Raw genomic sequence first — 57,671 nt, forward strand, 5'->3', positions numbered from 1 at the left:
GAGTTCGATTTCTGTCACTGCTTTTGTTGTCGGCTGTTCCCACTCCTGCTTCGAGAGTTCGATTTCTGTCACTGCTTCTGTTGTCGGCTGTTCCCACTCCTGCTTCGAGAGTTCGATTTCTGTCACTGCTTCTGTTGTCGGCTGTTCCCACTCCCACTTCGAGAGTTCGATTGGGGCAGATAGAGTTTTTGGCTCGGACTCTTCAGGGGCGGGGGCGTGAGGTAACTGTTTCGGCTGAGGCTGAGCTTCTAACTCAGCTAGTAGCGCTTTAAATACAGTTCGCTCACTCGCCGTCAACGCGAACCAAACTTTTTTTCGGTTAGCGAAACCTTTGTCGCAAGTTTCCGTGAGACATTTTTTCACGGCATCGGTAACTAGGGGGTCTGATTGTGTAACCGCGAACCGCATCAGGTTAACGAGTTCTAGTTCCTCTTCGTTGAGATTTGAGTCGGTCGCGAACTCTGAAACCAAGTAACGCCCGTTAAGGTTGAATTGTTTTTTAGGTTTACCTTCAATGACTGAAATCTCGCGGTCAAGCTCAATCCGGCATAGCCCATCGCTCCACACCTTAACTACGGTGGCCCGCTCGTCTATATATTCTTGAGCTCCGGGATACTGGGTCGAAACTTTTACTCGCTCGCCAACATTCCAATTCACCATCGGGACGCTCGGCGGCTCTGTTGGTTCGGTTGGCTCTATTGGTTTGGATTCCTCGGGGGCGATCGTCCCTGGCTCGGATAGCTGAGGGTTGTTACAAGTTTTTGAGCTGTTACAGGATTGTGCTGAGGACTCAAAAGTGGGTGTAACAGTTGTGGTTACAGGAGTTACCTCAGTTAAGGGTTCACCTTCAGCCGTGTTATTAAGATCATCTGCGATCTCGTATGATGAGGTCTTTTCATGTTGGCTACTTTCATCCTGTAACGCTGTAACGTCTGTAACCATGCGGGTTGTAGGGTTTTTAGATGTTGTAACAACTTCAGAATTGCTTGTAACGTCTGTAACCGCAAGGCTTTGAGCTATTTGAGAATGTGCTGGAATTTCTGCAATCGCTGAAGTGCCTGTAACCGTGCGGGTTTGAGTTAATTCTTGCAATCCGCCATCAGCACAAATAGTTTTGATGCAAGCCCAGTTCGGGATGTGCGGTCGGTTGCTGCCACCTTCATCCTCCGCGACTGCTACATCAACAAAGCACGGTAAAATCTGAAGTCCCCGCCACTGAGCCGGAATGCGCTTGATTTTGTCGCCTTCTCGCACAACCTCGGAAGCTCGCCAGTGATTGGACAATACTCGCTGCAAGTGGTGAACGAATTTGTTGTAACCGCTTGGGGAGAGATTGTGGGCTTTGCAATAAGCCGCGTACCAACTGTGCAGATCACTACCGACGTAACTATCGCCACCCGATCTCAAACAGCGATCTACAAAAGAGCGAACGCTATCCCCTAGAATTGCGCCGTCTTGTTTGAGCGCGACAATTGACGGGTTGGTTGATGGTACGAGCAAAATGCGATTGCGTTCTGTCTTGTCCATTGATAGCGCCCAACCAGCGATCGAACCCAGCTCTGCCGATAGTTTGCGGCCTAGCTCCGGATCTTCGATGCTTGCCGTTCGGGCGCGGGTTTGCAACGGAATGCAGCGCCTGTCCCAGCCATCGCCGCTGTTCTCCGTTTGGATGTGTTCGACGGAGGCGATCGCAAATCGCACGTTCCATTTTTTTTGGTAAGCCGATGCCGAAAATAGAGCGCGTCCCGAAATGCCGCCATTGTCCACCAATTCGTAAAAAGCTTTGAGTCCGCTAAGAAAGCCGCCAGCATCGGGGATGTAAAACAAGGATTTACCAGTTAATAATTGATGCCGACCTTCAGGTTTTGTCAATTCGGTCAAGCTATTGGAACTGACGCTGTTTTCTTCGCCAAGTAAGTTTGCCCAAGTCCGCAGCATCACTCCTTTCCCGCTACCGCTATCCCCAATCAAGTAAGCAAATTTCCCGTAAGGTGCGGTTGGGTCTAAGTACATCGAAGTTACGGCCCTGATGACTTCTACTTGCTCGGCACCGTAGGCAGAAAGTATGAATTGCTTAAATTCGGCTGGACATTCTGACCCTGGCACATAATCGCAGGGGGAACAAGAAAGCAGGTAATGTTCCTTGTCGTGTGGGAACAGTTCGCCAGTCCTCAAATCCACAGTGCCGTTGGAGAATGATTTGAGGTGGTTCCGAGAAGTGTCAACCTTCTGGTGCAGCACCTTCCGGCAATATTTAAAGGCAGAATCTAAGAATTTGTTAGTGCCGAACTTAAACTTTTTGCCGACTTCTGCTGTTTCGTAGCAATTCTCGGTAAAGTCGCCGATGAGTTTGTTTACGTCCGCTTCATCTTGGAATTGCCAATAGCGCCCGTTCCATTGGTAGAAAGCATCATTGACAACTATCCAATCATCTCCGAATAAATTCTTGAGGCAGTGCACCTCAAACGTTGTGGACTTGGGGACTAAGTATCTGTCTCTAGTTCCACCGCTGCCGCCGTCGCCTCCAAAGGTTTTTGATTCCCAGTCCTTAAAAGTAACGGACGTGGCCAGCACTTTTCTAAAAGCTTCAATGCTCTTTCGTTGAATCAAATCGTCCATGCCTTTTGTCTCGCCTTCGGTGCCCGCATCCCAACCTCCAGTTGCACTGTAGACCGGAACGTCGAACTTGAGCAACTGTAGACCGAGTTTCCTCTGTTCCCAGGTGACGTTTGGGTTGGTGGCGGCGTCGGCATCGAAGGAAATGATGAACCCGAAGCCGGCACGGGCGTACTTTTCTAAAGTTTCGACCAAGTAGCGCTTGCCTTGAATGTCGCCTTTTTTAGAGGTTAGACCCATTGAAACGCCCAGCAGTGCAATAGTTGGGATGTCGTTAGCGCACCCGGCGATTCCTTTGAACGGGCCTTCGGTGAGGACAATGCACGGATGGTCGTTGATGCGGTAGCAGTGCTGCTTGAGATTTTCTGGTTCCCAGTAGTTTTTGTCGGTGGGATGCTGGGGCAAGAATGCGTCGTACTCACCCACTGGTGTGCGATATTTGGGCGCTTTCTTGCAGCTTTCTGATTTCCAAGGCTTGTCCGGTCTGAATTGAAATTGTGTGCCTGCACCAATAAAGAAGATGCCACCAGACTTGGCGGTATAGCCCAAGTAAAATGATGCCTCGTCAGCAGAGACGGTTCGGCAGTTGGCGTAACTCCACTTGTTCAGCAGTCCTCTGCTCTCAATGTGCGTCTTGTGTTTGGGGCAAAGGTACGCGGTAGTTGATAAAAATTGATTTGCAACAACGTTCATAGATGCCTCTCTCGCTACTCATAGCGGTGCTAACTGGTTTTTTGTACAAAAACCCGCGCTTATGTAGAAGAGACGGCTCTGCTGTAACTACCGTTAATGTGCAAAGGTGCAAAATCTGCGGTAATGGCAGAAATAGACTATGATGAATCTAAAGTTTTTTATTTTTGATTGTCTGCCGTCTCTTCTAAAGACGCGGACTTTTTTTTGTCTGGTCTAATCGTTGGGGGCGGTCGCTTGTTGACAACAGCCTTTTCAAATTCTATACGCGGACGTATTGCTTAGACCGTTAGCTGGCAAGGAATTTCCAAATCGAAAAATCCCAATTGTTGCCGAGCGCAATTAACCCGGTTCATCCTCAGCCCCCGGAATTCTCCAAGGGTCGATGCCGTTTTCTCTAAGCAGGCGCTCGTAGTAGTCGCGTTCGATTCTGGCTTCATCGTCAACCCAAAACGCTTCTCTGATATTTTGTTCTAGTTCAAGAACTCGCTGGCTCAGAAGCTCGTTTCGTTCAGCCTCAGTGCGGGTAACGCCGAAAGCTTCGTCAAACCGCCGTTCGAGAGATTCGGTAATCAGTCCCATGCAAAGGGTCAAGGCAGCTTTGTTCCCCCGGTGAGCTTGCCACAGCCAGTAAGCGCTGGCAATTTCTGGAGGGACGGACAGAAACCGACTTTGCCCCCGACTACCGGGTTCAGACTCGATTTCGATTTCTTCGCGCTCAAAAATCGTACTCGTGTAACCTTCACCCAGCAAGCTTTTCAGGGCGTTTGAGCGTAAAAAATCGGATACGTTGCGTCGGGATAAGCCCGCTGCTTCGGCTACTTGGGTTTGGCTCATCCGATACGAGCCATCTGGCAGCATGAACCCATCGACTGTGAGGGAACCTATCTGTACCGAGGCTCGAACGGCTCTAACTGATTCACTCATCAAAAACTCCTTTGACGCTTCATCGCGCCCTACGTGGCGTATACACCAAACTCCGAAAGTCCAAGCGGGCGTGTATACCGAAAGTTCAACTTAGTTTTTCAAGTAATGTTTCCCATTCCATAATTTGATTTTTTAGCAATTGAACCCGATCGCCCTTAGCCTTGCGCTTGAGAAACAAACCTCTGCCAGCAAGTTCTTCGCGGGCTAATGCGATACTCTGCTCCAAAACTTTTGGTCAATTCCTCCCTATCCTCCTTTTTTAGTTCAGCATCGGTCATCCCCACCATCTGACGGGCGAACTGTTCCAAGAATTCAGAGCGCGAGATGTCAAGAGCCTCAGCCCTGGTGTCGATCGCCTTCATCGCGGTGGGAGTCACAAAAATGCTGTAACGCTCTTTGTTTTCGCCCCAAGCGCTACGTTCTGCGGGTTTTCTGGCCATGTCTGTGTATGCACAAAATAACAATTTTCATCATAGGGCTTGACAACCTAGAAGCAAAAGTGTTATGTCTGTGCATACATAACTATGTATGTGCATACACAGACATAGTTTAACACCAAAACCAAACCCCGCCCCCCATGACTGGAAATCTCAAAGGGCGGGGTGTGGCACTCACATTAATGAGGTTTTTCAATCATGACACAAATACCGATACCGCTAACGGTTGAGGTGTCCGCTGCTGCTGCAACGCCAGGAGTGACGAGCGCTTCTTTGTACCCTTCGCTGTTGGCATCCGTAGACGCGATGGCAGACCCAGAACTCTGGGTTTTGATGGAAGCGGCCGTTTATTCGCTGCGCCAAAGGGACACGCTCGCCCGCTCCATTAAAGAGTGCGGAACTGTCGAATGCTTCGGCGATAAGTGGCCGCGAGATTTTGATTTCTTGCCAACCGAATCCGAAGCGATCGCCCTAGTAGAAGCCATAGCCGACCAATTCTCCCGCCGCCAGCTCCACACCTGTTGGCAATCGCTGCTGAGCACTTGCAACCGCATCCAAAAGCTTGCCCTGATTGAAGCGATAACCTACGCCCAGCACTATTCATCGACGGTGCTTCAAGCGCTCTCTCAATGCGAACTATCGGATTTGTTTGAAGATTCCTTGGAACACTTGGATGTTTGGCTTTCCGAACCCGAAGCGCTTCGCCTAATTCGCTTGTTCTCCGGTTCCCTCTTAGCTTCATCGGAAGCTGCACCCACACCCGGTGATGGGAGGGACGATCGATGAAAGCACTCAAAAGCCATCAATTCAAGTGGAGCGTTACCGTTACCCGCAAGTACAATCCACCCCGCCAGATTATAGTTTTCGGGCGATCGGCAGCAGAAGCGCTCCAAGGTGCCGTAGCTTCTGCCCGCGAAGTCTGGGGTATCTGGGATGCCAAATCATTTAGCCCGCCGGAAAGGAAATAATTTTTTTTGATTCTTCGTTAGCTACTTCGGGCGACTCCGAAAACAGCTAACGAAAGAATCAGAGTTTCGGGTGATGTAGCTAACAAGTAGCCAATCAAATGCCAGAAAATGCCAACACCTAAAAAGCCTGTAGACGTAGCTGTTTTTAACAGTCGGTGCGGCCAATGGAACCGTCGAAATTACTTCAGAGCAGAGGTAAGGGTAATTCTAGGTAAAGGGGGAAAACCGATGCCTGAAGCTACTTTCAAAACCAGACTCGCCCTTTTAGAAGCAGAATGCCCCGAGTTTCAGAGACAGCCTTACCGCCGGACATTTTCTCAATTTCATTTGAACTGCTTGCTAACCTTAGAAACTTGGATTCTGGAAGCCAACCGCTGCATTGCCACTGTTCGAGAACGATTAGCACAAGAAGGATTACCCACCCATGAATACCGAACCGACAATTGACCGCCGCGACATCAAAGCCAAATGGGGACTCAACAAAGTTTCTGACGTAACCAACGCTCGGAAAGCTTTAGGACAGCCCGATTGGCAAAACTCTCTTTTGAACCCTGATGACCGCGCCGAAATCGACCTGTATTTCGAGTTGGTACTGAATCAGCGAATTGCACCCGGTTTGGCACTCAAACAAGTAGTTGGAACTCGGAACGGACGCGGTGAATACTGCAATGACATCGACTCAGAAGCGATCGCCAGCGACCAAAAGCGGGATGCAGAAGAAGAGAAAAGCGGAGCCATACAAGCCATTGAGGGAATGACTCGCGAAGCATCCTTGGGAATGGCCGATGTTGCTGGAGCCGTTAGCGACCAAATCCTAGATGCCTTTAAGATTTCTCTGAGTGCAAATCTGACCCACGGTTTGACCGATATGGCATCGAATATCCGAAGTAATTTCAGCGTTCTCACCGAGGCCGTAAAAGCAGCTCCCTTGGATTTGCGGAATGCCAATTTGCCAGCCCCAAAGCCTGTTTTACCAACCAAGCCAGTACCGCCACGGAGGATTTCACCAGGACTCTGGTAGACGCTCACCGAGAGTTAAGGGAAGCCCTAGCTTTAAGGCAAGCTCAAAGGGAAAAGGTGCTCCTAAATCTCATCTTTTTCCTGAGCCTACAACGGGGGAGAGAACCTAAACAACCTGGCATTATATTGCCCCCCAATCGCAATTATGCTGAAGAAACAATCGCGCTAATGAGGTTTGTCTGATGCTGGAAAGTTACGGTTTCATAGAAATGTATTTAGTGTGTCCTGGATTGAGATTGTGGCGGGTCGTTAAGTCTAAGCTTGCGACAATCAGTAAAGTGAGCGAAGTGGCTGTATTGGTAGGAGGGTGCGGGTGAAAATCAGAGAATTCTTGGCAACAGTTAAACACTGTAATTCAGGATGGCAAGAACAAAAACTGGTACACATCCTGTTTACTGACCAGGATGAAAAGTATCAGTTACTAAAGCCTTACTGCGTGGAATACGGTAAAAATGTCATCTTTAGCAAGACAGACAACGAGATTCTGTTACCGGATTGAGTAAAGCGCACATATAGAGCTAAGGAGTACAGCTTAAATGTAGCGGTCAAGGACAGGTTTACATTTCATTCAGTCCCAATGAAACTTCGAGGTAACAACTATGTCGGATAAGCTCTCGGTCATTTGTGCGTCAATCCTATTCTCAGCCATCCCCGCTATGCTAATTTACGGCGGTCAATCTATCTACCACGACGGTTATCGGCAAGCCGTAAAAGATTTACCGCCAACAGTAGTTCAAGGCGACCAGAATATCAACAACAGCACGAACAACAACTATCAATTTGCACCGTCACTTGGGGGAAAGTAAGCTTGGGAATTGTTTGACACTAGCTAATGTAAACGGGAAAGCAAGGCAACTGAATGAGGCAAAATGCAATGCTGAGTAAGATTATAGGAGCTTTACCCACAAGCACTTTAAATGCAGTATTCGACGCTGCATTTGATGAGCTAAAGAGAAGAGGGAAAATTATTGAAGACGAACCAGTGGCGGAACTCACCTCTGACAAGATTAAGATTTTTGCTCACTTTGGATTGAAAATAAAACTCGTTGTTGAGCCAGATTTCGCCTGCTGGTACGTGTATGACGGCGACCCCGACCCGATCGAAATTGGCGTTGAAGAAAATGAGGATATAGCTTTTGATTCAGCTACAAAATGGGTGGACTGGTATTTGTCAGGTGAATGGAAAGTTTCTGATAAAAGTTCCTATTCTACAGACCCGCAAGGAAATTAAACTTACACTCGCCTTGCTGCTGACAATGGATTTGATTGCATACCAACCCGCAGAATGGATTAAAGGAGACAAACCATGAGTGCAATTGTTAAATACACTGGCGGTGGAGCCATCGCCCCAGCCCTAGTCGGGAAAGTCAAAGCATTTGATAGCGCACCTGAAATGTTGACTACTTTTCAGGGATACTACGGTTTTGACCCATCAGCGTTTGCCGGGATGTCCGAGGAAGAATTGGGGGCATTCGTAGATTCGGTTGAAGAAATCAAGTTTCTCATTGACAACCTCGACAAACTAGAAAAACACGTCAACGATTATATTGATGGCGTCGTAAAGTACAACGAGTTTGTAGCGCGCTGCGTCAAAGCTGGTGCTAAGGGCATGGAGAAGATCGATCGAGCTACTCTTGACGTATTCTTGGCATGGAAAGGTTGGCAAGCCAATACCAAAAAGCTAGCCAAAGATTCGGATGTTGGCGTCAGACTTCTAGACCAAGAAGTTATCGATTACGGGGATTTAGCCGAATACGACCTTGAGATTTCTCTTCAGATTGTGGCTAACAGATTAGTCCGTCAAAAAGAGGCGCTATCCCAAAAACCTGACAAAGAAGCAGCAAACTATGCGGAGCGACAAGCAGCTCAAGAGGCAAAAAGCGAAGAGAGAAATAGGATAAAAGACTTGTTCGCTTACGGTACTCGCGGGAAATACGGTTTGCCATCATCGAGTAGCAAACAATTAATTCCTGCCACTAACGCGACCAATAACGCAACCAATAACGCGACCAATAAAAGCGGTTGGCTAAAAAAATGGGGCGGTAAAGCCTTTGATTATTTCTCTGGGAAGTAGCCATGCAGTTGCCACCATTTCTCATCCCCAAACCTCAAAATCCTCCTGTCTCTCCACCTTCACAACAACCACAACTCCCCGACCTAGAAGAATCAGACCAATTGAGGTTTTTCAAGAACTTAAATAGCTTCTGCGGTCAAGGATTTTGGTTTGCGGTTGGGTTGTCAATTGCTCACGTTTCGAGGATTCTCAGTGCTCCTGTAATGCTCGTCGCAGTGATTTTAGTAGCAGGGTTTCTGTTTGTAGTAAAACCAAAAAACCCAACCTCTTATTTACTATCCATGAGGCGGATTAGCGGGTTGGTAGTGATTGTCGGAACTGTTGCTGCATTTTGGGATGCGGCGTGGCTACTGGCAAATATGCCTTTAAGCGTAGGCTTTGGCTTAATCCCAGTGTGGCAGCTTGTCGTGATTGTCGGTGTGTCGGTCGCGCTGCTTTTGTCGGTCACACTGCTGCGGAGGCTGACCCGATGAAAAGCGATCTCGCTCTTTTGATTGTGGGCATCGGGTGTAGCGGGTTTAGCTTATTCGGGTACTTCGACAAGCACGTCAGCTACTGCAATGGAGCTACAAACCCCTGTACGCCTGTTGTGGTAACGGGTTCACAGTATCCCAAGAATGCCAAGTTTGTGAAGCTGCATCAAGGTTGGGGGCTGCTGCGTACTGCATCCGGCGTAATTGGTGCAATGAGCTTTGGTGCGGGTTATTTTGCATCGGGTGCAGCATCGGTGAAGCAGAGAAAGAGCGAGGAAGAGGCTGCTCTCAATGAAGCTCGGCAGAAGCAGTTAGAGGCAACTACCAGCGACATTTTGGATGAGGAAGAAATCCAGAAAACAGCGATTGCCGCTGACTTGAGAGTGAAGGACTTCAAGCGCGAACTCTACGACGGCTACAACACGCTTTATTTGGAGAAGAACCCCGAACTGTTGGATGCTTTGACAACCCCTAAATCTTTGCCGGCTTCAATGGAATCAAAGTTCCAGGAATTTGAAGATGCCCAAGTCGAACAAAACGCAGCACCTGCACCAAAGAGCAATCAATTGTTGGGCGTAGAACTGCCAATTACCCCAGATTTAGGAGTTAAATTCTTTGATTGGAAGCAGTTTAGGGATACTCCTGAGATGTTTCCTCACTTGAGAGGAGTTGCACCCACAAATGGCGGAAAAACCACGCTATTTGATTGGCTGATGGATGTGATGCCATGCGATAAAAAGCTAGTAATTACCATCAAACGGAAACCGCATCAATGGACTGGATTAGAGGTAATTGGAGTTCCCGAAGATTACGGTGCCATCCGAACAGCTTTAGAAAGTTTGCAGTCTGAAAGAATTCGTCGCACTGTATTGATGGCGAAGGGAATTGATTTCCCAATTTGGAATGTGGGCATTGATGAATGGAGAGTGATTAGCAAGAATATCAAAGCGATTGTCGATCGCAAAACCAAGCAAATCATATCGCCTTCTGCCAAACAGATTATGGGCGATATGATTACTCTCGCCCGCGAACTCGGCATCCGCATCTTTGCTCTGGCTCAGGGGCGGCAGGTGGTGACATGGGGATTAGAGGATGAGAGCGATTTAGCTGAGTGTTTTTGCAGCATTTATATGGGTAGATTCGCCCTAGAGGAGTGTGAAAAGTATCGCAACAAATATCCCAAGGATTCGGAACAATACGCCAAGTACCAGCAAGTACGGGATTACTTGGAATCGCTGGGTAATCGGGCTGCATGGATTAGCTGCGAGTTAGGAGAATTTCCCGCTGTTGTACCCGACTTGAGCCAATGGCAACGACAGCTTCCCAACCTGTCATCCCAACCAGAAACTTCCGTAAATAGTGAAACATCCCAAGCAACTGAGTTGGCTCCGAATCAAGAATCAGAAGACTCTCAAGAACTGTGGGAATTAGCCAAGAAAAGGCTCCTAGAATCCTGGCAAAGTGATGAAGTTACTGCACGGGAAGATACTGCTACTTCATCAGAAGGTGAAGCGGACAAAGCGGCGGATGAAGCTAGTGAAGCGTTGCAGGATAAGGATTACAGCACTACTTCCCTACTTCCCGAACCAGAGCGCTCGAAGGCATTGGCGAGGGTAATGGCGCTACTGAGCAGTCGGGGAAGCAGTGAAGTAGATACAGTAAGTGAAGTCATTAGCCTGATTCCCGCTCAACCAGATAAAGCGCTTTGGTTGAGCTTAAAACTACTGAGATTGGGAGTTACGGCAAGCAGTCGAGATGTGTTTGGCTGCGGTACGGGAGGTAAAGCATTCCAGAAAGCGAAAGACTGGTATCATGCCCTTGAGTCAACCTTTGGAAAGATTGTGGAATAGCATAAATTTTGGGTAAAACTTAGGCACTCCATTACCAACAAATATGCTAGTTGCAGTTGCTTTGATTCTCTACATTGGTGCGAAAATGAAATGGCAGAGATGGGGAACCTGCGATTATGGAACTAACAAAATACAGTTGGTGGGGTGAATTCAATGAGCCACCAGAACATCTCAAAACTAAAAAGCAATTGGGTGAATTGGCTTTATCACCTCTGAAACCTTCAGGCATTGTCGAAACGCGAAAATACGACGTGTTCCTCTACGATTCGACTAATCCCAAATCCTGCCGACCAAAAAGAAAGCCATCTCCCAAACAATTGGAAACCCTTGCCGCCAACCGCCTCAAAGCCAAAATCAAGCGGAATTATTGAGAGTGGTATCGAGAAGTAGGTTTCATAGAAAGAGATAGGGTGAGTGCTGTTCTTTGGGCAAGAGAACAATTAACCCAAAACGATTGGGTGATTCTAGATACTGAAACTACGGGGCTCGTGCGTGCTGAGATTGTAGAGATAGCAATTATCGATCGCCTAGGTGAAATGTTGCTGAATACGTTCATCAAGCCCTCAATTCCGATACCTGCAGAAGTAACAGAGATTCACGGCATTAGCGGTGCAATGGTAGCCGATGCTCCTACCTTCCCCGAAGTCTATCCCACGGATGCAGCCCTGAAAGATAAACGAGTATTAATCTACAATTCTGCTTTCGATATCAAAATTTAAAATTACTGCTGTCGGCTTCACAGTTTGCCGGTTTTGAAGTTGGCAAAGCGCTCTGATTGTTTGATGGAATGGGTAGCGCAATGGGCCGGAAACTGGAGTTATTATCACTCATATTATCGGTATGTTCCTCTCAACGGCGGACACCGAGCTCTCTTGAGATTGCACGGCTGCTTTTGAGCTTATTAAACGAATGGCAGCGGATTCGGAGCAAATCAATTGCCCCGTGCCCATTCCTCAGAAAAATTCATGATATCCCAATCCACCGCACCATCCGGGAACAGGGATAATTGTCCCGGCGATACGTTGGACTGTCTGCGGTGGTCGCTCCGCACTCCAAGCATCTTTATTCGCCACAGAATGAGGTGGAACGCATGAGCGAGGCACTTCAATGCCCCTGGACTCACGATTGGGTATTCTGCTCGCGAAGTGCACATCGACTGCATTTACTGGAAGCCTGCCTTGTAAGCGTTACTGAATTCACTGCGGGTTCAGGATAGTTGTAGGTAGCTTTTCGCTCGGCTTTCCCAAATAAAAAATACCGAGAGCAAGTGTAGCTCCCGGCATCAATTTTTCCAGTTCCGTTGTTGTTAAGTAAATCCAATCAGGCTCAATTTGGAGAAATTTGCCTCACTCGATTAAGCACAGCAGATCGTTATTGGCTAGCCTGTTCCAAAGCGGGATTCGCTGTAGTTCCAGCAATTTCGGCTAAGTTAATCTTGACAACTTTATTGCGAGCTTCAGTCACTTTGGGCAGAGTTAGCGTTAGAATGCCATCTTTGCATTCAGCCTGCACAGAGTCGTTTTGAATGTGGGCGGGCAAGGGAAGCACCCGGTGGAATTTGCCGTAGCGGAATTCAGAGCGGACGTAGCCAGATTTCTCGTCTGTGTTTTCGTAGCGGCGTTCGCCAGAGATAGAAATTGCTTCGCGAGTCACTTGAACGTCAATGTCTTTGGGGTCAATTCCGGGCAGTTGCGCTTTTAATACGAAGTTGTCCCCAGCATCAGCCAATTCTAGAGCGGGCATCCAAGTGGCTTCTGAATTATCTCTCGTTGTTGCCAGTTGGTCAAAAACTTTATCGAGTTGCTGACGGATGGTTTCAATTTCCGTGAAGGGTTGCCAAGAGCGCATCAACATAATGTGTCACCTCAAAGATTGGTAATGCTTTATAAGGAAAGTTTGGTTGAAGCTCATTGCTTACAGTTATTATGATGCCGCTTTCTAAGTGTGAGTAACAGTCAGGAGAACCCCACTCTGTTGGTCGTATTTGCCAGAATAAGTGCGAAAGAAGCAGAATTAATTGGCATTGAAGAAAACCGTACAAAGCTATTCCTAGAAACCGAAAATGCTGTAGCAACGCCATGATGACCCTGCCGAGCGAACTCTGCTGGCGTGCGAGCGTCGGGGGAAGGATCGGCGGTGTGGCCAACCGTACAAAAAAAAAGCACAGTGCGGGTGATGTTTAGCAGTGTAAGGACGTACAGAGCGGGTGTGAGCTGCTTTCCCATAGCCATCGCTCGCGCTCATGAGGGATCTCGCATAATCCCCTTCTTAAAAATGCGATCGCCCAAGAGGTTATGTGTCGCTAGTTCAACAAGTAGTAAGAGCTCAAAGCGCTTCTCTAAAATGTGTAAGAGTCAATGGCTGTACTTGAGAGCGATGTCTACGCCCCCTTCCGACGCATCTATCTAATCCGTTGACATCTCGATTTTGACTCACCTCATCTTCCATCTCGATCGCCTTTCGCATCCAACTCAAAATCACGCTCGCACTTTGGGCTTCCTTTCGTACAAACCCCGCAACACGACCTTGATATTGGGACACGAGAAATAATTAGTTAGGCAGGCCGATGCAATGGGGGCTCGGGTTGTGTGCATAGAAAGTGTAGCGACCGCACTCTTCGAGATTGGGGGCAGGGCGGGCGTGTTGGGTTTGGTTCGGTTTCTCCAAGCCTCTGCCTTGGGGGAGAACCAACCTCCAGGTGGAGCTTCGGGCGACTCTTTTGAGAGGTAAATTTTGGATAAAGGCAAGTCTTCCTTAGTCTAAATTAGTATTTATAAGGAAAGTTATAAAGAGTAAATGCTCAACTTACTTGAAGAGCAACAGCCCGAAACCTTGAAGTTGCACGCACCGGTGCCGCTGGCATTGCATCCAGCAGCGGTGTACCTCGATAGTTTGGGGAGCGATCGCTCGAAGGCAACGATGGTGGCAGGACTCGACATCATGGCGAAGCTGCTCACTAATGGGGAGTGCGGTGCGATGACTTTGAATTGGGCAGCATTGCGCTACAGGCACACGGCAGCGCTGCGCTCGGCACTGGAGAAAAAGTACGCGCCAGCATCGGTCAATCAAATGCTGTGCGCCTTGAGGCGTGTGTTGAAGGAGGCTCTGCGGTTAGATTTAATAGACTCTCAAGATTACAGTAAAGCGGTGGATGTCAGAAGCGTCAAGCAATCGGGAAAACCCAGGGGGCGGGCGCTATCCCCGGATGAAATTGCAGCGCTGGTGCAAAGCTGCTCTGGCGAGAGTACCCTTGATGTTCGAGATGCAGCCTTGATTGCTATCTTGCGGGGGGGAGGCATCCGCCGCGCTGAAGCAGTCAGCCTTAATTTGGAGGATTTCAACCGCTCCACGGGAGCATTGGAAATTCGATTCGGGAAAGGGAAGAAAAACAGGATGGTTTATCTCCCAGAGGCAGCGATGGCGTTGGTGGAACAGTGGCTCAAGTTGAGGGGAGAAGCGCCAGGGCCGCTGCTTTTTCCCATCCGTAAGGGAGGAGAAATTCAATTTCGGCGGATGACGGACGATGGTGTCTTAAAGATTTTGCAGCGACGGGCGTTCCTCGCTGGAGTGGATTCTTTCTCGCCTCACGATTTCCGCCGCACGTTTTGCTCAGACCTCCTCGATGCTGGAGTCGATATCGTGACAGTGCAGAAGTTGGCAGGTCACGCCTCTCCTGTGACAACAGCTAAGTACGATCGCCGGGGCGAAGAAACGAAACGACGGGCTGTGCAGCACTTAGGGTTTTGATTTTTAGGGTGGAGAGCTCATCGCAGATTTTCTTGAGCAATGCTAGGCCGTGCCTTCTATTTTCCTCTCAAGCGCGATAAGGTTCACGTCTGAGAGTCTGGTCTACTTACTGCATTACTGCATCGGTCGAAAGATTGCCCTCGGATGTTCAAGCATCACAGCGGTACAATCAACCAACACTTTAGCCAATAACCAACATAGAATTAAACCATAGACAAGGGTGAAAAAAAAATCGGTATTTGAGACAGGGTACAATCAACCAACACTTTAGCCAATAACCAACATCAACAATTAACTTCTTGAATTACCATTATAAATTGTCTATAGCAATCCTATATGATTTGTGACAATTTACCATAACTGTGAAGCTTGGAGAAATCAAATATCTGATAATGAGTAACTAACTTAAATATATATTTGACGGCAGCAAATGTCTGACACAAATGATAGCACCCCCTAATCCATTGTTTAGCTTGTAACCAAATATCTCCAATTGAATTCTGAGTCGGAGCGTAGGAGTGCGAATCTCAAACAAGTAATTTTCGGCGTTACTGAATACAGGTATGAATTCAAGATTTCGGAATGGCTATAAGCCAAATGGGGTAAGTTTTGTAACATCAAGCGCAAAGTTGATTTATACCATGAATCAGCAACGCCGATAGTGTCTGCGTCAGTCCTCCACTATCAAGTCTGATAATGTTGAAAATTCACTTTAAACCACCAGTGACTGATAGCACCAACTTGGACGCCGCAGCAGATTGAAGGTATCTAGGTATAGAATCCGATCTGCTTCTGCCACTGTTGCAGCGGCTTCATTCGCTTCATTCAATAAGCCTTGACGGCAATCTATGTTCCACAAAGGATGAACGATAATAACAGTTATATCGCCCACAGTCAAACCCGGTAGAGGGCCGAACTGTTGCCCGGAACAACTAAACGAAGCACAAAATGTATCGCGCAAAGCAGTTGCTTTCAATACCCAATCTTCTAAGTCTGGAGTAGAAAAATCTCCATCCAGTCCGCAACGAAAATCACTACTAGCTAATCCCCTCAGCAAGGAAAGCCCCAAACGCCAATCCAGCAGGCCGTGATAGTTCATATTGCGGTACTGCTGCAAGCAATCGTAACAGGAAGAGTCACATTTTTGGCGATGTTCAGGTGACATTATCGCCTCAGCAAAGCTATTTTTAGAATCCAAAATTTTGTCTAAAAGTATATCTTCCCAGTGATTAGCTAACCAGTAGGTAAAGCCTGAGCCATTAGCAAGCCGATCGCTAATTACAATTTCTCCTACTTTTTCCCCAGTATCCTCTAATTCAGCCTGTCGCAAACCGCTCACATCTAATTCTTCGGGATCGATGTCTAACTCCTGTGCTGCTACAGCACGAACCATGAAAGCGGCTGAGTAAAAAGCAGCTTTGACGGCGGAACCGCGTGCAATAGGATCGAGGCACAATCCATCCGGTACAGCAGCGGGTTTGATCCGCAGTACGCCAGTCGTTTTTGGGGCAACGATCGCGATCGCCTCTGACTCGCCTTGCTGTTTAAACTTCACATTATTTTTATTCTGAAATCGCTCATCAATCCACTGATCTGGTAACAGCTTATCACCGTGTCCAAATGTTGCATTTCCTGTTGCTCCTTTAAATAGCTGTCCTCGATTGTCATTCACCCGAAAAACGCGGCCGGATGCAGAAAAAGCTGTTTGAGTATTCGTATTATTTACTAAGTTAAAAGGTGGAGAGTTTGATTCGGCTACGCTGCCAGCACCTGTAATTAACGCATCGTATTCATCTTTAGCGTCCGCCCCAGGATTGAGGCTGGTACGGAAAGCTAAAGGGACAGCCCACTGAAAAACTCGAAATCCCTGTTCGTCAGTTGCCTTGCATTTCGGACAGACTGTATATTCAAATATTGTATTAGCAGTGTCCGTATGTTGGCACCGCTGACACCTTAACATCCATTGGCGATCGCTCAGAGGTTCGCCAGCAGGAACCAACCCGTTTTTATTGTCGGGAATTAACGATGCTGTAAACCCGATCGCAGTATAAATTCGCTTGTCTTTAGTTTTTTCTGAACCGGGGGCAAATTCAGAGACAGCTAAATCTAAATCTCGATCGATAGTAGGAACTTTTTGTTTTCGGGACGGATCGTGATGATACAAATCACGCACTCTTGAGGGCATCCCGTACATTGGCAAAACCCCGCCTTCAGCAAGGCGTTCTGCCAATCCATCTCCAGTCAATTCTAAGTTATTGGCACACTCGTCAATCTTTTTAAACAAATCCTGACGTGCATACTCTTCAAGTTTGTTGCGATCGATACCTTCAACACCGACTAGCAGAGAATTTATGATCTCGGTGACTTCCTTTGATTTCTCTAACCAATTACGAACTTGTTCGCGGCGTTCTTCCGTTTCCTTCCACTTTTTAAGTGTCCCAAATTCACCGTGACTGTCCGGTTTTTTTTCTACTTCCCAGCAGGTGACACTAGCATCCTTAAATGCACGTCTCAAACATTCTTTGGCTAGGAGGCGTTGCACAATCTCAACCTGTGACATAGAAAGAAAAGGAACTGGTGGCGGATCGCCCGTAATTTTTTCAGGATGGCGGTAATAAAATTCATCGTGCGATCGACCCCGACAGAGAGTAAGTACGATCGCGAAAGCCTGACCGCGGCGACCACCGCGACCCGCACGCTGTTGGTAATTAAACCGCATCGGCGGCATATTTGCCATCACAACAGCCATTAAACTGCCAATATCAATTCCCACCTCCATTGTGGTAGTGACGTTCAAAATATCGATGATATCTACCTCTGGGATAAAATCTCTTTTTTGTTCGCCAAAATTCACGATTATGTTGCGAAAATGTCGCTGTCTTTCGGCTTGATCGTCGGTTTGTCCAGTCAACTCTTCGCAGTGCAACCGCAACGGTTGACGCTTATTTACAGCTTGGGTGGCGAAATAATTGCGATCGTATAAATCTGCACATATTTTATTAGGTTCCGCTGATAAATTTGCCAAACAATTAGTACAAATACCTCCTGCACTGTGCAGGTGAGGGCGCTGGCAAGAATCGCACTGCCACACCGGGTCATCGGACACAGCAACTCGTACAGATAAATGCCGGGGATTAAGTATAAAGTGGTGGTGCTGACCGCAAATGGCAGATTTCAATGCCTGCTTCAATTCATGTTCTGAAATTCCATAAGCTTTTGCACACTCTTTAATATATTTCCGAATTTTTGGTCGCGCATCACCCCAGTCTTTCCAATCATCCAGCGGATATTTTTGAGGTTCTTTTGCTTTTGGTTTTAGATACCTGTACAATTCACCTAAAATTCGCAAACAGCCATCGCCAATGCTTTCCACTACTGAGGGTGAAAGTCCGCATTGAATTGCTAGCTGTTCTAATTGATTTGGCGGTAAATTCAGGCGAATATAACCCAAACCCGATGCTTCAATCCCAAAGTATAGGCGACTGAAAAGTGTGTCACATATCTCAGATTTTACTTTCTCTCGAAGTTCGTTGTCTCGGCTTGTTTTCGCGCCAGTAGACAAATCAGATTTCCATCCTGCGGTATCAGAATCAAAATCAAAAAATTTTGTCCAATGATTATCCTCCTTACTGTCATAGTTAAATTCCTGGTAATGGACATCATTGCCAGCAGGATTGACTCCCAAAACTTTCAATCGCTGCATGAGCAAACCAGGCTCTTGATTGTCGGCTTCAAACAGTATTCTGAGAGGAACTGTGCGGGTATTGCCTATGTGCTGGATTTCGTTGAGTACCTTCTGCGCGTTATCTCGATCTTCCTGCAAGTTTTTTACTACCACAGGCGAAAGTTCTGCTGGCCAGGTCGAGTTAGCTAATTCAAGCTTTTCCTCTAACTCGCTTACTATATTGGGGTGACGTTGAACAAAAAACATAGATTCAGAACGAGTAGGCTGACCGTATTGTTGAATATCTTCTAACAGGTGGGGTTTTCCGATTGCGATTTGTCCAAGTTCATCAAAAAGTGCTTCTCGTATTAGATCGTCATAGTGCGATCTCTCAATTCCATTGGATATAGAAGCGGCATCTTCACGACTATCAGAAAACACTACTAATTTGCGGGATTCCGCGTCTTCTGGTAGCTGATAAAACAGTTCTTTAGACAGCAGTTGACTCACTTTAGAAAAACCTGTTCTGAAGCCACGGATTGGAGACTTTTGATACAGTCGTTTGCTATAGTCAGCACCGCAGCAAGCACAAACCGCAGGCAAAGCTTTAACTTTTTCCTGTTCCTCTGGTAACAGGTTTGGTCGATAAAAAATATAGCCTTTTACTGTCAAGTCATCAGAGGAATGAGGGTTGTCTAAACTAACTATACCGCTGCGAGTATCTAGCCATGCCTTCTTCCAGCAACCTGACTCTGCTTTTTTAGACTGTCCCCAACCCTTCGCATATTCATCAATATCGCTCTGTCTGGACGGCCAAAATACAGCAAATTCTTTGTACGTCCTCCGAGCGAGAAATTTTCCAGCTTGTTTATCAGGAATCCCCTCAATATCTGGTTCTGTAGGCAAAAGTTCCCATCCATCATTATTCTGTCTGGTTAGCCTGTTTCCCCCAAGAAATACATTTTTGCACTGTTCGCAATAAAGAACTTCTAAAACTCGGTAATTATCGCAAAGTATGGGAGGATTTTCTACAAATAGTTTGCCGACAGGTCTATTTTCACCAATTTCATTTTCCTCGCACCCGTGATTCGGTTTAGTGCAAGCCCAAAGTCCTTCGATATTCCTGAAAAACCAGTGCATCCTGAAAGATGGCAAGGATGTTTGGTCGGACAAACCGCGAGCGACAAGCAATCCTCTTACTGCCAGCTTGAGGCTTTCATTTGTTAAGTTATTGCCAAACATTTTTTGACCAAAATCAGCGATCGATACGGCACGAATTTTGTCATCAACGTTACAAGCATCGACCATTCTAGCGCCAATAGCCGCGCTTTCTGATTCCACAATTTCGCGGCAAGCACTGTATGCCACAGTTTCCTGCAACCGTTCTATATTATTGATTTCAGGTGCTTCTGCCAATGCGATGAACGGTTCGACATCAAGGAATTCTTGACCCTCAATTGACGGAATTGGTTCTAAATGACCGGGTATAATCTGTTGGGAATGCCATTCGACACCGAAGAATTGATTCAGAAATTCTAAGCTTTTTGGGTCGTCTGGTTCCAGAGATGCACTAGAGGCAAGAATCCGCAATTTTGGATGACCTGGATGGAGCCCCAATCGTTGCAGCAACAGTCGCAGCAAATAAGCTACTTCAGTCCCAGAAGTGCCACGATACAAGTGCAATTCGTCAACAATTAAATGAAAGACACTACCATCTTTGTTTAACCATTCCTTCGTTTTTTCAAAGATATCTTGATCAATATTCCGCATCAGCATAATACTGAGCATAGAATAGTTAGTAATTAAAATATCTGGCGGGGCATCCTTCATATCCCAGCGACAGCGCATTTCTGACCCATCTAAACGCGGGAAAAAGAACCTGACATCATCATCGCCAGTTTGATTTGCGTGTTCGCTAGCTTTAGTGGCTGATTGCTCCATTTGCTGTATTGCTTCCAGCAGTTCTTTTATTTTTTTGCCATTAGGTTTACGATTTTCTGTGTATTCATGTCCCGGTACGGGCGTAACGCCGTTGTATCTTCCAAAATAAAGTCGGTTGCCTTTTCTATTATTTTGAAACCACTCTCTCGCTGCTTCAGAATCTAAAGCGCGGCGCAGCCTGGTAAGTTGGTCTTCAACTAAGGCATTCATGGGATATAAAATGAGGGCGCGAACAGCAGCATCCCGGTTTTCGTGACTTCTCTGAGGAACGCGATAAGATTTCTTAAAACTGTGGTTTTTCTTCACTACAGGGTTACATTCATTCTGCCAGTCCTCATTTTTCCACCAGTCGTTGAGATGAGGTCTCTCTGGCTTAGGATTATCCCAATTTTTCGATTCTTGGGCAAGGTAAGCAAATAGCGGCAACATAAAAGACTCTGTTTTCCCTGAACCAGTACCTGCCGTTACTACAGCATTTTGACCTTCTAATGCCTGTCGCAGCATTTGGATTTGGTGGCTGTACAGTTCGTAATTGCCTACAAGTCCGCAGGAGGCAAGCTGTTTAAAATCTTGAAGGGCAGATTCATCTAATCCTGGTACGTTTGAAGTATCTAAATCATAGATAGTTTTACCCGATCTTTGATAGCGGGGCATCGGTTCAATCCAGGGTTCTTGATGGAATGCACCGGGTTGGCGCAGCAGTCTTTCGCGCTCTTGTTCTATTTCAGGAAATTGAGTTCCGAAAGCGGTTTTTATGTACAGTAGGAAGTTGTCACGGATTGTATTAAAGGCGTTAATTGGATCGTGCATAAATTACCTCACTATGTTATATTTAAAGATTGCTGTAAAAGTGTTTGCCCTAATTTAGCTGCGGTCATTTCTGCTATTTGAGGGGGAATTGCGAAGAATAACTTGAATCCCTGAATTTGCGGATCGTGCGGCAATTTTTTTACATATGTTGCTGCATAACCGGAACAAAGGGTTAAGGCTCTTTCTAGAAGTCGTGGCAGATTGGCGCTGGCAGGTACTGCCATAGTGAATCTGCGTTTGTCGTAGATTAGGACATTCCGCCGCAGTGCTTTAAGAATAGCATACCTTCCCCAATCAAGGTCTATTTCTGTACAAAATCTATCTCGCCAATGATAGTACGATAGCGTGTTTCGCGATGGATGACTGTATCGGCTGAGACGAATATTAGTGTCGGTTTCTTTGATAGTTTTAAATTGTAATGAATCAGGTTCAAAAGTTTGGTGTTTCCAGTTCAGTTCTGGAGCGTTAGCCCATTTGAGAGTAGCTAAGTAGTCGTCAATACTGGCGGCAAAATGCAGCAAAGACCAGGCTGAGGGCGTTTCGATAAAAGGTATGCCGAGAGAAGATGCGATCGCCTGTAATTCCCTTACATCCTCTGCTTGTACAGCCACTCGCTTCGGTATCAACCCTAATTCACTCGCTTGTTCTTGGATTTCAACGTTGATGTGATTTCCCACAGACTGACAAGCATCTGATAATTGTTGAATAGTAGTAGGCGATCGCGCTCCTGCTAAAAGGGCTTGAGGAAAGCCGGCACTTGGCAATCGCACCAATAGAGGGGGAGCAGCATAAGCCTTACTCTTGCTACTATCATCGCTAAAATTAAAGTCACAGTGACCCAGAGAATCGAGGGCGCGAATTACTTGAAATCTTTTATTCTTAATTCCGTCTTTGTCCGTGTTTTCCTCCCTCACACCCGTCTCAAGATTATACAAATAATCAAATGTTTCCTTAAAGGATAGCCAAGTAACTTCCTTTTTTGCAGAAATAATGTAGAGCAGTTTTTCGCTAGTTTCAGACACGTTCTGCCTCCTTTTGAAACTGTTGCCACAATACTTTCAAGTTAGAACTATCTGGCGGGGAAATTTTCTTCCGATCGTGCCACAATATTTCTTTCCAAGCCCGCATCTTCTTGCGGTCTTTGCACTTTGACATCGACGGTGGTGACTCGGCTAAATTGGTGCTGCAAAACATTACTTGGCCACGATGACGACCTTTGGAAATAGCCCAAACAGGCTCCCAATCTGTAGGCAGTGATTCCCCAGGCCAAATTGCTATTTGACCTGGTTCTTTACCTATAAAGAAAATCCGCTGCTTTCCTTGTATTGGTAAAAAAGTGTTGAAGTTAAAGTCCGGGAAATCAACACCCCACGCCCATGCACCAGCAACGCCTGCACTCCCATTTGCCTCGGTCTGGAGCTTCCCGAAGCGATCGAACTGTTGCGCGTTGGTTTGGGATGGCAAAGAATAGTTTTCTACCAATAACAGAGAACAGCGCCTGATAATATCATCTCCACTGCGTGCTTCAATTAGCAACTTTGTTTCCGCTGGAGTATCGGCTGGCAGTTCATAAATATCTGCTGCTTCCGTGGAATCTAATAGGCGATCGTTGCAATATACTTTTATTGATTCGCTGCCACCTTGCAGCACCAATTTTGGCGGTGCAAATTTAAAGAATTTATTACCTTTTTCCAGGCGGATTCCCCCCGCCAACTCTAGCCGTACATTAGTCGGGAAAGCTAAGATTGGGTATTCTCGTTTAACAAGCTCGTCACTGTAAGCCCCCTTCGCTTTGAAGAAGTGCCACCCCCTGGGCAAACCATTTATGATTTGCAAATTTTCAAATTCTTGACAGCTAGAGTCTCCCCATCTTGTCAGCAATTCCAAACACTCTTGATGAGCTGCTAAATAAAATGGCTTTTGAATGGGCAACTGTCGCACTTCTACAAATCCCGGTAATCCCTGACTACCTCCATCAACGAATACTCGAATGGGTGATGCTGGCAGCCTAAAACACCATTTAGAGTCATCAGATCGCACTTGCAGACCTTTCAACCAATCAAATTCAGAGGCAACCAGTGGTTTTCCGTCTGACTCAGATATCAGAGTTGAAGACCAACCCCCACTATCTTCGTAACAAGAGAAGGGCTGACAATTACCATCTGAAAATAACAATAAATCGTCTTCTGAAAATTCGTGTTTTGTACTGCAACGCAAGGTTATAGTGGCGCGTTTGGCAATTGGATCTAGTTTGCAGCACAATCTCAATAGTCCGTAAATCTGCGTTCTATCTGAAACTTCAGCCGTTCCATCCCAACCACGCAATTCATCAATAATCCATTCGAGCAATGCTTGGCGATGTTCGTCACTCTCGCCAGTTTTTTCTAATAAGCGCAGCGTCGGTGCTCGCAGTTGTTTACGCCCATGATGGGCTAACAAAAGTGCGATCGCCCCCTCAGTAGGATGTGAAACAGGATCTAAGTCAGCAGCCGCAAAAATAGCAGGTAGTGCGCGACGCTCTTTTTCAGTCAAAAGAGTTTGGGCGATGGGTATGCCAACATGAATCCGACGCCCAGCACTGTTGATATTGAAGATCCCTACTTCACCTGATTTGTATTCATTTGCCCACCGCGCTAAGTCATCCCAAAGCCTCCTCATCTGGTCGAAGCCTCGATACTGTCCAGATGTAGATTCTTCACGCAGTAATGCCCGGAGACGGCGGTAGTAGGCATGGGCTGCAAAATCTTCTTCGATACCAGCAGCGAGGACGAATAGCGCCAAATAGCCGATGTAAAGAGGATAACCTTTTTGTCCGTGTCGGTACTTCCAGTCATCCATACTCTGCAAGGCTTTCTCGCAGATGCCCTTCCCTTGCACCCCAATAGGACCAGCCTTAACTGCCTTAATAAAATCGGGAAGATCCGCACCGTAGTTTTGACCAATATCTGTCATTAGTTCCTCTGTGACATACAGGTGAACGCTGCGCCCTGCCATTTCATTTTTGAAAAAATGAGCTGCGATTGAATTATTCCATTTTAAATAATCCATTTTTACATTTCATATAATTTAATTGAGCTTGGTAATTTTAAGTATTATAGCCCAGGAATAGCCATTATAGTCCGATCGTCCAGTGGTCAAAAGAAGATAAACTTTTTGTTGTCAGCTTGCGTTAATTTACTGAGTTCAGGTAGCCTTGAAATCGGCACACTTACGAGGGAGCCACCTAACACGGACAAGAATTGTTAGAAACATTATTTAGAGAAGTTAGTAAACGAAACAGTTACTGTACAAGCGTCAGCATCTACTTGCCTAGTCCCTACTCACTGGGGAAATTAATTGGATACATTAAGTAGACAACTTAACTAAGTATTCTGCTAAATTTGTGACGTGACCTCTTTAGGCTTAAAATAGCTTGTTTACAGTTTGCGGTGCAGAGTTTCGGACATATCCACCGCAACCCTGACCGTCGCTTCTTTGTCTGGTGCTTGCAGTTTGCTCATCAGGCTAGGCTCCTTTGATTGAATGGAAACTGGTTCTGGTGCAGATACTGCCGGTTGCGGTGGTATTTCAGTGGGCAATGCAGTTTCCGGTGGTAGTGGGGTTGCGGGCAATGCAGTTTTCGGTGTTAGCTGCTGTGGGGCGTTGGTGCTGACGATACAACGAATGGTGGTGTTGGTAGCGATGCACCTTCCCTTTCCTTTGTAACGAAGACAAACTCTTCCATCGCGCTGCCCATAGGCTATCGCTGGGGTTCCTGCGGGCACAAGGGAGATTTATATTTTCATTGGCGAGTGGCGATGTTACCGCGAGTGATGATTGAGTATCTGGCAATTCACGAAATGGTGCATTTGATTGAACCGCACCATAATCATGCGTTTTGGGATAGAGTCGAGCGGATTTTGCCAGATTTCGAGAAACGTAAGCGCTGGTTAGCTGAGAATGGAGTGAATTATGACCTTTAGCGAATCACAGGCGACGGCATCTATCTATAAATTAGTGCCGGGAAGTCAGAAAACTAGCATGGAGAAGCCAATGAGTTCACACTGCATTCGGCAAAGCTTCGCTTTCACCCTTAGCTCTCCCACATTTTTGTGAGCTTTTTGTGTGATAGGGCCGAGGCACGGGGGTAAATGAGCAGTCGTGCAGAGACTTACGCTAAGGCTGAAACTTTTACTGGATAAGCATTCTGGGAACTACTCTTTTTGTCTCTCAAAAACTTAAAGAGTTGAAAATTAAACTGTACCAATTAGAGCATAGATTTTTTGGTACAGCTTTTTTGTACGGCACAGTAAGGATTTGAGGCTTTTAAATTTCAGACAGATCAATTGGTACAGGTTTATAAGAGGCGAGCGCAATATTCAAAACGGCTAATCAATTCCTTAGCGTAAGTTTCTGTACGACTGCTCATTTCGCCCCAGAAATTACCAGCAGCTATGTTGGATGAAGCTGTTAAGTTTCTAGAATCTTTGTATGTTAAGGCCGATCGGGTAGAATAGCGATATTTTTTTCCCGTAGGGGCGATCGTAATGTTCTAGGTAATTCATTTCTCAATGTAGGATGCGGACTTCGCACCTTACCTATTTATGCCATCTAGCCTCGACTTTTCAAATAAATCTTTTCTTGAATTTTGCATAGTCTATCCCATGCCTTTGATCTGAAAAGCAGCCCAGAAGTAAGGATGACGGAAGGATTTATCATGGCTTTCGGAGAGCAGTAAGTTAGCAATTTTCTCATAATGTTTGGTGTGTTTTTCAAATCTTTTTGCTGTGCTTTCATCTTGATTTTGGTGAGCACGAATAATCAGCGTTTGATAGGCAGCAAGGCAATTAGAAACATCTTGATTGATTTCTGGAAACTCTTCTTTAAGTTGTCGCCAGCTTAGATTGTTGAGCCAAAGTTGCGCTTCTCTAAGAGAGCTAGCTAAAGTTTCCAAGGTATTGTTGTGTTGATGCCACACTAAATGAAGCTTGAGCATTAGTAAGGCAGTTGCAAATTCATCAACAGACCAAAGGGTGGTGATGAGCGATGACAAACCAGCGTGAAATAAAGCTCTTTCTAATCCTAATATCTCACTGCCTGATGTTGTTAAATCTCCTCTGCCAGTTAGACAGGCTGATAGAATCATTACCTTCGCGGTTGGATTTTCCAACGCACCATCCAGAATTTGAGCAGCAGAGATTTGTTTATTATAGAGACAGAGGTAGGTTTTGTCTAGGGGATCTCGTTCTGAGTCTGACTCTTGATAGTTGCCATGTCCGCTGTAGTGGATAACTTCAGCTTGTTCAAACTGGTTAGCAAAATGTTGGTCAACATCAGCGTTTTTGAGAACTGAGGGAGAATCATATAGTTGGGAAATGCGGTTTACTTCTATGCCAGACCAGAAAAGGTATTCTTGCGGGTTTGGATATTGTTCGACTCCAGCCACTAAAAACTTAGTGGGAATCTTGGTGCGAAAGTCCTCTCGCTGTTTTAGTAAGTACAGGAGACTGAGGCTAGGAGTAATCCTGATGCAGAATCGCTCTATTAGCTGCATACTCTCTTGGTCATACAAGATAGACCAGGGAAAGAATTGTAAATCACTATTGGCAGCAATTGTCAGAGAGTCATAGGTTTCGGGGAGATGCTGTAGCAGAGGAATGGTTAAGTTGTCGCTGATAAGAGCAAGGCTCTTCAAAGGTTTTTTTCTTTTGAGATCATTCCCTATTCCTTGACATAAAGCTTGTAGCTCTGAAACAGTTTGAGGGTCGTCAACGACATGGTGATGCAATTGCAAATGGTCGCTTTCTCGGTACAGAACAAAGCAGACAATTTTATCCCAAGGTTTATTTTTAGAAAAGCTCAGTTTATGGATAACGTGGAAGCAAAGAATTGCTTCGGTCTCGGAGATTGTACCGCTGCTCCATAATGCCTCAAAGGGAGTAAAACTCTCTCCTGGTTCGCTGGAATTTTTCCAGGTAAGAGTTTTGAGTTTGAAGAGGGTAGCAGATACTGGGTAGAGAGCTTCTAAATTTTCAAGTAGAGAATCTTTATGCTTAAGTAAGCGCTTTAATTTCTCTTCTTTTTCTTTGTAGAAGCCTATTTCTAATTGACGTTTAATTACAGTAGGCAAAAATTTGACTAAGAATGGAATTTCATAGGTGACAGATTGGGAAAAGTAAATGTTAAAGTCTACGTCTCGAATTTCCCCAAGCAGTTTAGCAAAATGACTTAAATTTTCCTCTGAGCTAGAAGAAAATGTTTTTCTCGATACTAAGTCAAGGACTGCCCGCGCTGTAGCACGTTCAGTATAATCAAAAGCTTCTCGATAATTACCCATCTGTATGAGAGCATCAATTGCCCAGTCATAATACTGAAGGTAACTACTGCCAAAGCTTACTCCTAGTTGGTCAGTGCTGATACTGTGACGAATACCCTCGTATAAAGTAATTCCTTTTTGAAGGGTGTTCAAACCTTGGTCAACTGAACCATTATTTATTAGAAATTTTCCCAAACAACATTGTAGAAATGCTACGTCTGTTTTACGTCCCTGTTCAGTAGCAGACTCGATCAAGTTTTCGATAATTTGAGGTGGTAAAGAATTTTTATCCAGAATTGCCATTAAAGAAATAAGTTTCTCATTATCTTTTAAAAAAAGATTCTTTAATTCTATTTTTAGACCTAATACTTTCAGCAAATAGCTAGGAGCTAATGCTGCTTGAATTTCTCGAAGGTTTGGCAAACAATCCGGCTGTTGTTTGTAAACAAAAGAATAAATTTTATTCTGCGTTTCAAAAAATAACTGTAGACTAGCCAATAATCGTAGTAAATCGTGGCGATTTTCTGTTAAAAATTTATTTCTATATTCTTTACTGCTTACATCAACAAGAGTTTGATTTAGAAAAAACTTAAACATATCCGCTGGTGATTGTAAATTAAGGATACTATCCTTGCTTGAAAGATCTGGTAACAGCAATAAAATAGATACAATATCTTTCCAATTTAATAATGTAGATATAGGAATTAAATCTTTAATATTAACATTCGATTGTTTTTGATTTGCATAGCTAATTTTCATCAAGTTGGAGAGGTAGATTGGAACAGAAATATTGTGCTTTTGCACTAAAATATATGCTTCATTAAGTAGTTTTTTTAAAGATTTAAACTGATGTGTTTCTAGATAAAAATAGCATATACTGTTAAAAATATCGTCTAGGTTATTTGATGATTTCGTGAATGATGATGGAGATTGGGCAAATACCCACAGGTTTTTATAAAGAATATCAGCCTCTTTCAAATTGCCTGCCAGAAAAAGTTTGAAAGCTGTACGGCCTAAAGATTTTTTATGATTAAAACCCGTATCAAAAAAATGTTTTTTTGTCAATATTTTTTGAGATAAATTTACAAGAAAGTCTCTTATTTCAGTCGATAGGGGAGCAAATTCATTATTGGTACATTGAAGCAGTAATGATTCAAGAACACTTATGTTGATAAAACTAGAGATTGGACTAAAAAGGCTACACGGCATCAACTGATTTAGTGAAAATGTTAAATATGGAAAGTAGAAACCAATTATTTGAACACCTAATTTATTAATGCTAAGTTTAATCTGCTTGTTTCTAATTATATTTGATAACCGGCTAATTAAAAACGGAAAAATAATCCCTAAAAAAATGTTAATAATCAACACAAAGTAACTAAAGGCACCATAAATCAACAAAATATATAATAAAATCCCTGCAACAGAGAAATCAATATTATTTAATTTAAGGGAGTTTCCCAAATTCAAAAAAGGTAAAATCATTGAACAAAAAGAGACTAAAATTATACTTGAAACAAAGATTGCCCCTGTAAATAAAGAAAAGTTTTTAACTATGTATAGCAAAACAAAAGTGGGAGTTGCTATAATAAAGCTCGGAGAGTAATATAATTTTTGAATTAAAAAATAGATTGGTAAACTCAATCCAAAAACACTCCAAATAAGGAGTAAAATACTAATCAAAGGTATCCATAGAAAAACAAATGCTATGCCTACACCAAAAATGTTTAGTAAGCTAAAGTCATGAAATAAGTATTGAAGAGCGCCCATTAAAAAATCATTAATCCAATCCAAATCAGTATTTCCTATATTTAATTTATAATTGGGAACTGAGTCTTGATTATTAATTGGTTGGGATAATAGAAGAAGTATAAAATATGCAATACCGCAACCACTCACGAAGAGGAGAATATATAAATTTGTAAGCAATCGCTTTAATTTTTTTTTAATAAAAATAAGATGTAATTTTGATGAAAAAGGAATTATTATTTGAAGCAATGCTGTTGGAAAAAAAGATATGAGAAATAAATTGAGCCAAAGGCTGGGCCAGTTAAACTTAAAGCCTAAAAAAGAAAAAGTAGGAGGCCCGCTACCAAATATCCAGTATCCAATTACAATAAATACCATTCCTAAGAAAAAAAGCTCTAAGCTACGCCAAAGAAAGACAATTCTTTGGCTTTTAGGAATGCACTGAAACACAATAAAAGCAAAAAAAAGAATAACTTTCAAAATATTTCCGCTCATTACTGCTAACCTCACCTATCTTTGTTGTTTAGATACGCTTATAGAAATTAATAATGTCTGCCGTAATTTTTTCAAGAAAATCTTGATCGAAATAGGCATCCACAGAATCCTCATCATGAGAATCTGATTTTGTCACCACAGCTAGATCATCAGGAAACAGCAGTTCTCGGAAGGCAGTTGCCAGCGCTTCATCTGTAGCATGATAACCGTACTGAACAATTTTTATAACCTGAGACAATTTTACCCATGAGTAACCCTGCCTTTTGCAAATACTTAACAAATTCTTAGCAAATGCCTCCTGTTCTCCAGTTGTTCTAGTGAGAGTAGTATCAACAAAAGGCGCATCCTGCTGAATCTGCAGCTTATTAATTTCAGACATTTGAGATTCAGAGAATAAACCCGCATCTAGCACATCAACACCCAACAACTCACTCAACTCTCCCGATTCAAAAAGAGCAATAATTTCCTCGATCTCCTCAGATGTTCCTTCTAATACAAATAACTGCCTGTTATTACCTTCAATGTTAGTCATATTTCCTCCATGAGCTACTGTTGACAACTACATAATTTTGCGGATTTTTATGTCAGGCTTGCCATTTTTATGGAAAATCTCTGCCATTTCTTCTAAAGTAATATTACCTTCAAGAAGGAAAAATCCTTTATTATTATCATCTTTTTTTTCATTTTTGAGTGGGGTTTGAGAGATTTTTGTGTAGCCTCGCTCTTTCAGTATTCTAATTATTTCAGACCACCCAGGGCGACGTTTGTATTTGTCATCAGGAAGATCCAATAGCTTTTTAAGATAAGGACTAATCCGTTTTGACATTTCAGAATTAATATTGTTGATCATCTTTTTCAAAGCTGGCTCTGCCAACAACTCTTCAGGCATAATAATTTTGTGATTGGTAAAATAATATGCTATTTGTCCGATACTGTATGAACAAAGCGACAGGCACAAAAAGATAATTTCATTGTCAGAAAGCTCTTTCGATTCTGGAAAAAAGTTACGTTTTATATCCCCTAATTCTTTTAATAAACGAGCCAAGTCGAGTGCTGATTTTTCTTCAGCCTCCACACATTCCTGGCAAAGTTCTTTTTCTGGCATCTTAAAAATCATCTTTTTGGTGAGGTAATCGGATTCTGAAGCCTAATTTCGCGAGTTGTGCTGGGCAATTTTAAAGTCCCCAACTCCTTGTTTGGGAGTTGTGTTGCTTGTTGTGGAATGGAATCGTTATTCTCTTGAATATCTGAGAAGCCCATCTTAAAGGTGTCTGGTAATCAGACTTCCATTGTATCTCAGAGGACTTAACCTGTCAATTCAATTTAGGAGTTGTTTACAGATGATAGCTCATCGCCCATCCAAGCCAAATTTGAATAGTGCCGACATGGGCAGCAAAAATAGCGAACTTGAGACTGCTTCCGGCACTCCATCTGAAGCAATTTTAGCTTTAACTAAGCGACTTAAAGCCTTAGAAGAGCTTCTAGAACCACTGAGTTACGAAGACTCAAGAAAATTTTTCGGCGGAACAGACTAAAGGTTTGACACAATCCGATCTCTCAAACTCCTGACCGTCGAAGAACAACAATATCCCCTAAAATCAACAATGGAGTCTCTAAAAATATGAATTGTCTTCACGCAGAAAAAGAATTTCCTCCTTGCCAAATTGTCCAACATCCCGACAAAAATCGAGAGCACATTTACTACTGCAAAGTATGCCAACAATTCTACGATGTTCGGGAAATTGGAGAAGAATCTGCTAACAGCCAGTTTATCGTCATCGCGGGCATTGCTTTGCTCATCTTTGGTATCACAATCATGTCCAATCCCGCCCCTTATACACCTGATGCACCCCGCATAGAAAGCTCTTACTCTGCTGAGTAGAACTAGAACTCCGGCTAAGGATTAGCCGGAGTTCTAGTTTTTCAGTTTTTTAATTTCTCTATCAATCAAATCCCTAATCAGATTTCACACTAAACCTATGCTGGAATTAGAGAGTAACAATAGCGTTGACACTTCCATTAACAGTGAATTCAGCAGCCAATTAGAAATTCACAAAATCCGCGCCAATTATGCTCAGGAAGTCAAGGGAATCGCAGAATTTATCAAACAACATATGGCTGACAGAACCGAGGAAGAAATCACCGAGGAAGAAATGGAAAAAGTCGCCAGACAAGCCCACAGTTTGCGGCGCGAAATCGGCATCAAATATAAGGATTTAACTCCCGAACCGTCGCGCGATCGCATTTACGCCCGCAACCTCAAAAAATACGGCGATTCACTAGGCCCCACCATCGAATATTTGCGGGCGATAGGTAAGACTTGGCTGCAAATTCTCGAAAGCGCTAGCCGTCCCAACTTAGGCGATATCAATGATATATTGAGGGAATAAAACAACGTGTCCCATGAAAGTTAGACAAATCAGTCAATCCCTCAACTCTGATCAATTGATTTTAGTTATAGATGGAGGTGAAACCCCATCAGATTTATCCGATATAAAAAATAATCTGAGGGAAATGTTTTCTGCACTTGTCAGTGAAGAATTAGTTGGAGTAGATCAAATTTATATAGACCTAAAAATTGAAGAAAATCTAGTAATATTAGCTTGGGATACAATGGCAGGCATTTCAATTGAGTGTGAGAACTTAGAACTAAGAGATAAAATATTTCAATATTTGCAAGAATTATGGTTAATCCGAATTTGAAACAGGAATCAGGGCGGGTAAGCACCATCCACTGCCCCCACCCAAAAAGCATTTTTCAATCTTTCCTGACACTATCGGGCACGCCCACCGCCGAAATACCCGATATCGCCCTTAAGTTTTGACACCGAATCAATTCATTAAAATCCAAACTGCGCCCTTCAATTTGCGCCACAGCCTAGATCGCCCCAAGCAAATGTCCGGCCGCTTCGGCTTCGTTGTAACCACGCCTTCCCGCTACTCTAATCGCCCCCTCGTCAGCATCTAACTCTACTTGGGAACTGCGGTTGTCGCGCCAAATTCGAGTCATGGCGAGTCCCGTCAAACCGCCCGCGATTGCAGTGCCGATCGCATATCCCTGCAACAATTCTACAACAGTCCCGACAATTCCCGCCAGAGCCGCACCTTGATAAATATCCGGTTTAAACCACTTAAAACTGCACAGAAAACTTACATTCCGCAATAGCAGTAAATCCCGCTGCGGCTTAGATAGCAGCCGCCACAAATCAAAATTAATATAAATCGGGCGAGATTGATTCCAAGGCAAAGGAAAATCGCAGTCAATTACCGTTGATTGTTGTCGCTATAGCGTTACTGCCATCCCAGTCCACCAGGCTCTTCCTCACTCAAGGTGTTAAGAGTCAATTGCTCTGGCAAGGCAACTAAACATCAGATTCGAGATGCCGATCATCCAATGGAACTTCAATGTTCGCATTTGCGCGTTGCCGTCGGTCGCGGCTGGGGTGGCTGCCGATGGACGCGCATTCATTCCCAGCCAACGAGTGCCTGGAGACAAACGTACTGGAAATTTGAGAAAAGGATTCGATCACTTTGGCTAGGCTCCTGAGCATAGACAATATGGATGGCTTTGCCTAAACATGAAACATCTAAACATCCAACTATCTAGACATTCAGATGTTTAAACTGTAAAATCTAGTTGATGAACTCAGCACTAAACTTATGATAGTGACAATCGCCTCCTTCAAAGGCGGAGTTGGAAAGACTACCACCGCGCTGCACTTAGCGGCTTACTTGCAGACCAAAGCACCCGCATTGTTGGTAGATGGCGACCTCAACCGCAGTGCATTAGATTGGGCTGCTCGCGGTTCCCTGCCGTTCAAAGTAGTCGATGAAAAGCAAGGCGTGCGATATGCCAGGGATTACGAACACATCGTCATCGATACGCCCGCACGACCAACCCCAGAAGACCTGAAAACTCTAGCAGAAGGGTGCGATTTGCTTATATTGCCCAGCTCTCCCGATGCTATGGCCCTGAGCGCTATGCTGCAAATGGTCGAGGCTCTTTATTCTCTGAAATCCAATTACCGCATTTTGCTTACAGTCATCCCGCCCGCTCCGAGTAAAGTCGGGGCTGAATCTAGGGCAACCATCGAAAAAGCAGGATTGCCCATTTTCAAGTCTGATATAAGGAGGCTGGCGGTATTTCAAAAAGCTGCCCTCGCCGGGGTTCCCGTAAGCGCTATCAAAGACCCTTACGCTAAAGCTGCTTGGGGGTGCTACACCGCTGTTGGCAAGGAGATACTGCCATGAGTCGCTTTGATGATTTACTGAAGGCCAAGAAACTCAAGCCCGGTGAACCTGACCCTTCACCCAGTGTAGCGCTATCTAAAAGCAAAGACCCAAACTTTGTTCGCACTACCGTTTATCTGCCCAAAATTCTGCACCGCCAACTTAAATCCGCAGCAGCACAGTCGGGTCAGGAAATGAGCGAGCTGGTCGAAAAGTCCGTGGCCCAATACCTCCAACAGTTAAATCCTGACGATAACATTTAAACATTTGGACGTTTGAATGTTTAAGCATTTTACCCCCCCTCTAAAAACAAGAAACTGTCTCGCCTTGCGATTCCCGATTCCTTTTTGAGTCGCCCGCACGAACGGTTTACCTGTTAGGGATTACGGTGCTCGATCGCGACAACTATCTCTGTTTTCAGTCGAGCGCTCGAAAAGTTCGACCCCAATGGGAAAGCCCAAGGATTAGATGCTTGAATGTTCAAACATTTGAATGTTTGAACTTCTAGATAGCTCAACGTACAGAATCCCGTATTGTTGGGCGGTTGCTGCATTCATTCGGTTTAGTGTTGGGCTGCTGGTAAGCTTGGCATTGACATGAGAATGGGAGCGACTGACAGTGAGGAAATTGTGGCAACGGGGGGCGATCGCCAAGAGAGTTGGTAGGGATGATTAGCGACTGCAATCTAACTGCGCCCTCACCGCCGTCTCAGCTTCCTCAAATTGGTCTTGAGAAACCAAAAGGGTGCAGCAACCCAAACCAAGCACCAGAGAACCAATCAGCGAGCGCCATTAATAACAGTAGTTATTAATAACAAAAAATCATGAAAGCAGAACTTTCGATAGCCCGCCTTGAAGCTTCTCTCGATGCCAAAATTGAAAGATATTTCGATACTCTAGATACCGATCGAGACGTGCTCAAACAATTACTCGCCGACAAGCGCTCCGAAAATACTCGCCGCGCCTACGAGAGGGACGTGAATGACTTTTTGGTAACTATGACAGGGACGCCCGCCTTGCCTGATAACGTTTTGGAGTTTTTACACCTTGAGGAACGGCAAGCAGTTTCGGTGGTGTTGAAGTACAAAGCTAAGCTGATCGACAAGGGACTCAAGGAAGCGACTGTTAATCGGCGGCTGGCGGCGGTCAAGTCGTTGGTGGAAATGGGTCGCAAGCTCGGCGTGTGTCACTATACTTTAGGGGATATTAAGGGGGAGAAAATTGTCGGCTACCGAGATACAACGGGCGTTGATAGAGCCACTTTTGAGCGAATTTTGCAGCAGTGCGATCTGGCAACGAAAGCTGGCAAGAGAGACTATGCTTTGTTGCGCCTGCTATGGGGCAATGCTTTGCGACGGAACGAAATCAGTCAGTTGAGTGTTTGTGACTTTGACCCTGTTGGTAAGACTTTGCGGATTCTTGGCAAGGGACGCGGTACGCAAGCTGAGATGATCGATTTGGGTTCTGCGACGGTGCAGGCGATCGCCGATTGGTTGGAGGAAAGGGGAAGTTGCTCGCACGATAGTCCGCTTTTTATAGCACTTGACTCCGCTCACAGCGGACACAGACTTAGTGGCGACGGTATCTGCAAGATGGTTGTCCGCCACAGCGAAAAAGCTGGTATTAAAAAGCAGATGTCCCCTCACCGCATCAGACACAGCGCTATCACAGCGGCGCTGGACGCAACAGATGGGGATGTGCGGAAAGTTCAGAAACTCAGCAGGCACAGGAATTTGAATACCCTGATGGTGTACGACGATAATCGCAGTCGCGACCAAGGGGCGGCCGTTACCGACTTACTGGATGGGATGTTTTGAGCCAAGACAAATCCCCCAACTTTCGAGTAATTGAGGGATTTTGGTTTTGGCAATTCTCGGCAAGTGCGATCGCACTTGCCGACAGCCAACAGAACATCGGCCGCTCTTTTTGGTCAAATAATTTCAGATTTTAGATTCAGATTTTAGATTTTTGACAGTGCAGTTGCCGTGCAAACCGCGCAAAAACGGGAATCAACGTGTGTCAAGTTTTAATCCCTGATAAGGCTTTAGGGCTTTAGTGCGGTTTGCAGTAACGCAGTAAGTAACGAAGGAGTTTCAATCCCTGATAGGGTTTTAAGTGTTTGTGGCTTAACGCCATAGAAATTATCTCAGCACATCTCCGGGATGAACCGGGGTATAGATTTCTAATTCCCTTTTGGGGTTTACTCTTCAATCATCTCCAAAATCGCTTCGATGTCTGCGAGCGACGCAGTTGATTTCTTGTGTTTGGCTTTCAGCCTGTTTAGTAGGTCAGCAGCCTCTGGTAGCTCAATTTCAGGGGGTGGGGTATGGTACAGTTCAATCCTCATGTCACTCACTAAATTCTGTAAGCGCCTATTCTCAGACTTTAACCACGCCACTTCCTCGGCTTCAGTCCTTGTGTCATGCGATTGAGACTGTTTCTTTTCTACTTCGGAACCACTACGGCTATTTGCTGTGTCACGCGATTGAGACTGTTTTTTGTCTACTTCGGAACCGCTACGAATATCTGCTGTGTCACGCGGTTCGATTTTTTTGTCAAGTTGTCGGGCATAATCTAGAGTAGCGTTAGCCAGGGCGATCGGAACTCGAATAGTGCGAGTTGGGCCGCTCTGCCAAGCTGCTTTAAAGCGGGAATCTTTGATTGAGTCTTCGTGTCCTTTAGGGTTTGGCATAACAAATGAATCCCTTGTGTCATGCGTTTCATTTACGATAGCAGTAACACTGAATAGTGTCAAGCGCGTGACACACGGTTTTGTTTTTGCCAAGAGTTAGCGGGGTGATGGCTATTTTTCCGACGGTCTTCTAAATTTTTTCATTTCGGCTTAGTGCAACAACAGATAAAAGTTTTTTAATTACAATGTAGAAGGATAAAAGGTTAAGATAAATGAGCGCATAGCTCATCTATATCAACTGACTGCTAAGAAAGTAAGAATTGGTGAGGGAGTAAATAACTATGCCACTGACCGTTGGGGGTGCATTTGATCAATTCCGTAGAGATGTTGTCGATCTCGATCCTGAGAATACCAAAAAAGCAAGGGCAAGCCGAGATAATTTGTTTACCCAAATAAAAATACTAGCCAAGAACAATTCGGATTTTCCAGAGCTTAAATCTGACACCCCATTTATAAATTTTGGCTCCTTTGCGAGGAGAACCAAAATAAAACCTTTAGATGATATCGATTTCTTGGTTATACTTAATGGCAGTAAGAGAGTTGCTGAGAAAGTTAGCTTATTTCGTACACACAAGCTCCAATTCATTAGACCTTCAATTGCTTTAATGGGTACTCGACCCTCAATGGCATTGGAACAGTTCTTAGATGACAATGACTATATTAATTCAACGATACTTTTGAATAGAATTAAATGTCATCTTTCTTCTGTAAAAAATTATGAAAAAGCAGAAATTCGTAGACGTGGAGAAGTTGTAACGCTAAAGCTAAATTCTTATAGCTGGAATTATGATATTGTTCCTGCTATTCCAATGCTTAATAATTACGGTGGTACAGCTTACTTTTTAATTCCTGATGGTAAGGGTAATTGGAAACCTACAGACCCTCGAATAGACGAGGATAATACTACTAGAGTTAATAAATATCACGACGGAAAGTTTCTTCCAGTTGTTAGGTTGCTGAAATATTGGAATAGTATAGCTTATAATAGACCAAGGTTATCATCCTACTACTTTGAGACTTTGGCAATTAAAGTTTTTGAGTTGTCTCCAAAATTTGCTAGTTTACCACATGGAGTGAAGTTGTTTTTTGACAGGTGTCCGTATTATCTTAACCAGCCTTGCCCAGATCTTAAATGTTTAGAGCCGGATTTAGATGCCGACTTAGATTGGTCGCAAAAAGAAAAAGTCAGAGAGGCGATGGCTAGTGCTTCAGTGTATGCTGGATATGCTTTAACTTACGAACTAAATTCAAAACACAAAGACGCAATTAAACACTGGCAAAGTATTTTTGGCTCGAAATTTCCTAACTATGATTAATAACTCCCCTCCAAATGATGATTTACAGCCACTATCTCAAGCTTATTTTGAGCTTGCGAAAAAATGGTGGTGGTTGAGTATTAGTTGTAAATTTTTTGTGTTTCTTGTTGGTTTAACTTCTGCCCTGTTGGTAATTTTTCCAATCTACGCACCTTTTTTAGCGGCAATTCTAGAAATTGCTTCTGAAATTTCTTTATGGCGGTCGGATACGATAAAAGACATTGCTGAAGCATTAAGGAGAAAACTTGATGCTAGAGATTCTTTTGGTTGGTCAATATCCAATACAGAATTATCGGATTTATATATCAAAACTCCTGATAGTTTGCATAAACTAGCTCCTCGTGAAACTCAAGGAGAAAATTATTTTGCAAGTCAACGACCTTTAGGTGAAAAAAAAGCTCTTGAGAATATTCAAGAGTCCGCATGGTGGAGCAAACATTTATCTGAAAAAATGTTTCAGTATTGTTTAGTAATCTCCCTTTCTCTTTTTGTCATAGTTTTAGGTAGCCTTATCATTTGTATCCAAACTTTAAGCAATAGGGATGCTCTGATAAATATTGGGCGTATCGTAACTTCTAGCCTGATGCTGTTTTTTGTACTCGGATTATTTCGTAGAGTTATAGGTTACTACGAATTCAGTCAAAAAGCTTCTCAAATTGAGTCAAGAATTGAAGTTTTACTTAATACGCAGAATGTTACCGAATCTGATGCAATTAAGATAATGCACGAATATCAACTAGCTCGTTCTAGCAGTCCATTAATTCCCTCTTTTATCTGGAAGCAGATGCGCGGAAAACTCAATATAATGTGGACAAAATACCGCCAGCAACAAACCCATTAAAATTTTAAGCAACAGAGAGTAGTTGGATAACAGGGCTTTACACTGGAAGAAAACTAAGCAAATTTGCTTAGTTTCTTTATCTAGGCACTATAATCCTTACCCCTCCATCAGGATAAGCAAATTTTCCCACTCACTCCAAAACCTTGTTCTAGGCGAGGATACTCAACTTTTCCAGCCTGGGGGTTGTACCTTTTGCAGCTTCATTAAAATACAAGTAATTCCAAAAGCGCCTCAAAGTCAGCCCCATTCACTTTAGACTTTTTCCGCTTAGCCCAGAGCTTGCTAAAACTCATGGTCGCGTCGGATGTTAATTTTTTGGAAGGAATGATGATCGGAACATAATTTTGGTTTAGCTTGGAGAATTTCACCTCACTTTACTCCCGATCAGCGCCTTCTGTTTCAAGTTTCGATTTAGCTTCCGCCAATTGTTGTTTAAGTGATTCTTTTTCACTTTCAGAGTTACCTAGCTCTATATGCAACCGCTGATTTTCAGCCCGTACTGCTTTTAATTCGTCACTACGTGAGTCAAGCTCATCTTTAGCGCGTAACAAAGATAGAGCAGACTGCATCTCTGTACCAGGACGAATAATTTCAGCATCGTCACTAAAGTAATAAGACACCCAACGTATATTTTCGTTAGAAGTTCGATTATAAAAATAACAAGCAATTTGCTGTGTTTTTGGACTCTCCATTAACCGAATAAAAGGAAGAACCTCAATAGGACGCTGCTGAGTTTTATGTAAAATATAAAGCTTTTTCTCATCCATTGGGACAAGAGTTTGCACTATTTGTTTTTTAAAAGTAGTTTTTGTACCCAATAAGGCACTAACCTCATATTTATAAATTTCTTCGCTATATTTGCAGCTACCCGGGCAAAGCATTAAAGAAGTTTCCCAACGATCTGAAATTATCTGCCGAACTCTGGCTAGACTAGATTCCAACAAAGTTAGACGATGTTCATTTTCTTTAGAATTAGTAGCTCCTCCATGTCCTTTCCACTCGTTGCGATATTTGCAAATTTCATCCAGTTCATTAAATAATTTCTTGTCAGTGAGCATTTTTAAAAAATCGGACTCTGGTTTCCCAAATGCTTCTAAAAGTCTTTCTTGCTTTGTTTTATCATCTTTAAGTCTACGGGTTGCTTTAGCTAAATTTCTACCTAAATGTATCCAGCTTGCAAAACTAGGCGTAAGCTCCCAGCCTTTATATTTTGGGTCTAAATTTATCCAAGCTACTGACTCTTCATTATAAAAATTTGAGTCTGCTGCATAAGAACTCAACATTACAATACATATAAATTGAGATAAGGCTTCAAAAAAGTGAAATAGATGGTCTACTTTATCTTTAGCATTATCATCAGCATGATAAACCCAAAGAATTGATGCGAGAGGAAAAGGCAATGACTCAAGCCAAGCCTCAAAATTATCAACATGATTTAACAAACTAACAGCCTTCTGAGTTTCTTTATACTTTTGCGGGTAGTTCCATAGCTGTTTTTCTAAAGCCTCTATTTCTGTAGATAGATTAGTAATAACGGATTTAATACCAATAATTTTTCTCTGAACCTCTGGCTCAGGTAGATATAAATTTATATTAAATACCTCGGATTTACGTATCTGTACGATATACCTATCAGTGCGTTCTGAATGTAATTCTCGAATTTTGTGACCTAACGGTGTATTCAAAAAATTAGCTACATACTCGGCAATAGCTTTCTCAGAATTTAAAACTATTTGAATGTAGTCCTGCTGCTCTTGAATATTGAGACTAGCTAGCGAATAAACAGTAAGTTTTCTCCTTGTTATCGGTAAGTAAACAGCATTTGGAAGGTCAGAAAACTCTTCAGTTTGTGTACTTGTGAAAAAATTGATCGTTGTACAAAGTTGTGAAATTGGGATAGGTAACAACCCTAAATCTTTAACACTTCTTTCAATATCATATTGAGCAACGAGTTTTGGAAAGGAACGGAAAGACGTTAACTCAACTAATGCGCCCTGATGGGGAGGAGTTTTTGCCGTTTTTCGCGCTTTGAGATTTTTTAGTAAAGTATTACTATTACTCAAGTCAGAGGTTAGCTCACCTACAAATAAACATGAAGCTTTTTTTCTTTTAATAATAATCAATAACCCCGGCATCACCGCCCCAGGATCAAAATTTCCAAACGGTATATACAACACAGCATCAATAAATAAACCGAAGCGTTCCAAGTTATTATAAATACTGCTCTCTTTTTCTTGCTCTTTCAGAAATGCTGGTGGGACTATAAAGAAACCCACTCCTTCTGCATCTAGCCGTAGTGCAGTTTTCAAAATTATTAGGTTTGTCCAAGAGTCCTCAAGCTCAATTACATTATTTTCTACAGTCAGTGTTAGCGAGCTGAGATGAGATAGAAAAGGTGGACACCCAATAACCACATTAAATTTAGTATTAATTTCATCTAGTATTAAAAGCGGATCACCTAATCTCCAATCAATTGTTGTATCTTGATGCAGTAGCTTTGCTACTTCGTATTCGCTAATAAGGTTATTAATACCAATTGCTACCGAAGGCTTAAAGTTTTTAACAAGTACAGACAATATCTCACCCATGCCAGCCCAACAATCAAGAATTGTTTTAGCCATTGATCCGCTAAGATAGGAGGCGATAAAAGTAGAGATAAAGTCAGGGCAAAAGATTAAACTAAAGGCGTTCGCGTCCCCTTCTCGCACAATAAGCGAACGTATCTGCTCTAAATCATTCGGAATGTTTTGAGCCTTGGCTTCTTTAAGGATAGAAAGTGAATGAGGAAGATGCTTTCTAACAAATACCTCATCCATTTGTCTACTAATTTGTAATCCCATACTACTCAGAAAAAGTAACAGTATTTTTCCATCTATGACTTGCAGCTACTACAGCTACCTCAGTATATAGGTATATGCTGACCCAGGACTTAAAACCGCTACAGCTTCATCAGGATAGGTACATATCTTGACCCAGGGCTTAAAACTAGCTACAGCTTCATCAGAATATAACAGCTTCCCCGCCTATCCTCACTGTACTCACAATGGCGGGTTTCCTTTACTTTTCGCAACCTATACCATCCTTATCTCTATGTTACAGCTTCGCTACTGGAGTTTTAATCTTCCTGTGTAATATTAGGAACGATTTGTCTCTACTTGAAACTCGGTGAAAACCTTTGCCTGCTCTAACACTAGCTCGATCGCAAGAGCTTGCATATCGGGTGGATAGCCGTATTCTCTCAATAGACGTTTGACCATCACCTTCATTCGGGCTCGGACGCTTTCTTTGAGATTCCAGTCGATGGAAGCGTTTTTGCGTACCCGTGGTACCAGGACGATCGCCAATTCTCGCAATTGGTCTTGTCCCATCACGTTCCGCGCACTCTGGGTTTGGGCCTGGTTGTTACCCCCCAGATTGGTCGCTTGGATGAGATTTTAAGGGAGACGGCAATTAAGTCTCTATCCAGAGGGTTTAAGAAGGTTGAAAAGACTGTTTTGCAGGAAGTGGCTAGGGAGTACGCATGACTTATAGTGAAATTCAGCCTTGGCTATTTGCGATCGCACTTTTGTCAGGAGAAAGTTTAAGTCATTTTTTAGGACGGTTTAGGAGAGGCAATCACTTAACGCCTAGTTAGTGTAGGGCAAATAGCGAAAATTGGGCTGTAGTGGCACGTTGGAACGCTTTCATTTCAATTCTTATCCTAATCAGCCATCGCCATCAGCTTAAGCTTTTAGCGAAGTGTCCCCAGTGTGAAGCACAATTCAAGATACCTGCACTGTGGGAGAATGGGAGATGCGATCGCTGTCGGTTGCCGTTTGGGAGGATGGCAGAGTATCAGAAAGCTATTTGAGCGAAGTGTTTTTCTTGATAAAGTTCGTGTTCAGCAGCTACCAGTAACTTTCGCGATGCACTAAAAGCTTTCGTTAGTCCGCTACAACACAGTTATTAAACTGCTTTGCCGAAAAAAGTCCTCTACAGACACTAACTAATGTCACAGGATAACACGCTCAATTCACCCAACTTTGCTTTCCTAAAGGTTCACGAACCACTGTTAGTAAGCTTAGGAACGCTGGCAGAGCAATACTTTGCCACTGACCCCGTAACCTGTTTGATGAAACTGCGTCAGTTTGGGGAAGTCTTGGCGCAGTTGGTCGCAGCGAATGCTGGTCTTTACAAGAGTGACACCGAGGAATCCCAAATTGAGTTACTTAACCGCTTACGGGATAAGGGCTTTCTTCCTGGTCAGATTAACCAATTCTTCCACGAGTTACGCCGCGCGGGAAATGATGCCAACCACGCCCTATCGGGCGACCATCGCGCAGCATTAAGTAACTTAAAGTTGGCCAGGGAACTGGGTATCTGGTTTCAGAAGAGTTTTGGTAGAGATACGAACTTTAAAGCTGGGGCGTTTATTCCACCACCTGACCCGGTGAGGGAAACCGAGGCACTCAAGCAGGAGTTAGAACGGCTGCGGCAGGAAGCCAACGAAAGCCGAACGGCTGTGGAAATGGCGTTAGCGAAAGTAGCGGAGGAGGCGCAACTGAGGCAGTTAGCCGAACAGTTGCTGCAAGACGCTGAAGCAGAAGCAAAAGAAGCCTTGAACCATCTGACTCAACTGCAAGCGAGTGCTGTTAGTCAGCCCCCTGAAGTTCTACAACAAACCATTAGCCAAGCACAGCAGGCGGAGAAGGAAGTTGTTCTGGATGAGCCAGAAACACGTCGTTTAATTGATGCTCAGTTGAGGGCAGGGGGTTGGGAGGTAGACTCAGAGGAACTTACCTATGCTAGTGGCACCCGTCCTCAAAAGGGGAGAAACTTAGCGATCTCAGAATATCCCACAGCACACGGACGCGCTGATTATGCGTTGTTTGTGGGATTGCAAGTTGTGGCGGTGGTGGAAGCCAAGCGCAGGAGTACAGACGTTTCCGGTGCCATTGACCAGGCGAAGCGCTACAGTCGGGGCTATCAAATCCAGGGGAACGAAACCTTACCAGATGGCAGTCCTTGGGGTGAGTTTAAAGTGCCATTTGTCTTTGCAACTAATGGTAGGGAGTTTTTAGAGCAACTGCGGACAAAAAGCGGTATTTGGTTTTGTGACTTACGCCGTCCGGAAAACTTGCGCCGTCCTTTACAAAGTTGGTATTCTCCCCAAGGATTGCTTGATTTACTCGAACAAAACATTGAGGAAGCGCATCGGAAGCTGGCTCAAGAAGAATTTAACTACAACTTCACGCTGAGGGAGTATCAGAAAAAGGCAATTCAGAAGGTTGAGGCAGGACTTGCCTCTGATAAGTGGCAACTTTTGGTGGCGATGGCAACGGGGACGGGAAAAACCAAAACCTGCATTGCTTTGGTTTATCGGTTGTTAAAAACTAAGCGCTTTCGTCGGGTGCTGTTTTTAGTTGACCGCACAGCGTTGGGAGAACAGGCGGCGAATGCGTTTAAAGATACTCGGATGGAGAGTCTTCAGACATTTTCCGATATTTTTGAGATTAAGGAATTGGGAGAGCGGGACATTGACAGCGATACTAAAGTTCATATCGCTACTGTCCAAAGCTTTGTCAAACGCTTGCTTTACCCTTCGGATGAAACGACTATCCTAACCGTTGACCAGTATGACTGCATTGTGGTGGATGAGTGCCATCGGGGGTATTTGCTTGACCAAGAGTTGAGCGAAACAGAGTTAACGTTTCGGGACTTTAACGAGTACATATCGAAGTATCGACGGGTGCTGGATTACTTCGATGCGGTGAAGATTGGTCTGACGGCAACTCCAGCGCTGCACACAACGCAAATCTTTGGAGAACCCGTTTACACTTACAGCTATCGGGAAGCGGTGATTGATGGCTGGTTGATTGACCACGAACCGCCCTATCGGATTAGGACGGCCCTTTCTGAAGATGGTATTGTCTGGAACCCAGGCGACCAGATGGAGTTTTTTGACCCCAAAACAGGGCAGCTAGATTTGGTTCACGCCCCGGATACTGTCCGCATTGATGTTGAGCAGTTTAATAAGCGGGTGGTAACGCAAGAGTTTAATCGGGTGGTTTGTGAGTATTTAGCGGAAAATATTGACCCTGCGTTACCGGGAAAAACTCTGATTTTCTGCGTCAATACCACTCATGCCGATATTGTGGTCGATCAATTGAAAATTGCTTTGGAAAACAAGTATGGTAGCGTCGAAGATGACTCGGTGCTGAAGATTACCGGCAATGCCGATAAGCCGTTGCAGTTGATTCGCCGCTTTAAAAATGAGGTCAATCCCAAAATTGCGGTGACAGTAGATTTGTTGACGACGGGGATTGATGTTCCAGAAATCTGCAATGTCGTGTTTATGCGACGGGTGAATTCCCGGATACTTTACGAACAGATGTTGGGGCGGGCGACTCGACTGTGTGACGAGATTGGTAAAGAGGTGTTTCGGGTGTTTGATGCGGTAGATATTTATACCGCCATCTCAAAGGTGTCCGAGATGAAGCCCGTAGTCAATCAGCCTAATTTTTCCTTTAGCCGGTTGGTCGATGAGTTGGGGAGAGTGCAGAATTCGGCGGCGGTTGAGAGTATTATTAATGAACTGTTGGCGAAGTTGCAGCGCAAAAAGCGATCGCTCTCGGATGACAGCAAGGAGGCAATTGAAACGCTGGCGGGAATGCCTGTTGAGGGCATGGTAAGCCATTTACGCGAATCTAGCCCCAGTGAGGCAGCGCAGTGGTTGCGGGATAGAAAAGAAATCGCCCAAATGTTAGACCGACGGGATGGCGGGATGCAAGCAGTTCTCATTTCCCGGCATCAGGATGTGTTGAGGAGTGTGGAACGAGGCTATGGGGATGCCGAACGACCGCAAGACTATCTGGATGGCTTTAGAGCCTTTTTGCGGGAGAATTTGAATAAACTCCCGGCGCTGCTGGTGGTGACTCAGCGACCGCGTGACTTGACGAGGGCGCAACTTAAGGAACTGCGTTTGTTGTTGGATGCGGCGGGGTTTTCGGAAACTAATCTGCAAGTGGCGTGGCGGGAGATGACGAATGAGGATATTGCTGCTTCGATTATTGGGTTTATCCGGCAGGCGGCGTTGGGGGATGCTTTAATGCCTTATGGCGAACGGGTGGATAAGGCGATGAGGAAAATCCTGGCGAGTAGCGCTTGGACTGCACCGCAGCGCAAGTGGTTGGAGCGAATTGGTCAGCAGTTGAAGACAGAGGTTATTGTAGACCGAGATGCTTTTGACCGGGGAGCGTTCAAGGCGCAAGGTGGAGGATTTGAGAGAATTAATAAAGCGTTTGATGGGCGGTTAGAGGAGATTTTAGTGGAAATTAGCAGTAACCTTTGGGAGAATGCAAGTTAGAATTTGTAGAACTTGAACAATTAGAAAAATTTTTAAGAATCACACACAAAGTTGTTCTGAATATTGTTGTTTTTTAATTTCAAAGTGACTATGAATTATAGACCTAAGCATCGCTCTCTATTAAATACCAAAGCTACTGTAATTTCGCTGGTAGTAATGGTTATTGGTTCGTTGATGTTGCTGTTAGAGTTCTTTCCCTGTCAATCGATAGAGCGATTTATTCAATGGAAGCTAGATTTTTGGCCTCTTATTATGGGAATTTTCTATTTATTTTTTATAATTCTCTTTCTCTGGCCGATTTGGTGGTCAATTTATTCAGATAACAACTTAGCTCGAAAAGACATTTCAGCTATAAGGATTTCTGTAGTTTGGACAATAGCTCTTTTATATCCTTGGCTTATTGGGCTTAGTATGGCTACGATAGCTTTTCCGAAAATCTATACTTTTTTGAGGTCGGGAGTTGCACTACTGGTACTCAATCGGAATTTTTGGAAGCACATCGAGCCATGGGAGAGAAAAGCCGCTATAGTTCCTTGGGGAATTAGTGTAATGTTTTGCTTGGCTATCTTTTTAAGCGAAACCCCTTATATTACGCAGGAAAATTTCAATTCAAAGTTATCGGAATTTGAAGCGGTAGTGGCTTTAGTTGATTCCGGGAGTTTGACTCCTAATAATGAGGGTTTTGTCGAGCTTCCCTGCCGATATAGCTATCTTGCAAATAGGGGCAATAAGTTCGTTCGAGGAAATATCAAAATTACTAAAGAAGGAGAGGCGAAAATCATTCAATTCCGGCAAAGGACTTATGGATTTGGAGATGGAGCTGCTGATTTTATTTACAGGTCAGATAATAAAGATATCTCCCGTCCTTATGATTCAATGGGTAATGGAGTTATTAAAGTTAAAGACCATTGGTTTTGGCAATCTTTAAGTTACTAAAATTGCTAAACTGTTGAAGGCATATTTTAATCAAGAACCGAGTGAACGCAACGACCGATATTGTCCAAAAACTCTGGAGCTTGTGCCACGTCCTGCGGGATGATGGCATTACTTACCTGCAATACGTCACCGAACTGACTTACCTGCTGTTTCTCAAGATGGCGCAGGAGACGGGGGTGGAAGACCAATTGCCCCAAGGGTTACGCTGGGCAGATTTGACGGCGAAAGAGGGGATAGAACAATTGACATTCTACCGCTCTCTGCTGCTGGAATTGGGATCTAAAGCTTCATCGCTACGGGTGCAGGCAATTTTTGCCAACGCTCAAACGGCGCTGAAACAACCGCGCATTTTAAGTAAGCTGGTCGAAAGTATTGATAAGTTGGACTGGTATTCTGCCAAAGAGGAAGGGTTAGGCGACCTCTACGAGGGGCTATTAGAGAAGAATGCCAGTGAGAAGAAGTCCGGGGCAGGGCAGTATTTTACGCCACGTCCGCTGATTGACTGCATGGTGTCCTTGATTAAACCGCAAGCAGGGGAACTAATCCAAGACCCAGCAGCGGGAACGGGAGGGTTTTTGATTGCGGCTGACCGCTATGTTAAACGACGCACGGATGACTTGTTTACCCTCTCGGAAACTGAACAGGTGTTTCAACGGCAGCAGGCGTTTTATGGGATGGAGTTGGTGCAGGATGCCCACCGCTTGTTGTTGATGAATATGATGCTGCACGGGATTGAGGGAGAGGTGACGTTGGGGGATACTCTCTCACCGGATGGGCAGCGGTTGGCGAAGGCTAAGGTGATTTTGACGAATCCGCCTTTTGGTACGAAGAAAGGAGGTGGCAGTCCGACGCGGGATGATTTTACCTATCCCACCTCGAACAAGCAGTTGGTATTTTTGCAGCACGTTTATCGCAGTCTGCTACCGGAAGGACGGGCGGCGGTGGTGTTACCGGATAACGTGTTGTTTGAGGATGGGCAGGGGCGCAATGTTCGCGCTGACTTGATGGATAAGTGCAACCTGCATACGATTTTGCGGCTACCTACGGGGATTTTCTACGCCCAAGGGGTCAAGACGAATGTGCTGTTTTTCCAAAGGGGGACGACGGAGAAGGGCAATACTAAGGAAGTGTGGGTGTATGACCTGCGGACGAATATGCCCAGTTTCGGGAAGCGGATACCCCTGATGCGATCTCATTTTAATGAGTTTGAGTTGGCGTATGGGGATGACCCGAATGGGAAGAGTCCGCGTGTTGACCAAGGGGAAACGGGGCGCTGGCGCTGTTTTAACCGTGAGGAGATTGCCAAGCGGGGGAATAACCTCGATATTTCTTGGTTGAGGGATGAGAGTTTGCAATCGGAGGATGGTTTGCTGGAACCAGATGTGATCGCGGCTGAGATTATGCTAAGGTTGCAGACAGCGATGGAGGAGATGGAAGCGCTGTCGGAATTATTAGAAGGTGAAGAAATAGCGTGACTGAGGATAGAGATAATTTGCCAGAACTTCCTACAGGCTGGGTATGGGTAAGCTGGGAACAAATAGGGTTTTGTCAGAATGGACGTGCTTTTCCCAGTAAGGAATATCAGTCAAGTGGTGTTAAATTACTCCGTCCCGGTAATCTTCACAAGAGCGGTAACGTTCTTTGGACGGAGGAAAATACACGGTATTTACCAGAGCAATATGCAAAGGAGTTTCCATCCTATATTGTTGGCTCTGAAGAGTTAATCATAAACTTGACGGCTCAATCGCTTCAAGATGAGTTTCTAGGACGTATATGCCTTACAGAAAAATCCGAGTATTGTCTTCTAAATCAACGGATTGCTCGTCTGACTCCAATCCAGATACCTCCCAGGTATCTTTTATGGCTGTTTAAATCGCGCTTATTTAGAAAGTTTGTTGATAGCCTGAACACAGGCAGTTTAATACAACACATGTTCACTTCTCAAATAGAGAAGTTTAATTTACCACTACCTCCCCTCAACGAACAACGCCGCATAGTTGCCAAAATTGAGGCGTTGAAGGCTCGGAGCCAGCTGGTGAAGGAGGAACTTGAGGCGATTCCCGTCCTCTTAGACCAGTTCCGTCAATCAGTCCTCGCCGCCGCTTTCCGTGGCGACCTCACCGCTGATTGGCGAGAGAAAAACCCTGATGTTGAACCTGCATCAGTTCTGTTAGAGCGCATTCGTGCTGAACGCCGTCGCCGTTGGGAAGAAGCTGAACTGGAGAAGATGAAAGCTCAGGGGAAAACGCCCAAAGATGATAAGTGGAAGGAGAAATATAAAGAATTTTTACCTGTAAACAACCCAAGCGTTTTTGAAAAATCAGTAATACCTACCCAGTGGAGTTGGGTAACTATTGGTGATGTGGCTGAATGTCTTGATAAAATGCGTGTTCCTATTAATAAGGATGAACGTGAAAAACGGATAGGTGATATTCCTTATTATGGTGCTAATGGTCAAGTGGGTTGGATTGATGATTATATATTTGATGAAGCTCTTGTGGTTGTAGTTGAAGATGAAACTTTTATTGGTCGAACAAAACCATTCTGCTATAAGATTTCTGGAAAATCATGGGTGAATAACCATGCTCATGTGCTTCGAGCAACAGATGGCGTTGAAATTGACTATGTTAATTACTCATTAATGTTCTATCCCTTCATCCCTTTGACATCTGGTTCTACAGGGAGAAGAAAGTTAACTCAGGCTGCATTGATGTCTGCTCCATATCCCGTTGCACCGCTAGCTGAACAACAAGAAATCGTCCGCCGTGTTGAACTATTTTTCAAAACTGCCGAGCAAATTGAGCAACAATACCAAGAAGCTAAAGCCTACCTAGACAAACTCAATCAATCCATCCTTACCAAAGCCTTCCGAGGCGAATTGGTTCCCCAAAACCCCAACGATGAACCCGCCTCCGTCCTCTTAGAACGCATTCGCGCCGAATGGGAGAAGTTGGATACAAAGAAAAAGGCAAAAGGTAAAACTGAAAAGAAAAGCTGCAAGGCAAAACCTGAAGCCAAAGAACCGAAACAATTGAGCTTACCGGGATTCGAGTAACCCTGTAGCTCGCGTCAAAGCCGCCATTACTCAGAACAATTACTGCGTCAGAATCTCATGCTATTCAAAACGTTTAGAAAAGGGGTATTGGCTCGGGTCATCGTGGGTGCAGCCGTGATAGTATTTGCGATCGCCTACAACTCTGCTCAATCTCAGCATATCGACTTCCCGCCTGAAAGCAAGAAAACCCAAAACGCGATCGTTTAGAGCAGTCAAGATGTCACTTTGGCGAACTTTACCGGACATGGCTTCAGGAGTCTGATGAATCCTTAACCAAACTTCTCTGTTGCCCGAAGCTGGTCAAATTCTGTTGTAAACGTTGATGAATGCGATCGCTCACCAGCCAGCACTTATCTCATCATCACTCAACCGCATTAGGCAAACTCTCAAACCACCACACGCTTGGTACGGACATGATCGAGCGCTCTCCGCTAGCCGATCGCCGATCGCCCTTAACCTCCCATTTTTCGGAAATCTTAGCGGGGTGAGCCACCGATCGCCCGTTCGCTTGTTTTTGCGCGTTTTGTAGTGGTCGGGTAGCGCTCCTGCTCATCTTATTGAGCGCTTGCAACAAGTCCGAGAGGGAGTGGAAATATAACAATATTTTGCCTGACTTACTATATAGGTTTCTAGTAAGACAAAAAAATAATTTGTAAGACAAATATTAAAACAGTCTTACTTATGTCTTACGTGTATGTAAGACACGGCGTAAAACACCTCGGAAAGACCCAACTAAAACAAACACTATAGCTTTGGTACAGTACCCAGAACACCAAAACCATAACTACTGATTAGTACCACATTTGCTCAGGTTGACGCTTCAGCTAAAACAGCAAAACTCCCGATTTATAACGGTTTAGCTAGTATCTGGGAGTTTATTAACACCAACTAAAACTAAGTAAATAACTAAATACCCCGGCTATATTTGTGCAGGAGTTAGTTGTCTTACGTACTGCCTTACGCATTTTGCATTTTGTCTTACACTTGACCCCCTACTCTCTAGAATCACGCCCAAGAGGTATATTGTTGGCTCCGAATTAAGGTTGTTTGTCCGTTTATAGAAATGGTTGACTGAACCTTGACTCCCGTTTATGGAAACGGTTAGATAGAGACAGCAACCATTTATGAAAACGGTAATGCTGCACCAGGGCTGTTAGGTAATGCTTGAGAACGTGAGATCAGACTGCCTACCGAATTTCAAAACGATGCGCTTGGAAAGACGGTAGTGCGCCATTGAGAGATGTCATATAACGCAATACGGTTCACTTAAGGCTAGGCAGTGCTTAAAACAGTAAAAATAGGAGGATTCATTTTTATTCCAGTACCTCTATGTTGAACTTTTTTGGATAGGAATTTTGAAACAGGCTTTTTCACCACTCTTGGGTTATTTCTCTGAACCCTTTCCGGTAAACTTTGGTCAAGTATCTCCAAAGTTAACCAACTTAAAAAAAGGGAAGTTCTTGTGGTTCTAATCGCTGAAATTTTGGTAGTGCACGACGAATAACTCGTAATGTTCCCGTAAAAGACAGACGTAATGGTGAAATCTCTGCACTATGCGCTGCTTGACAAATTAATGACCGCACCGCCCAATGTCCTAATAATAGACCATAAATTTCTTGCACTACTTCCTTCGGTCTTTGAGAACGAATATGAGTTTTTCGCTCTAAGAGATGTACTTTGAGTTCATCTATTGTATTTTCGACTTCCCACCGTTGATGATATTCGCAAGCTAGTAACTTGGCCGGAAATTTTTTATTATCCAACAAACTTGTAATCAAACGATATCTAGTTTCGGCTTCCGGCTTCTCTAAATTTTCAATTTTATACTCGATTACTCTAATTTTTATAGGTGGAAATCCTTTTTTTCGGAATTTACCGGGTGGATAAATCAAACTCAAATAAGAACCATCTTTTTGTTGTGTTTCGTTTGTGAATTTAACATTAGATGGAATTCGCCCTAAATAGTCACAACCTTTGCTGACAGTAGCTTCTACCATCGCATAGGAATGTAAACCTCTATCCCACATCAACAACATTTCTGGGGTAACGGAGCGTAATAATCTTAACGCTCTTACTCTTTCTCCTATCTTATATGGACAGATTAAGGCATCGAATATTAAATGTGTTCCTGCTTCTACTAAAATGACTAATCTAGCTTTTGGAAATGCAGCTCTTGTACCTGGACGACTCCCTGGACGGCCAAAAACTCTGGCATTTTCATCACTGTCTGGGATGTCTAAGCAGGTTCCATCTATCGCTATAATTCTCAATCCATTGAGAAAAGCTCCTACTGTTTCAACCGTAGCCATTGGTTTTACCAACTGATGAAACAACTGTGTCATTACTCCTGCTCCTAATCTTTGTCGGGCTTGAGTAATAGCTGCTTTACATGGGATTTTCCAATATTTACCAGTTTTTAACCCGACTTCATTAAGCCCATCAATTAGATTTTTTAGCACATCCCGCATTGAGTCTTTTGACCACAGGCTCATTGCTATTATTAGACATACTACCAGTTGTGATGGTAGCCCGCGATGCCGTTTTTCTTTAACTTTTGTTTTGAGAATCGCCGCTTCTATTGCTGTTGATGGAATTGCTATCTCTATAGCTTTGAATATCTCCTTACTTTTGAGCTTGGGAGATTCTAATAATAATTTTTTTAAAGGCACTGTCCTTGATTTCCTTTTTTGTACATAATACCTAGTTTACTACTTTTTCAGCCTTAAGTGAACCGTATTGTCATATAACGGTCAAGTGCTTGAAGCGGGACAGTGCGAGCTTCGCGAACATGTTGTTGTAGCTGATTGACTAAGTACGCAAAACACCGATCTAAAGCTGGCACAAATGAGAAACTATCAGATGTGAGCAATGAAAACTGTAGGCTCATGTTGTTCGACTGCATACCCTGAATGAATCCGTCGTTCAGAGATATTATGATATTAGGCATACATTTGTGTCCGTGAAGATGTTCGTATTCCACGAGATTTTTCAAAATTGCATCTGGGCTAGAGGTAAACGAATTACAAAGAATAAAGCTATAAATCTGATCCCTAAAATTGCGATCTTGATTGAATTCATCGCTAGGTGTGGCGGCGAAGGGAACGGCCATCCCAAAATTTCTAAAGGAGGCAAGAGATCCTAGCCCTTCATCAGTCTTGTGAGCATACCTGCGAAGCAACTTAGCTGACCTAATATTATCTAATGCATTGAATAAAACCCCTTTATCAACTGAACTCTTTACTTCACCGTTTGCAATAACGCCCTCAATTGGAAAATAGGTAGCATCCGGAGTGTCATTAATTGAGTAGACAGGGCAAAAGTCACGCTCGAACATAACAATATCTTGTTGTTTACTCTGCTCACCATAGCTATCGATTAGCAAACCGCTTCCTATAGATACATAAGCTGGTAATAATTTCACAAGTTGCACACGTGCTGGATGTTCGCGCGCGCTACCAATCAGTCCAGGCGTACCAGCATCGCTTGCATCTGCGAACTCCATTACAAGCTTTCGCCCAATGCGATTAACGAACTGTGTTGGATCAAAACCTGACATATATCCCCCTTACTTTGCTAAGCTTGCGTGACTACTCGTTGCTCAATATTGTAATTCTGTTACCAAGGTATTTATGAATTTCTTCAACGCCGCAAAAACCATAAAACCCTATCAGGGATTGAAACTGGACAGGTTCAGCCTAACTGTGGCTATAACGGTTAAGCCACAAAAACCCTAAAACCCTCTCAGGGATTAAAATCGAATTATTAAACAGCGCCGTTTAAGCTTTACTGGCTATAGCGGTTTCAAGTCATAGGTGGGAAATGTGACTATTTCCGCCTAGCTGTAGTGCTTTTAAACCACGGGTAAGGATAGGAAAAAAATTGGTGGAATAAAAATTGTTTATACTAAAGCTTAAAGCTGTGAATAATCCTTAATCACTTTAACAATGTAAACTTGTAATCGCGTGCTTTTTGATACAACATTTATTTTTCCTCTCCTTTGCATATACTTTCTTGCCAAAATAGCTCTCACTAAAGACCCAGGTATTTCCTAAAAAATAAAATCTTTAGGCTGTGGATAACTCTTAAGGAATGAAAAATTAATAACTTGCACAATTAAACCCCAGAAGCCTTGATCCAAGGTAAACTCTTGCTCTATTAGTCACCTTATTTATTTTTCATTCCTAAGTGCTTCAAACCTGGAAACCTGTAATCGAGTGCTTTTTGGGGTATAGCCGAGATACGCGCAAAATAGGACATGACGTAAAGTTTTGTAAATATAAGACAAAATGACTTGAAGTAGCAAAGCCTGAAATGTTTAGCAGTAAAAGATTTCCGCTTTTTGGGTCTGTACGAGGGCAGAGTAGTAATACTACTCTGCTCTAGCTGACTGAGTGTTGGCAGCTTCTTTAGGCGGAAGGGACATTGAAAAGCGGCATTGTTACAAAACTTTACGTCGTGTCCTCGGAAAGCCCGTATCTCGGCTATACCCCTATCTAGTCCAAACTGTCGGGGAGATAATTTTAGCTGATAGATCATCTAAATAGAAATCGTAAACAGGTTCTCCTGATAATTCACAGCAAAGAGGTTCAATAATTTTAGTGAACGGATTCCAAACTATTGTTACAGTCCGTTTCGTTTTCTTTCTTTGCAACTCACATTGAATATGTACTGTAGGTAGATGGATAATCATTGCACTGTGCAACCAAGCTTCTACACTCATTGCATAACGCTCTTGGATATCTAACAATTTTCGATCTAGCTCTCTATTAGTAGCTTCAATTCGAGCTAATTCTTTGTCTAATTCATCACCAATCAAATTTTTTAACTCAATCTTGTGGCGAATCCCAGAGCTAATCGTGTTGTAATAATCCTTGAGTCTTTCTTCATCCCTAGCTCTTGCTCTTGTTAATTTAGCCTGCCAATTATCTAAAGATTTTCCAATCAATATTCCACTTTGATGTTCGATTAACTTCAACAACTCATCAAAAGGAATAGAAAATGGTGTTTCTTGATTATCCACATCCATTCTGTCAGACTCCCAAAATAAAGCATCCCCAATTTGTACTGGTGTTACTCCTGTTATTTCATTGATAATAAACGAAACTAGACCAATCCTTTTTTCTTCGGCATTCGCTGTGTAAGCCACATTACATAAAATGTAGCGAGTGGTTGATGGTTTAGCATCTACAAAACGAATTAACCCATTTTGAGGTTTGAATCTCTCTGGTATGCTTTTGTCAAATCCCGTAGCTTTTAGATAGCCATCAAATTTTACACCCAAGGCACTAATCTGCCCTTTGACAGCTAATAGTTCAGATAATTTATTTAATACTTCTGAATGATAAGTAACAAAAACACTTTGAGGTACATCAGTGATAGTTGTAAAAGTTACTTCTTCTGGTAGAGAAAGTAACGAGGCTATGTTTTCATTTAACAGCGCATTTAAAACGTGTTCCCCAGCCGGTTCAGCTATTCCGTCATGGAGAGCTACAATTTTTTCTAAAGTAGTAATTATTGGGTCTGATAACATATTTAATCAAATCAATTTTTCAAGCTTCAAAATCTTCGCCAAAAATCTGTTCATCCAGTTCTTGAATTTGCTCATATTGTTTTTGGGCTTTCAACAAATTATCTGCCAATTGCTCAAAGGCTTGATCTAATTCGGGTTTAACTTGATGCTTAAGCCAGATATCCATGACAACTTCACTAAAGTCAAATTCATCATCCACATTGCCTAAAATTGTTTCAATTTCTCCGACTACCAGTTCAAACATATTAATTTTGTCGTGCAGTATCCGCAGAATATACTCTTCGATACTGCCTTTGAGACAGAAGTTAAAAATAAAAACATCCTGGGTTTGTCCGATGCGGTGGATACGACCAATGCGCTGTTCAATTTTCATTGGGTTCCAGGGCAGGTCATAATTAACGATCGCATTAGCAAACTGGATGTTACGTCCTTCTCCCCCTGTTTCCGATGCTAAGAGTACACAAACATTATCCCGAAATGCGGCTATAGCCTCATCTTTCTGTTTAAGGGACATTCCGCCAGTAAATTCTGCAAAGGGGATATTTTCCGCTTGCAGCGTTTTAGCTAAATAGGTGCTAGTTGCTTTATGGGTTGTGAAAACTAAGGTTTTCTGGCGAGATTTGGAGAGCATCTCTACTAAGGTTTTTGCTTTCTCGACCTGCTTGACTTGGGATGCTCGTGCAGCTAAAGACTTCAGTTCTTCATCGGGTAGGCGGATAGTCAGTTGCTTGAGGGAGTCAGCTAAAGCATTAGGGGATGAACCCGCTCGCATTAGCAAATTAGTACGGGAGAGTCTGTCTAGTTTGTCCTCTGAAGAACGTAGATACTTGCTCAAGTCTTGGTAAAGTTTCTCCTCTCCGGCTGCCGGGGTAACGGTAATTGTGGTGGCGAAGCGTTTGGGCAGTTTGACATCTACTAGGGCGCGGGTATTTCGTACCATAACTTCCCGCATCAGAGTGCGTAACTTTTCGGGATTTTTAGGGACTCGTCCATTATTGGAATTGACGTATTCTTTTTTAAAAGCGGCTTCTGTTTGTAGCAGTCCCGGTTTGAGGAGGGTTAGCAGATTAAACAGTTCCACAAGGGAGTTCTGCACTGGCGTAGCAGTAAGCATGAGGATAAACCGCTTATTGAGGGCGTTGACCAGTTTCCAGTTGAGGGTACTGCGATTTTTTAGATGGTGTGCCTCATCGACAACAACCAAATCCCAAGTACGACTGGTGACGTGAAGATAATGTTTAGCAGACTTAGCCGTGTTTAATGAAGCGATAATTCGCGGATTATTTGTCCAAAATTCGTCTATCGGTTGTTGTGGGTCACGGTTATCTGTGGTGATAGTAGCGATATTAAATTTGTCACTTAACTCTGATTGCCACTGGGAAACTAGGGATGCCGGAGTTAACACTAGGATGGACTTTACCATCCCCCTAGCTAAGTATTCGGCGATGATTAGTCCCGCTTCAATGGTTTTACCCAATCCGACTTCATCCGCTAGTAATGCCCGTCCACCCATTTGTCTGAGGACTTTTCGGGCTGTTTCAATCTGATACCAGTATTTGTCGATAGCAGTTAATGTGGGTAGGCAAATGAGTTGGTCATAGTCTGCCATTACCGAGAGGTTAAACAGGTCTAAACGCGCTTCGTAGAAGTTAAGCGGGTCGTATTTACCAGCTTTCAGGGCTTCTAAGGCAGTGGAAGGATTGAATTGAAATGTATAGTTTTTTTCCATATTTATAGTTTTTCCTTACTTGGTCTGCTAAACAGACCTGTCCGCTAGCCTAAAAGCTTTGCTAGGTAATAAGTGTAGTCATTATCCTTAGCGTTTGAGGCTAAGAATACGGGCGACCCACGGCTAGAACCCTTTATTGTACAGCAAGCGTTATGATGCTTGGTAATGATACGGAAGTAGTGGTGAGACATAATCCTTGTCCCATAAGCAATACGGAGGACAGTTTTAGCTCTAGTCGAGTC

51 protein-coding genes and 1 pseudogene are annotated in these 57,671 nt (G+C 43.9%); 29 read left to right on the forward strand and 23 right to left on the reverse strand.

The features are described from left to right. The 3 genes from QT979_RS17275 to QT979_RS17285 all read right to left on the reverse strand — a co-directional run. Nucleotides 1-3,309: DUF3854 domain-containing protein (locus QT979_RS17275; protein WP_333311182.1), on the reverse strand; the 3,309-nt coding region annotated here is incomplete at its 3' end. A 339-nt stretch (nucleotides 3,310-3,648) separates the two neighbouring features. Next, entirely contained in the window at nucleotides 3,649-4,233 is a 585-nt protein-coding gene (locus QT979_RS17280; RefSeq protein ID WP_333311183.1) for a hypothetical protein, read from the reverse strand. Between the two features lie 155 nt (nucleotides 4,234-4,388). Next, nucleotides 4,389-4,673, reverse strand: a complete 285-nt coding sequence (locus QT979_RS17285; protein WP_333311184.1) for a hypothetical protein — start codon at nucleotides 4,671-4,673, stop codon at nucleotides 4,389-4,391. Nucleotides 4,674-4,868: 195 nt separating this feature from the next. Between QT979_RS17285 and QT979_RS17290 the strand changes: the two genes are divergently transcribed. From QT979_RS17290 to QT979_RS17345, 12 genes are all read left to right on the forward strand, one after another. Next, nucleotides 4,869-5,456 carry a hypothetical protein gene (locus QT979_RS17290; RefSeq protein ID WP_333311185.1) on the forward strand — a complete coding sequence of 196 codons (588 nt, stop codon included), beginning with the start codon at nucleotides 4,869-4,871 and terminating at the stop codon, nucleotides 5,454-5,456. Beyond that, nucleotides 5,453-5,638 (forward strand): hypothetical protein, encoded by a 186-nt coding sequence (locus tag QT979_RS17295; protein ID WP_333311186.1) that lies wholly within the window; start codon nucleotides 5,453-5,455, stop codon nucleotides 5,636-5,638. Before QT979_RS17290 ends, QT979_RS17295 begins: the two co-directional genes overlap by 4 nt. A gap of 108 nt (nucleotides 5,639-5,746) precedes the next feature. After that, on the forward strand, nucleotides 5,747-6,085 hold the full coding sequence (locus QT979_RS17300) for a hypothetical protein (RefSeq protein WP_333311187.1): 339 nt from the start codon (nucleotides 5,747-5,749) through the stop codon (nucleotides 6,083-6,085). Beyond that, nucleotides 6,063-6,659 (forward strand): hypothetical protein, encoded by a 597-nt coding sequence (locus tag QT979_RS17305; RefSeq protein WP_333311188.1) that lies wholly within the window; start codon nucleotides 6,063-6,065, stop codon nucleotides 6,657-6,659. Before QT979_RS17300 ends, QT979_RS17305 begins: the two co-directional genes overlap by 23 nt. Nucleotides 6,660-6,971: 312 nt before the next feature. Then, a complete protein-coding gene (locus tag QT979_RS17310; protein WP_333311189.1) occupies nucleotides 6,972-7,157 on the forward strand; it encodes a hypothetical protein in 186 nt (61 codons plus the stop codon). A 100-nt stretch (nucleotides 7,158-7,257) separates the two neighbouring features. After that, entirely contained in the window at nucleotides 7,258-7,464 is a 207-nt protein-coding gene (locus tag QT979_RS17315) for a hypothetical protein (protein WP_333311190.1), read from the forward strand. A 68-nt stretch (nucleotides 7,465-7,532) separates the two neighbouring features. Next, the gene (locus QT979_RS17320; RefSeq protein ID WP_333311191.1) at nucleotides 7,533-7,889 is read left to right on the forward strand and encodes a hypothetical protein; all 357 of its coding nucleotides are present in this window, start codon (nucleotides 7,533-7,535) and stop codon (nucleotides 7,887-7,889) included. A 75-nt stretch (nucleotides 7,890-7,964) separates the two neighbouring features. Then, on the forward strand, nucleotides 7,965-8,732 hold the full coding sequence (locus QT979_RS17325) for a hypothetical protein (RefSeq protein ID WP_333311192.1): 768 nt from the start codon (nucleotides 7,965-7,967) through the stop codon (nucleotides 8,730-8,732). 2 nt (nucleotides 8,733-8,734) lie between these two features. Then, on the forward strand, nucleotides 8,735-9,205 hold the full coding sequence (locus tag QT979_RS17330) for a hypothetical protein (protein ID WP_333311193.1): 471 nt from the start codon (nucleotides 8,735-8,737) through the stop codon (nucleotides 9,203-9,205). Beyond that, entirely contained in the window at nucleotides 9,127-11,055 is a 1,929-nt protein-coding gene (locus tag QT979_RS17335) for a hypothetical protein (protein WP_333311194.1), read from the forward strand. The genes QT979_RS17330 and QT979_RS17335 overlap by 79 nt, the downstream gene beginning before the upstream one ends. 116 nt (nucleotides 11,056-11,171) lie before the next feature. Beyond that, nucleotides 11,172-11,426 (forward strand): hypothetical protein, encoded by a 255-nt coding sequence (locus QT979_RS17340; protein ID WP_333311195.1) that lies wholly within the window; start codon nucleotides 11,172-11,174, stop codon nucleotides 11,424-11,426. Between the two features lie 39 nt (nucleotides 11,427-11,465). Further along, nucleotides 11,466-11,774 (forward strand): 3'-5' exonuclease, encoded by a 309-nt coding sequence (locus tag QT979_RS17345; protein WP_333311196.1) that lies wholly within the window; start codon nucleotides 11,466-11,468, stop codon nucleotides 11,772-11,774. 212 nt (nucleotides 11,775-11,986) lie between these two features. Here QT979_RS17345 and QT979_RS17350 read toward each other — a convergent pair whose 3' ends face one another. Both QT979_RS17350 and QT979_RS17355 read right to left on the reverse strand, forming a co-directional pair. After that, entirely contained in the window at nucleotides 11,987-12,115 is a 129-nt protein-coding gene (locus QT979_RS17350) for a hypothetical protein (RefSeq protein WP_333311197.1), read from the reverse strand. Nucleotides 12,116-12,426: 311 nt separating this feature from the next. Beyond that, entirely contained in the window at nucleotides 12,427-12,909 is a 483-nt protein-coding gene (locus QT979_RS17355) for an Hsp20/alpha crystallin family protein (protein WP_333311198.1), read from the reverse strand. A gap of 90 nt (nucleotides 12,910-12,999) precedes the next feature. Here QT979_RS17355 and QT979_RS17360 point away from each other — a divergent pair, with 90 nt between their 5' ends. Further along, a complete protein-coding gene (locus QT979_RS17360) occupies nucleotides 13,000-13,137 on the forward strand; it encodes a hypothetical protein (RefSeq protein WP_333311199.1) in 138 nt (45 codons plus the stop codon). 243 nt (nucleotides 13,138-13,380) lie between these two features. Here QT979_RS17360 and QT979_RS17365 read toward each other — a convergent pair whose 3' ends face one another. After that, on the reverse strand, nucleotides 13,381-13,596 hold the full coding sequence (locus QT979_RS17365; RefSeq protein WP_333311200.1) for a hypothetical protein: 216 nt from the start codon (nucleotides 13,594-13,596) through the stop codon (nucleotides 13,381-13,383). 255 nt (nucleotides 13,597-13,851) lie between these two features. Here QT979_RS17365 and QT979_RS17370 point away from each other — a divergent pair, with 255 nt between their 5' ends. Further along, on the forward strand, nucleotides 13,852-14,802 hold the full coding sequence (locus QT979_RS17370; RefSeq protein WP_333311201.1) for a tyrosine-type recombinase/integrase: 951 nt from the start codon (nucleotides 13,852-13,854) through the stop codon (nucleotides 14,800-14,802). A 712-nt stretch (nucleotides 14,803-15,514) separates the two neighbouring features. Here QT979_RS17370 and QT979_RS17375 read toward each other — a convergent pair. The 4 genes from QT979_RS17375 to QT979_RS17390 all read right to left on the reverse strand — a co-directional run bounded on the left by QT979_RS17375 (nucleotide 15,515) and on the right by QT979_RS17390 (nucleotide 24,981). Beyond that, entirely contained in the window at nucleotides 15,515-21,217 is a 5,703-nt protein-coding gene (locus QT979_RS17375) for a DEAD/DEAH box helicase (protein WP_333311202.1), read from the reverse strand. A gap of 11 nt (nucleotides 21,218-21,228) precedes the next feature. Beyond that, the gene (locus QT979_RS17380; RefSeq protein WP_333311203.1) at nucleotides 21,229-22,239 is read right to left on the reverse strand and encodes a hypothetical protein; all 1,011 of its coding nucleotides are present in this window, start codon (nucleotides 22,237-22,239) and stop codon (nucleotides 21,229-21,231) included. Further along, nucleotides 22,232-24,265, reverse strand: a complete 2,034-nt coding sequence (locus QT979_RS17385) for a hypothetical protein (RefSeq protein ID WP_333311204.1) — start codon at nucleotides 24,263-24,265, stop codon at nucleotides 22,232-22,234. The genes QT979_RS17380 and QT979_RS17385 overlap by 8 nt, the downstream gene beginning before the upstream one ends. 368 nt (nucleotides 24,266-24,633) lie before the next feature. Continuing rightward, on the reverse strand, nucleotides 24,634-24,981 hold the full coding sequence (locus tag QT979_RS17390) for a hypothetical protein (protein ID WP_333311205.1): 348 nt from the start codon (nucleotides 24,979-24,981) through the stop codon (nucleotides 24,634-24,636). A 33-nt stretch (nucleotides 24,982-25,014) separates the two neighbouring features. Here QT979_RS17390 and QT979_RS17395 point away from each other — a divergent pair, with 33 nt between their 5' ends. Beyond that, a complete protein-coding gene (locus QT979_RS17395) occupies nucleotides 25,015-25,179 on the forward strand; it encodes a M48 family metallopeptidase (RefSeq protein ID WP_333311206.1) in 165 nt (54 codons plus the stop codon). Between the two features lie 674 nt (nucleotides 25,180-25,853). Here QT979_RS17395 and QT979_RS17400 read toward each other — a convergent pair. The 3 genes from QT979_RS17400 to QT979_RS17410 are packed head-to-tail and all read right to left on the reverse strand — an operon-like array spanning nucleotide 25,854 to nucleotide 30,861. Then, a complete protein-coding gene (locus QT979_RS17400; RefSeq protein ID WP_333311207.1) occupies nucleotides 25,854-29,756 on the reverse strand; it encodes a CHAT domain-containing protein in 3,903 nt (1,300 codons plus the stop codon). Between the two features lie 28 nt (nucleotides 29,757-29,784). Then, complete coding sequence (locus tag QT979_RS17405) at nucleotides 29,785-30,288, reverse strand: hypothetical protein (protein ID WP_333311208.1); 504 nt, start codon at nucleotides 30,286-30,288, stop codon at nucleotides 29,785-29,787. A 27-nt stretch (nucleotides 30,289-30,315) separates the two neighbouring features. Next, nucleotides 30,316-30,861: a hypothetical protein gene (locus QT979_RS17410; RefSeq protein ID WP_333311209.1), complete on the reverse strand. Its 546-nt coding sequence runs from the start codon at nucleotides 30,859-30,861 to the stop codon at nucleotides 30,316-30,318. 235 nt (nucleotides 30,862-31,096) lie between these two features. Here QT979_RS17410 and QT979_RS17415 point away from each other — a divergent pair, with 235 nt between their 5' ends. The 4 genes from QT979_RS17415 (at nucleotide 31,097) to QT979_RS17430 (ending at nucleotide 32,459) form a co-directional block, all read left to right on the forward strand. Continuing rightward, nucleotides 31,097-31,291, forward strand: a complete 195-nt coding sequence (locus QT979_RS17415) for a hypothetical protein (RefSeq protein ID WP_333311210.1) — start codon at nucleotides 31,097-31,099, stop codon at nucleotides 31,289-31,291. Between the two features lie 86 nt (nucleotides 31,292-31,377). After that, the gene (locus QT979_RS17420; protein ID WP_333311211.1) at nucleotides 31,378-31,638 is read left to right on the forward strand and encodes a hypothetical protein; all 261 of its coding nucleotides are present in this window, start codon (nucleotides 31,378-31,380) and stop codon (nucleotides 31,636-31,638) included. A 97-nt stretch (nucleotides 31,639-31,735) separates the two neighbouring features. Beyond that, nucleotides 31,736-32,146: a hypothetical protein gene (locus tag QT979_RS17425; protein WP_333311212.1), complete on the forward strand. Its 411-nt coding sequence runs from the start codon at nucleotides 31,736-31,738 to the stop codon at nucleotides 32,144-32,146. Nucleotides 32,147-32,159: 13 nt separating this feature from the next. Continuing rightward, complete coding sequence (locus QT979_RS17430) at nucleotides 32,160-32,459, forward strand: hypothetical protein (RefSeq protein ID WP_333311213.1); 300 nt, start codon at nucleotides 32,160-32,162, stop codon at nucleotides 32,457-32,459. Between the two features lie 175 nt (nucleotides 32,460-32,634). Here QT979_RS17430 and QT979_RS17435 read toward each other — a convergent pair. After that, nucleotides 32,635-33,024: pseudogene (locus QT979_RS17435) on the reverse strand (DUF3318 domain-containing protein); the annotation flags it as partial. Between the two features lie 112 nt (nucleotides 33,025-33,136). Here QT979_RS17435 and QT979_RS17440 point away from each other — a divergent pair. The 4 genes from QT979_RS17440 (at nucleotide 33,137) to QT979_RS17455 (ending at nucleotide 35,802) form a co-directional block, all read left to right on the forward strand. Next, entirely contained in the window at nucleotides 33,137-33,295 is a 159-nt protein-coding gene (locus QT979_RS17440; RefSeq protein ID WP_333311214.1) for a hypothetical protein, read from the forward strand. Nucleotides 33,296-33,416: 121 nt separating this feature from the next. Beyond that, entirely contained in the window at nucleotides 33,417-34,007 is a 591-nt protein-coding gene (locus QT979_RS17445; RefSeq protein ID WP_333311215.1) for a ParA family protein, read from the forward strand. Beyond that, entirely contained in the window at nucleotides 34,004-34,249 is a 246-nt protein-coding gene (locus tag QT979_RS17450; RefSeq protein WP_333311216.1) for a CopG family transcriptional regulator, read from the forward strand. The genes QT979_RS17445 and QT979_RS17450 overlap by 4 nt, the downstream gene beginning before the upstream one ends. Before the next feature lie 560 nt (nucleotides 34,250-34,809). Next, entirely contained in the window at nucleotides 34,810-35,802 is a 993-nt protein-coding gene (locus tag QT979_RS17455) for a tyrosine-type recombinase/integrase (protein ID WP_333311217.1), read from the forward strand. 383 nt (nucleotides 35,803-36,185) lie between these two features. Here QT979_RS17455 and QT979_RS17460 read toward each other — a convergent pair whose 3' ends face one another. Further along, nucleotides 36,186-36,677: a hypothetical protein gene (locus tag QT979_RS17460; protein WP_333311218.1), complete on the reverse strand. Its 492-nt coding sequence runs from the start codon at nucleotides 36,675-36,677 to the stop codon at nucleotides 36,186-36,188. A 281-nt stretch (nucleotides 36,678-36,958) separates the two neighbouring features. On the opposite strand from QT979_RS17460, the gene QT979_RS17465 reads away from it, so the two are divergent. Together QT979_RS17465 and QT979_RS17470 are read left to right on the forward strand one after the other, a co-directional pair. After that, entirely contained in the window at nucleotides 36,959-37,993 is a 1,035-nt protein-coding gene (locus tag QT979_RS17465; RefSeq protein ID WP_333311219.1) for a hypothetical protein, read from the forward strand. Beyond that, nucleotides 37,986-38,834, forward strand: a complete 849-nt coding sequence (locus tag QT979_RS17470; RefSeq protein ID WP_333311220.1) for a hypothetical protein — start codon at nucleotides 37,986-37,988, stop codon at nucleotides 38,832-38,834. Before QT979_RS17465 ends, QT979_RS17470 begins: the two co-directional genes overlap by 8 nt. 374 nt (nucleotides 38,835-39,208) lie before the next feature. Here the strand turns inward: QT979_RS17470 and QT979_RS17475 are convergent, their stop codons facing one another. Further along, complete coding sequence (locus QT979_RS17475; RefSeq protein ID WP_333311221.1) at nucleotides 39,209-41,674, reverse strand: hypothetical protein; 2,466 nt, start codon at nucleotides 41,672-41,674, stop codon at nucleotides 39,209-39,211. Between the two features lie 294 nt (nucleotides 41,675-41,968). Continuing rightward, a complete protein-coding gene (locus tag QT979_RS17480) occupies nucleotides 41,969-42,262 on the reverse strand; it encodes a type I restriction enzyme endonuclease domain-containing protein (RefSeq protein ID WP_333311237.1) in 294 nt (97 codons plus the stop codon). 560 nt (nucleotides 42,263-42,822) lie between these two features. On the opposite strand from QT979_RS17480, the gene hsdR reads away from it, so the two are divergent. From hsdR to QT979_RS17500, 4 genes are all read left to right on the forward strand, one after another. Further along, nucleotides 42,823-46,179: a type I restriction-modification system endonuclease gene (hsdR, locus tag QT979_RS17485; RefSeq protein WP_333311222.1), complete on the forward strand. Its 3,357-nt coding sequence runs from the start codon at nucleotides 42,823-42,825 to the stop codon at nucleotides 46,177-46,179. A gap of 90 nt (nucleotides 46,180-46,269) precedes the next feature. Next, nucleotides 46,270-47,115 (forward strand): hypothetical protein, encoded by an 846-nt coding sequence (locus QT979_RS17490; RefSeq protein WP_333311223.1) that lies wholly within the window; start codon nucleotides 46,270-46,272, stop codon nucleotides 47,113-47,115. 41 nt (nucleotides 47,116-47,156) lie between these two features. After that, complete coding sequence (locus tag QT979_RS17495; protein WP_333311224.1) at nucleotides 47,157-48,590, forward strand: N-6 DNA methylase; 1,434 nt, start codon at nucleotides 47,157-47,159, stop codon at nucleotides 48,588-48,590. After that, nucleotides 48,587-50,170, forward strand: coding sequence for a restriction endonuclease subunit S (locus tag QT979_RS17500; protein WP_333311225.1), 1,584 nt, complete (start codon nucleotides 48,587-48,589; stop codon nucleotides 50,168-50,170). Before QT979_RS17495 ends, QT979_RS17500 begins: the two co-directional genes overlap by 4 nt. 60 nt (nucleotides 50,171-50,230) lie before the next feature. Here the strand turns inward: QT979_RS17500 and QT979_RS17505 are convergent, their stop codons facing one another. The 6 genes from QT979_RS17505 to QT979_RS17530 all read right to left on the reverse strand — a co-directional run bounded on the left by QT979_RS17505 (nucleotide 50,231) and on the right by QT979_RS17530 (nucleotide 57,429). Further along, a complete protein-coding gene (locus tag QT979_RS17505) occupies nucleotides 50,231-50,416 on the reverse strand; it encodes a hypothetical protein (protein ID WP_333311226.1) in 186 nt (61 codons plus the stop codon). Between the two features lie 115 nt (nucleotides 50,417-50,531). After that, nucleotides 50,532-50,723, reverse strand: a complete 192-nt coding sequence (locus QT979_RS17510) for a hypothetical protein (protein ID WP_333311227.1) — start codon at nucleotides 50,721-50,723, stop codon at nucleotides 50,532-50,534. A gap of 889 nt (nucleotides 50,724-51,612) precedes the next feature. Next, the gene (locus QT979_RS17515; RefSeq protein WP_333311228.1) at nucleotides 51,613-52,839 is read right to left on the reverse strand and encodes an IS4 family transposase; all 1,227 of its coding nucleotides are present in this window, start codon (nucleotides 52,837-52,839) and stop codon (nucleotides 51,613-51,615) included. A gap of 53 nt (nucleotides 52,840-52,892) precedes the next feature. Beyond that, nucleotides 52,893-53,726: a DUF6602 domain-containing protein gene (locus QT979_RS17520; protein ID WP_333311229.1), complete on the reverse strand. Its 834-nt coding sequence runs from the start codon at nucleotides 53,724-53,726 to the stop codon at nucleotides 52,893-52,895. A 933-nt stretch (nucleotides 53,727-54,659) separates the two neighbouring features. Beyond that, a complete protein-coding gene (locus QT979_RS17525; protein WP_333134554.1) occupies nucleotides 54,660-55,700 on the reverse strand; it encodes a hypothetical protein in 1,041 nt (346 codons plus the stop codon). A gap of 19 nt (nucleotides 55,701-55,719) precedes the next feature. Beyond that, complete coding sequence (locus tag QT979_RS17530) at nucleotides 55,720-57,429, reverse strand: SNF2-related protein (protein ID WP_333311230.1); 1,710 nt, start codon at nucleotides 57,427-57,429, stop codon at nucleotides 55,720-55,722. Between the last annotated feature and the right edge of the window lie 242 nt (nucleotides 57,430-57,671).

The sequence above is a fragment of the Microcoleus sp. w2-18bC1 genome, from assembly GCF_036700365.1.
Taxonomy (GTDB): Bacteria; Cyanobacteriota; Cyanobacteriia; order Cyanobacteriales; family Microcoleaceae; genus Microcoleus.

Bases quoted from the DNA above. Each gene is read 5' to 3' on its own strand.
- QT979_RS17490 (WP_333311223.1), top strand. From the start codon at position 46,270: ATGAATTATAGACCTAAGCATCGCTCTCTATTAAATACCAAAGCTACT.
- QT979_RS17475 (WP_333311221.1), bottom strand. From the start codon at position 41,674: ATGGGATTACAAATTAGTAGACAAATGGATGAGGTATTTGTTAGAAAG.
- QT979_RS17530 (WP_333311230.1), bottom strand. From the start codon at position 57,429: ATGGAAAAAAACTATACATTTCAATTCAATCCTTCCACTGCCTTAGAA.
- QT979_RS17280 (WP_333311183.1), bottom strand. From the start codon at position 4,233: ATGAGTGAATCAGTTAGAGCCGTTCGAGCCTCGGTACAGATAGGTTCC.
- QT979_RS17295 (WP_333311186.1), top strand. From the start codon at position 5,453: ATGAAAGCACTCAAAAGCCATCAATTCAAGTGGAGCGTTACCGTTACC.
- QT979_RS17430 (WP_333311213.1), top strand. From the start codon at position 32,160: ATGAAAGTTAGACAAATCAGTCAATCCCTCAACTCTGATCAATTGATT.
- QT979_RS17290 (WP_333311185.1), top strand. From the start codon at position 4,869: ATGACACAAATACCGATACCGCTAACGGTTGAGGTGTCCGCTGCTGCT.
- QT979_RS17315 (WP_333311190.1), top strand. From the start codon at position 7,258: ATGTCGGATAAGCTCTCGGTCATTTGTGCGTCAATCCTATTCTCAGCC.
- QT979_RS17465 (WP_333311219.1), top strand. From the start codon at position 36,959: ATGCCACTGACCGTTGGGGGTGCATTTGATCAATTCCGTAGAGATGTT.
- QT979_RS17420 (WP_333311211.1), top strand. From the start codon at position 31,378: ATGAATTGTCTTCACGCAGAAAAAGAATTTCCTCCTTGCCAAATTGTC.
- QT979_RS17300 (WP_333311187.1), top strand. From the start codon at position 5,747: ATGCCAACACCTAAAAAGCCTGTAGACGTAGCTGTTTTTAACAGTCGG.
- QT979_RS17330 (WP_333311193.1), top strand. From the start codon at position 8,735: ATGCAGTTGCCACCATTTCTCATCCCCAAACCTCAAAATCCTCCTGTC.
- QT979_RS17460 (WP_333311218.1), bottom strand. From the start codon at position 36,677: ATGCCAAACCCTAAAGGACACGAAGACTCAATCAAAGATTCCCGCTTT.
- QT979_RS17375 (WP_333311202.1), bottom strand. From the start codon at position 21,217: ATGCACGATCCAATTAACGCCTTTAATACAATCCGTGACAACTTCCTA.
- QT979_RS17370 (WP_333311201.1), top strand. From the start codon at position 13,852: ATGCTCAACTTACTTGAAGAGCAACAGCCCGAAACCTTGAAGTTGCAC.
- QT979_RS17400 (WP_333311207.1), bottom strand. From the start codon at position 29,756: ATGAGCGGAAATATTTTGAAAGTTATTCTTTTTTTTGCTTTTATTGTG.
- QT979_RS17320 (WP_333311191.1), top strand. From the start codon at position 7,533: ATGCTGAGTAAGATTATAGGAGCTTTACCCACAAGCACTTTAAATGCA.
- hsdR (WP_333311222.1), top strand. From the start codon at position 42,823: ATGTCACAGGATAACACGCTCAATTCACCCAACTTTGCTTTCCTAAAG.
- QT979_RS17415 (WP_333311210.1), top strand. From the start codon at position 31,097: ATGATAGCTCATCGCCCATCCAAGCCAAATTTGAATAGTGCCGACATG.
- QT979_RS17285 (WP_333311184.1), bottom strand. From the start codon at position 4,673: ATGGCCAGAAAACCCGCAGAACGTAGCGCTTGGGGCGAAAACAAAGAG.
- QT979_RS17425 (WP_333311212.1), top strand. From the start codon at position 31,736: ATGCTGGAATTAGAGAGTAACAATAGCGTTGACACTTCCATTAACAGT.
- QT979_RS17355 (WP_333311198.1), bottom strand. From the start codon at position 12,909: ATGTTGATGCGCTCTTGGCAACCCTTCACGGAAATTGAAACCATCCGT.
- QT979_RS17305 (WP_333311188.1), top strand. From the start codon at position 6,063: ATGAATACCGAACCGACAATTGACCGCCGCGACATCAAAGCCAAATGG.
- QT979_RS17440 (WP_333311214.1), top strand. From the start codon at position 33,137: ATGCCGATCATCCAATGGAACTTCAATGTTCGCATTTGCGCGTTGCCG.
- QT979_RS17525 (WP_333134554.1), bottom strand. From the start codon at position 55,700: ATGTTATCAGACCCAATAATTACTACTTTAGAAAAAATTGTAGCTCTC.
- QT979_RS17385 (WP_333311204.1), bottom strand. From the start codon at position 24,265: ATGGATTATTTAAAATGGAATAATTCAATCGCAGCTCATTTTTTCAAA.
- QT979_RS17325 (WP_333311192.1), top strand. From the start codon at position 7,965: ATGAGTGCAATTGTTAAATACACTGGCGGTGGAGCCATCGCCCCAGCC.
- QT979_RS17520 (WP_333311229.1), bottom strand. From the start codon at position 53,726: ATGTCAGGTTTTGATCCAACACAGTTCGTTAATCGCATTGGGCGAAAG.
- QT979_RS17455 (WP_333311217.1), top strand. From the start codon at position 34,810: ATGAAAGCAGAACTTTCGATAGCCCGCCTTGAAGCTTCTCTCGATGCC.
- QT979_RS17395 (WP_333311206.1), top strand. From the start codon at position 25,015: ATGTTACCGCGAGTGATGATTGAGTATCTGGCAATTCACGAAATGGTG.
- QT979_RS17445 (WP_333311215.1), top strand. From the start codon at position 33,417: ATGATAGTGACAATCGCCTCCTTCAAAGGCGGAGTTGGAAAGACTACC.
- QT979_RS17405 (WP_333311208.1), bottom strand. From the start codon at position 30,288: ATGACTAACATTGAAGGTAATAACAGGCAGTTATTTGTATTAGAAGGA.
- QT979_RS17505 (WP_333311226.1), bottom strand. From the start codon at position 50,416: ATGTCCGGTAAAGTTCGCCAAAGTGACATCTTGACTGCTCTAAACGAT.
- QT979_RS17510 (WP_333311227.1), bottom strand. From the start codon at position 50,723: ATGAGCAGGAGCGCTACCCGACCACTACAAAACGCGCAAAAACAAGCG.
- QT979_RS17350 (WP_333311197.1), bottom strand. From the start codon at position 12,115: ATGCTTGGAGTGCGGAGCGACCACCGCAGACAGTCCAACGTATCGCCG.
- QT979_RS17450 (WP_333311216.1), top strand. From the start codon at position 34,004: ATGAGTCGCTTTGATGATTTACTGAAGGCCAAGAAACTCAAGCCCGGT.
- QT979_RS17410 (WP_333311209.1), bottom strand. From the start codon at position 30,861: ATGCCAGAAAAAGAACTTTGCCAGGAATGTGTGGAGGCTGAAGAAAAA.
- QT979_RS17470 (WP_333311220.1), top strand. From the start codon at position 37,986: ATGATTAATAACTCCCCTCCAAATGATGATTTACAGCCACTATCTCAA.
- QT979_RS17340 (WP_333311195.1), top strand. From the start codon at position 11,172: ATGGAACTAACAAAATACAGTTGGTGGGGTGAATTCAATGAGCCACCA.